Source organism: Paenibacillus lupini, assembly GCF_011761355.1.
Taxonomy (GTDB): Bacteria; Bacillota; Bacilli; order Paenibacillales; family Paenibacillaceae; genus Pristimantibacillus; species Pristimantibacillus lupini.
Window position 1 is genome coordinate 230,687 of sequence record NZ_JAASRW010000006.1, and the last position, 57,671, is coordinate 288,357.

Consider the following 57,671-nt stretch of genomic DNA (forward strand, 5'->3'; position numbering starts at 1 on the left):
TGCCATGGTGTTCACACTCCTTATTTACTCGTATTATACGTGCTGCTGTTCGATCCCTTTGCGCAAAGCGTTCCACGCCAGCGTCGCGCATTTGATCCGTGCAGGAAACTTGTTAACGCCAGACAAAGCCTCGATATCTTCGTTCTCATCAAACTCAACAGATTCACCCTTCATAAGTCCGGAGAATCGTTCAGCCAGATTAAGCGCCTCATCGTAAGTCTTGCCTTTAACAGCTTCTGTCATCATAGATGCAGAGCTAAGGCTGATGGAGCAGCCTTCTCCGCTGAATTTCGCATCGATTACTTTGCCATCCTCAACTTGAAGCTGAAGCGAAATGCGGTCGCCGCAAGTCGGATTATTCAAGTTGATTGTTACAGATTCAGCGTCCAAGGTTCCGCGGTTGCGTGGATTTTTATAATGATCCATGATGACTCGACGATATAAATCATCCAATTGCATGACCGAAGAACTCCTTTGTCCGGATGAGGCCTTCCACTAAGCGGTCGACTTCTTCCTCGTTATTGTATAGATAAAAGCTTGCTCTAGCTGTGGACGAAACATTCAGCCAGCGCATAAGCGGCTGGCAGCAATGATGACCTGCGCGTATTGCAATGCCATAAGAATCAAGTACGGTTGACACATCATGTGGATGAATGTCGCCTAGATTAAAGGTAACAAGTCCAACACGATTGGCTTTAGGCCCGTAAATCGTAATATCATCAAGCTGCGACAGCTTCTCGTAAGCATATGCTGCCATGTGCTTCTCATGCTTGTCGATTTCGTCCATACCAATCTGTTCCAGGAAGTCAATCGCTGCACCTAAACCTACAGCACCCGCAATAATCGGTGTGCCGCCTTCAAAACGGTAAGGAGCGTCCTTCCAAGTTGATTCATATAAATCAACGAAGTCGATCATTTCGCCGCCAAATTCGATCGGCTCCATGTTCGCAAGAAGTGATTTTTTGCCGTACAAAGCACCGATACCTGTTGGACCGCACATTTTATGACCGGATAAACCGTAGAAATCGCAATCCAGATCCTGTACGTCAATTTTCATATGCGGAGTACTTTGTGCGCCGTCAACAACCATGACTGCCCCGTTACGATGCGCGATAGCTGTAACTTCCTTGATTGGATTTACAACGCCAAGCACGTTCGATACATAAGTCATTGAGACGACTTTTGTATTTGACGTGATGGTTTGCTCAACATCAGCAAGCGAAATCGTGCCGTCCGGCTGCAATGGAATGTACTTCAGCGTCGCACCAGTCGCTTTGGCTGCTTGCTGCCAAGGAATAAGGTTGGCATGATGCTCCATCGGCGTAATAACGATTTCATCGCCTTCCTTACATACACTGCGAGCATAGCTCGATGCGACTAGGTTAAGAGCCGTCGTTGTACCTCGTGTGAACACGATCTCTTCCGCCGACTTCGCATTTATAAACTTGGCTACCTTTTCCCGTGCACCCTCATAAGCGTCTGTCGCTCGCGATCCAAGCGTATGAACGCCGCGGTGCACATTCGAGTGATCCAGTTCGTAATAACGACTAACCGCATCAATGACGGAACGCGGCTTCTGGGAAGACGCCGCGCTGTCGAGGTACACGAGCGAATGCCCGTTTACCTTCTGATGCAGTATCGGGAATTGCTCCCGTACCGCTTCTATATTCATCCTTCAAGCTTCCTTTCGAGCAAACGCTGAAGCTGCTCGCGTACCGCATCAATCGGAATCTCCGATACGACAGGCGCCAAGAATCCATAAATAATTAAACGTTCAGCGTCTTGCTTGCTGATACCACGGGACATCAGGTAATATACCTGCTCCGGGTTTACTTGGCCTACGCTTGCTGCGTGACCTGCTTTAACATCATCTTCGTCGATCAATAGAATCGGGTTAGCGTCACCACGAGCTTTCGGGCTAAGCATCAGAACTTTTTCTGTTTGCACGCCGTTTGCTTTCGTTGCGCCTTTCTCGATTTTCGTGATGCCGTTAATGATAGCTGTAGCACTTTCTCTCATTACAGCGCGTGTAACCATGTTGCTCTCCGAGCTGCGGCCAAAGTGTACCGCTTGCGTCGTAAGGCTCATCTTTTGCTCTTTGCTGCCGATGCTGATTACTTTCGCGTCCGAATTCGAGCCGTTGCCTTTAAGAACAGACACCGTATCAGATACTGTAAAGCCATCGTTCAGATCGCCGATTACCCATTCCATTTGACCGTCATTCTCAATAACTGCACGACGGAGCGTCATATCTACGCCATTGTCAGCCATATGATGAATAGAGCCAAAACGAACATGTGCACCAGACTTCACGAACACTTCAACAGCCGAATGATGAACGAATGGTGCATCAATCGTGCCCGGTTCGGATACTACATAGTCCACGTAAGTAACGGAGCTGTTGCTTTCCGCAACAATTAGAATATGTGGAGCAAACGCTGCGTCCGCTTTGTTGTTGAACAGCACTGCTTGCAGCGGAAGCTCAACTTCAACATTTTTCGGTACGTATACGAATACGCCGCCATTCCAAAGTGCTGCATGCATCGCAGTCAGCTTGTTATCACCCTTCGATACAGCTTGGAACAAATATGGTTTAACGAGATCGGCATGCTCTTTGCATGCTGTCTCCAAATCTGTGAAAATAACGCCCTTCGCTGCAAGTTCTGCCGACAATTGCTTCAGAACTGCGCTTGAGTTGTGCTGAACGATAATGTTCTCCGTACCTTCAGCAACCAGCTCACGTACTACTTCCGGCAGTTCAGCAACTGAACCTACCGCTTTGCCTTGCTCATAAGCGCCAACTGCTGTCAAATTCCAGCGGTCAATACGCATTTTCTCCGGTTTTGGCCATTCAAGTGTGCCAGCCAGCTCAGCCGCTTCACCGCGAAGATCGACGAGCCATTGCGGTTCGCCTTTGCTCTTAGCAAGCGCTTCGGCCGATTGGCGGTCCGTCGGAGTCGTTAATTGTGTACTCATCCCGTTATGCTCCCTTCTCCGCCGATTAAGCTTGACCTACTGTTTCGTCAACAATACCAAGTTCTTCTTTAACCCAATCATAACCTTCGTTCTCAAGACGTTGTGCGAGCTCAGGACCGCCCGATTTAACAATGCGGCCTTGCATCATAACGTGTACGAAGTCCGGCGTGATGTAGTTCAGCAAACGTTGGTAGTGAGTGATGATCAAGAATCCACGGTCTTCCGAACGCATAGCGTTAACGCCGTTAGATACGATTTTCAGTGCGTCGATGTCAAGACCGGAGTCGATTTCGTCAAGAACAACGATTTTCGGCTCGATCATAGCCATTTGCAAAATTTCGTTACGTTTTTTCTCGCCGCCGGAGAAGCCTTCATTCAGGTAACGGTGAGCGAACTCAGGGTTCATCTCAAGTTCCTTCATTTTCTTTTCCATTTGACGGATGAATTTGATCAGCGAGATTTCGCTGCCTTCTTCACGACGAGCGTTAATCGCGCTGCGGAGGAAGTCGGAGTTAGTTACACCAGGAATTTCGCTAGGATATTGCATAGCAAGGAACAGGCCAGCGCGTGCTCTCTCGTCAACGCTCATCTCCAGCAGGTCTTCGCCGTTAATTGTAGCGGAGCCTTCAGTTACTTCATATTTCGGGTGACCCATCAATGCGGATGCAAGAGTACTTTTACCAGTACCGTTAGGACCCATGATTGCGTGGATTTCTCCGCCTTTGATTTCAAGGTTAATGCCTTTCAAAATTTCTTTTCCTTCGATCTCTGCTTTCAGGCCATCGATGACAAAATGTGTTGCCATAATATAGTTATCCCTCCAAGGTTGGTAATCGGTTTTTAGGCTCATCCCTATAAATGAATTTCCAAATGGGAATATTATAGAGTGATTCTCATTGATTCTCAATAATTATTTTATTATAAGTTTTGTTATAAATCAATGCGGGAACGCCTCGAGGCTGGAATTCTGTTCACTTTGACTTATCTCTTCCTATTAATGCTTGTTTGATTAGCGCTGCCTGATGATTAAATTGTTCATCGGTCAAAACCGGCTTCATAACTGGCTCAGGCATTCCCTCTTCCAGTTGTACCCAAGATTTGCAGCCGTTATAAGTAGACTTCATCGGTAATTCGATAGGTTCTTCCAAACGGTATACCCGAAGAAGCAACAGATGCAACGGCTTCGTACGCTTCCATTTGAGCCGCTCCTCTGCAAATGTATCCGTCCAAATGTGATACTCTCGAATCCGGTCCAGCGTCTCCTGATCCGTAATCTCGATATCCTCTACCGCCTCTGCATAAGAGCTCAGCTTGATCGACGCCATGTCAGGCGTCCACCCCTCCATCGTTCCTGGGATCTGCCCCTGATAATCTGCTTTAAGCAAATGCTCCTTCTGATGCTCGTAAGCCGGCATGAGGTAGAAGCCTGGGCTTACCAATTGAAAATCCCGTGTCTCCTCAATAATTCCACCTTTACGCATAACAAGCATAAGATGCCCTTCCTGCAGCGCTTTTACCGTTACGGCCCATTCCTTTAATGCGACCGGGTAGTTAGCCTCCATGATAATAATCAACCCCCTACAAAGAATTGTGAAACAATTCTTACTTCGTAAGCAACTGCTTAACGATACTTGTCCTTTGTCACGTTACATTATATCATTTGAAGGTATTCCAAGGCGAAATAATATCCGCTATACTATGTTGAGGAGTTTACTTGGCATTGTTATGCCATTTTATAATATGAAATCGGAGGTGGACGAACCATGTCTGCTTATCATCCATTAACTGAACAAGAAGCGATTGCGATCGCTGGCAGCATCGAAGGATTTTTCCCTTCAGGGGCTGCTTTAAACTGCCGTGAAATCGGCGACGGTAACTTGAATCTTGTCTTCCATATTACTGATGCTGCGAGCGGCAAGAGCCTCATTATGAAGCAAGCTCTCCCGTATGCAAAGGTTGTTGGCGAATCATGGCCTCTATCCCTCGACCGCGCACGAATCGAAAGCGAATCGCTGATCCTTCAGAACAAGCTCGCTCCTGGACTTGTACCTGCTGTATACAAATACGATCCAGAGCTTGCCCTTACAATCATGGAAGATCTGAGCGATCACCTGATTATGCGCCAAGGCCTGATTAATGGCATTCGTTATCCGAAATTCGCTGAAGATATTTCGACCTTTATGGCGAATACACTATTCTTTACTTCGGATCTTGGCTTGAACCAGCAGGAGAAAAAGCTCCGCGTCAAAGAGTTCATTAATCCGGATTTGTGCAAAATAACGGAAGACCTCATTTTCGACGATCCTTATACGGTCTCCGCTAACAATAATATTGAACCAGCCATTGAAGATGCTGCAGCTGCACTGCGTGAGGACAAAGCACTTCATCTCGAAGTAGCCCTTCTCCGCGAGAAGTTCCTGACAAACGCACAAGCATTACTTCATGGCGACCTTCATACAGGAAGCGTGTTTGCCACACCGGAATCGACAAAAGTCATTGACCCGGAATTCGCTTATTACGGCCCTATCGGCTTTGATATCGGCGCGGTTATTGCTAACCTGCTGCTGAATTACGCTGGACAAGGCCATTGGATTAAAGACGAGAACGAGCTTGCTGATTTCCGCGGTTATCTGGTTGAGACTGTTCGCGACACATGGACCAAGTTCGACCAGAAGTTCCGTGCATTATGGAATGAGCATGGTGTTGACCGCATCGCTAACACGACGCCTGGTTATCAGGATCTGTACATGAGCCGCCTGCTTCAAGATGCAATCGGTTATGCCGGTTGTAAAATTGTTCGCCGTGTCGTAGGACTGGCACATGTCGCTGACATTGCTACCATTCCGGATTCGGCTGCACGCGAACGCGCACAGCGTTTGGCGCTTGAGATTGGTACATCCCTTATTCATTTGAACCGCCGTGCGACTTCCATTGAACAAGCAATCGACGTTATTCTGACTGCTGAAGCGAAGCATTAATAATAAGCAATACTGAGCGAAGAGAGGATTTACAAGATGACTACAACAAGCTACACAGGCCTGCAATCCGTCATTTGGCATGACGATAAGCTTGATCTGCTCGACCAGCGGCTGCTGCCGGAAGAAATCGTTTATTTGCCGCTCGAGACGTCGGAGGATGTTTGGGAAGCTATTCGCCACCTGAAAGTAAGAGGCGCTCCGGCGATTGGTATTGCAGCAGCGTACGGCGTAGTGCTCGGAAGCCGCTCGGCTGAATCTGCTGAGGAATGGCTGACAGCTGTTCACAAAGCTGCAGAATATCTTGCGACCTCCCGCCCTACAGCAGTTAATCTGTTCTGGGCACTTGACCGGATGAAAGCTCGCGCTGAGGCCATTGCTGCTGAAGGATTGACGCTGGAAGGCACGAAGCAAGCGCTTATTACAGAAGCCATTGCCATTCAAAGTGAAGATGAAGAGACCAATCGTATGATTGGCGAGCATGCCCTTTCTCTATTCCAGGATGACATCGGCGTCCTCACTCATTGCAATGCTGGCGGCCTTGCTACAGCCAAATACGGTACAGCACTTGCGCCATTCTATCTTGCCAAAGAACGTGGCATGAACATTCGTGTATTTGCAGACGAAACTCGTCCTGTTCTGCAAGGCGCTAGACTTACTGCTTTTGAGCTCCATCAAGCTGGTATAGATGTCACACTTATTTGTGATAACATGGCCGGTCATGTCATGTCCAAAGGCTGGGTTAATGCCGTTATCGTCGGCACGGACCGCGTTGCGGCGAACGGTGATGTTGCTAATAAGATCGGTACTTACAGCGTTGCTGTATTGGCAAAAGCTCATGGCATTCCGTTTTATGTAGCCTGCCCGCTCTCTACCATCGATCTTAATACGCCTACAGGCGCTGAAATTCCGATTGAGGAGCGTAATGCGGAAGAAATTACAGAAGGCTTTGGCAAGCGTACTGCTCCGCAAGGCGTGAAGGTGTACAATCCGGCATTTGATATTACGCCAAACGAGTACGTTACGGCTATTATTACGGAAAAAGGTATTATTGAGGCGCCTTTTGATGTGAATTTGAAGAAACTGTTTGAATAACATTACAAACAATATATAAATCAATTAGAGGCAGTCTCCTGCTTGAACGCCGGAGGCTGCCTCTTTGTTATGCACTCGAGTGCTATATCATCAAGCGGAGCGCATCTGCGCCATTCATACCAACAACGATGCCTAGCGTTTCCGCGGTAGTTGTTACGGATTCTAGAGGCGCCGCAAGCAGTTCCTCTAATGTTTTCACCCCAACTGCTCTACCAGCAATAATCTCTCTATCCTTCAGTCGGTCATTAAGAAGCCCTACATCCAAGGCACCGCACATAATATACCCTCTATCAGTGGATATAGAAAGCAGCGTCGTTTTCGGCAGCTTAACTTCAACGCCAAGCGCAATAACCCCGTCCCCAAGAGGCACAGGAACCATTCTCATCATTTTAGGACACCTCCTTCACTTCAAGGCCATGACAGGTCAGTTCGAACCGCAACAACATTATATGCAAAACCTTCTCAGCAGTGTTGGTCAGACGCTGATTTTAGGACTACATAGATGCCTGATTTGATGTTATATTTATTAAAGTATTATTAACTATTTAGTCCGGAGGAACTATGAACCCAACACAATCGGCCCGCACAAACTCATATGTATTCCAGGTTGAATTACTCATTGAAAGCGGTAACAATGGTGAGGCTTTGGAGAAGCTTATTAAGGCGCTAAACCAGGGGGCAATTACTGACTATCGCATATTAAATGGCATCCAACTGGGTCAGCTCATTGATCAGCGTAAATCGGAATTGCTAGACAGACAGCCAGTCCCTATAGCTCCACCTGCGAAGCCGAATACCTCAGCCTCTAACAGCGGATTCGATTCTATCCGGGCTTTTATGAAAAGTAATAAATTAATACGATTGATCGTTAATAAAGGGCTTGGTATAAAGCTCAGCATTCCCTGCCGAATTCTTAATGTTGATGAGGATGGGAATCTAATAACGGTCTACCATGTAGATGAGAAGCAAGTGTATACGTTTAGAATGAATGAAATTGAAGACTTTCAGGATTAATGGAAACAGAAAACAACCCCCTTACGGATTTCCGTATGGGGGTTGTTTTATATAATCTTATCATTTATTGAATAAAGGCCGCTCCAAGCATTTGTTCGATAGCTGCGCTAGACACAGGAGGACTCCAGAAATAGCCTTGCATTTCGTCACAGCGGTGTTTTCTCAGAAACTCCATCTGTTCTTCATTCTCAACACCTTCGGCGATCACTTGAATGTTCAAATTATGCGCCATAGCGATTATGGCCGCTACAATCTCCGCATCGCTTGGGTCCTGCTGAATATCCCTTACAAACGAGCGGTCGATCTTCAGGCGATCGATCGGGAAGTTCTTTAAATAATGGAATGAGCTGTACCCCGTACCGAAATCATCAACACTAATGCCAACGCCCATATCTGTAAGCTCAAGCAGGCAGCGAGATACATGTCCCGTGTCCATTGTCATTGATTCGGTAATTTCCAAATCGAGATACTCCGGTTTTAACCCTGTTTTCTCCAGCACAGAAGCTACCTTACTTGATAGATCCTGCTGAACAAACTGACGTATCGACAGATTAACCGATACCGGCATCGGCGGAAGCCCTGCATCCTGCCAAGCTTTATTCTGGCGGCATGCTTCCTCCAGCACCCAATCTCCAATCTGTATGATCATGCCGCTTTCCTCAGCAATCGGAATAAACTCACCTGGTGCTATCATTCCTTTAACAGGATGCCGCCACCTTACAAGTGCCTCTACTCCAACCATCATTCCGGATACAAGATCATATTGCGGCTGGTAATGGAGAATAAACTCACAGCGTTGAATAGCCCGATACATCTCATGCTGAAGGGTCAAACGCTCGAACGAAGAGTTGCTCCAGCTCTCGGAGTACATCATACAATCATTCTTGCCGCTTTCCTTCACCTTCACCAGTGCAATATCGGCTTTCTTCAAGAGCATGTGTCCATCATCCTCATGGATCATGCTTGTTACCGCTCCAAGGCTCGCTGTTATATGTAAAGGGAAGCCCTTTAATTCAAATGGTTCATCAATCGCATGCAACAGACTACGTGCTGATTCGAGAAGCTCGGATTCCGACTCCATATTCGGGAACAGTAAGGCGAACTCATCGCCCTCCATACGCGCCATAATACCTTGGTCTCCCAGCGCAGAGGTCAGCCGCTCGGCAACCTGCATAAGCAGCATATCACCAAATTCACGTCCAAATGATGCATTTACCAGCTTAAAGCGATCTAAATCCAAATAACATAAACCTATCATTTGATCCTGCTCTCTGGCGAGTGCAAGACTTTCATTTAATCGAATATGGAATAATGTCCGGTTTGGAAGTCCTGTCATATCGTCATAATAAGCCATATACCGAATCCGCTCTATATTACGCTTCCGGTCGCTTAAATCCTGACTGACAATGATCGTTCCAATAACTTCATCTTCCTTCAACATCGGTGCACTAATCATCTGAAGCTCGAGTGGAAATCCGGAACGATGTGTAATATTAATGTTGCGCTGCTCAGACTTCCCTTGAAGGGCTTGTTCCATCATCTCCTGCAAGCTGTTCCGGCTTCCCGGCTCAACTAAAGGAGCAAGAGCTGTCCCAAGCAGTTCGGATCGTGAATACCCAAGCGTATTGCTTGAGGCAATATTCATTTCCATAATGACGCCATCCCGATCAAGTATTGCAAGCGGAACAGCTTCTGATTGCAGCAATGTCTCTACAATTGGCGTATGGAAGTTCCGAAACCCAATCATTCGACGGTCCTTAACATAAAAGAAGATCGTTATTGCCAATGCCAAAACGGCCATTATTGAGGCCGTCCATTCCAACACGGGGTCGGCATTCCTATATAAGGCAGCTGTAAAGAACAGCGCCGCGGCAATTGATATCGTAAGAGCGGCCGTCCGCAGCATGGCAAATGACTGCGAAATTCGAAGCCGTCTATTAGGCGAGCCGTCCATCCGTTTCGTCACGCACCAACTTCCTTCCTCTTGTCAGGTCAAGCGAGTGTTTGTTAGCACCATTATAAACGAAATGATCTTTGCGGTATAGAAATATTTACTAAAACGATAAGAACTGTTTGTAGAAATTAGGCGAGTTATGTCGAAAAGTAAGGTAATTCGCAAGTTTCATTATGTTTTCAATAGCATTTCAGACCTATAATTATCAATAATCTGACACTAGACATCTCATTCTAAAGCAGGACCAAACAGCCAGATCATTATCACACCACTTCAATCTAGCCCTCGGAAGCTAGGTTGGATTTACTCCACTATAACAGTCTCGGAGGAAAAGATGACAGATATTTCGTTGGATTTGCTACAGTCTTTTTGAATCAAAGTGATTTATTCTCGCCTATTCAAGCGATTATGCTGTATGAAATCCAATATAGAGGATGGCATTTGAATAATGAGCCGAAATCGCTGTATGAAATCCAATCTGGCGAGTTGAGTTGATAGTTAGCGTTGAAGGGTGTACTACTATTAGACTAAGAAGAGCCTCCTTCACCGCTTGTTAAGTGGTGAAGGAGGCTCTTCTTTACTTTATAGTGAGCTATTTGTTTTATGCATTCTTCCGTGCACGCAGTGCTGCCGCTGCAATATAACCCCAGCCAACTAGGAAGGCTACACCGCCAAGTGGTGTGATTGCTCCAAGGACTGAAATGTCGCTGAGTGCCAGCGCGTATAAGCTTCCGCTGAATAACACGATACCAACGATAAGAAGACGAGCCCCCACTTTTACTAGCTTGGTATCGCCAATCCGGTCAGCTAGCAGAGCGACCAGCATTAAGGCTAATGCGTGATACATATGATAACGAACTCCGGTCTCGTACACTTCCAGCATATCCTCTGACAAAGTATCCTTCAGACCGTGAGCACCAAAGGCACCTAGAGCAACCGCCAAAGCAGCGCCAATAGCACCGTATGCAAAATATTTATGAGACATCTTATTTTCATCCCTTTCATGTTTGTGTATAATCTTACAAGTAAATCCACTAATTCCAAAGGAGTCGATCTTTCTTGGAGGAACCACGTAATCCTATACAGCCGGACCAGGATACGAATGCTACTGAAAATCCTGAACAAACTTATGATAACCCTTACGCATCCAGGCCTTCGTTCAAGTCACCACCACCAAGAGAGAACCAACCTCTGAAACAATCAGGCTTAGGTATAGCATCTTTCATCTTGGCGCTTGTGACGGTACTCCTAGTTGTTGGTGCTTTCATCAGCGCGGCAGTCTTCGCCAGCAACGTCTCGGATGATCCACAAGCCTTCCTGAATGAACTGGAAAACATCAATGGCGAGGCACTTCCATCTAACATTGTGCCTATTCTTATTGCAGGCTTCTGTATGCTCGCGTCTGTCGGTGTTGCTATTATTGGTCTAATCCTTGGGATCATTGGCGCAGCTTCGAAGACTCGGCGTAAAACATTCGCGATTATCGGAATTGTGTTAAACGGTCTAGTCGTGCTCGTAACTGTCGGCCTAGTTATTATAGGTCTTGTCTCTGCTGCTGCGCAATCGACAATTTAGCAACAAATACAAAGAAGAGGCTGTCCCTGTGAGACGGCCTCTTCTTTGTATTTGTTACTCCTATACGAGCTGGTTCGAAACGCTTTTATTAATGGCTGCTATCTTGTTTTCATAGCCTTCTATTTTGATCTGCTGAGCAGAAATTTGTTGGACGACACTAACGAGTGTTGTGAGTGAACGGATAGCTGTCTTCCCATCATAGCTGCGAAGCGCATACAGCAAGTCACTCCACTCAGCAGATTTCTGCTTGTTCAGTTGGCTGATCGCCGACTTTGCCGTAGATCCTTGCTGCTCTTGTGCATCAATCGCATCAAGCTGAGTACGCAGCCGTTTCATTTTGTCGCTTGCGGATGATTTAGCTGAGCTAAGTGTACTTTGAGCCGTTCGTATTTCCTCTTTGGCACCCTTCACCGAGATCTCAAGCAGATCAACTTTAAACTGTACAGCCGCTGTCAGCTCCTTAATCCCATATTTCCTTGCTGCCTTTAATTCAGCTTGAGCAACTGCATACTTATCAAACAAGGGCTGGTAATATTGCTTCAGCTGCGCGACCTTCCGGTCCAGTGCTTCGAGCTTCGACTTGTCAATTAGCTTAATCTTCTGCCGGATCTCCGACTCCTCGTCGTCATTTGTCTTGCTTGTGGCCTTGAGCTTCGTATCGCGGTCCCCAATTGCATTTTGCTGCTGGATAAAGCTTTGGTATAGCGACTGCAGCTTGGCCGAGTCACTAGACGATAATGCCGCCTTGGTCTTGTCGAACTGCTTCTGCGCCGTTGTGGACAACGTGTTCACTGCTGCTTCTGTAACAGCAGCCGGCAGCATGGCAGACAACAGTAAGGTAAGAAACATAACTGCCGTCAACATTCGAGATTTCATACGAATAAATCCTCCTTGTTTATTGGTCACAGCGGATGCAGATAAACGCAAAAAAGCACCCTTCAAACCAAGCCAAAAGGCTGGTTCGAAGGGTGCTTCCCTTACGATTATTGCGCGTTGCCGCATATGTTCTTTCACTATACGGTCCGCTCTAGGATGGTGTCAAGTGCTGACCTTATTTTACCGAAATAGACGTTCGGCTATAGCCTTCCTTCGTCTTGTATACTTCAAGACTTGCAGGGAAAGCCTGCTTTAATTCCTGCACGTGAGAGATAACACCAATCATACGGCCTGAACGCTGCAGATCTACTAGTGCCTCGATCGCTTTGTTCAGAGAGTCTTCATCAAGGGAACCAAAGCCTTCATCAATGAACATCATTTCAATAGAGACACCGCCTTGATACGATTGAATAACATCCGTCATCCCTAGCGCCAGGCAAAGCGAAGCATTAAATTTCTCCCCGCCAGACATTGTCTTCACATCACGATTCTGCCCCGTATAAGCATCGTAAACATCAAGCCCAAGACCACTCTGCTTTCCACGTGTCTCCAGCCGGTCGCTTCGTTGCAGAACGAACTGTCCGCCAGACAGATGACGGAGCCGGGCATTCGCCGCATGCAAAATCTGCTCCAAATATTCAATAAGGATATAACGTTCGAATGAAATTTTGAGTGCATTGTCACCTTTAAGCATTTGGTACAAATCAAGCACCTGCGCAAGCTTCGCCTCGAGCTCCTTCACTCTTACAGACGCTTGATCAATGGATGTCTTCAGTCTTCCGGCATCATCGGCGAAACGTGCCGCGATCTGCAAAGCATTACCTGCTGCTTCAATACGTCGTTTCATGTCCGTTATCTCGGCGTTCAGGAGCTCGATATCTGCCTGCTCTTTGCCGGCAAGCTCCAGCTCGAGCTCGTCAATCCGCTTCCTCACAGCTGCGACGGCCGTTTTGTAAGCTTCGATCTGAGCTTTAAGCGTCCGGCTCTCCGGCTCCGGCATATGCGCCTCCTGGAAGCTTGTCATGGAATCAAACTCCGCTTTGACCAGTTCTTCTTCCAGACGTTTCACCGCTAGTGTCATGTTGTTCTTCGCATCAATCAGCTGCAGCTCAGTTTGCTCCGCATGTGCCTGCTCCTCTGCGAACTTGGCGCGCATTCGAAGCAATTGGTCCTGCGCCTCCTTCCAAGCTGCGGCAAGAGATTCCGCTAAGGAACGCTGCTCCTTCAACCTCTGTTCCATTAGCTTTGGTGAACGAAGGGACTCTGGAATACGCTCAAGCTCTTTCGACAGTGCCGACTGCTTAGCACCTTTCTCTACCGCAATCTGCTGCTGTTCCGTCTGCAGCTGATCCTTCGCCTGTTGCAGCCGATCAAGCTGCTGTTCCAGCTCTTCTGCCTTCAGCTTCAGCTGCTTGGATTGCTCCGCTTGCTTCTGCAGACGTTCCGCTTCCTCATTCAGCTGCTTCCAGCGCTGCCTCAAGGAAGTCTGCTGCTCTGCTAGTCCAGATGCTTCAGCGCCATACTCTGCCAGCTCTGCCGCGCTGCCTTCCCAGCTCGAACGTGCAGAAGCAGCCTGAAGCTTGGCTTCGTTCAGCTCACGTTCAACCTGCGACAGCTGCTCCTTCGCCAGTTGAAGCTGCTCCCGTGAAGGCACAGCTTCCGCAGTAACAGCTTTACCTGGATGCTCCTCACTTCCGCATACCGGACATGGCTGACCGTCATGAAGATGGGCGGCCAACAGGCTTGCCTGCCCTTCAACCCAGATCCGCTCTAACTGATCATGCTCATCACGTTTATGAGTAAGAGATTGGGTCCTCTCTTCAATAAGGGTAGAGTAAACAGCAAGTTCCTTCTCCAGTTCAATCAGCTTGGAAATATACTTGCCTGTCTGCAGCACCTGACTCCGCTGCTCGATGATAGCGGGCAGCATCTCAGCATCGCTCTCGAAGGCTTTGAGCTGCGCCGCAAGCGCCTGCTTTGCTCCCTTCGCTTCGGCGATTTGCGCTTCTGCAGCCGTAAGCTTCGTGGCTCCGCTCTTCTCCGCAGCAGCGAGCTGCTCCACCGCTACGCGCTGCCCCTCCAGCGTCTGCACGGCTGGCGCCAGCTCCGCCAGCTTGTGCAGCTCACGCTCTGCTGCCTGCCGCTCCTCGCCGCGTTCCTCCTCGCGGCGATACCGCTCCTCAGCCGCCGCAAGCGCCTCCTTCGCGGCATCCGCCGCCTGGCGCCGCATGTCGCGTGCCTGCTGCTTCGCTGCGGCATCCCGCTCCGCTCGACCTGCCTGCTCCGCATACGGCACAAGCAGCGCCGCGCGTTCCGCGAGCAACAGCCGCCGCTCGCGCTCCACATACTCGCTGCGCTGCGCCACTAGCTGCTCCTGCTTCGCCTTCTCGCCAGCCAGCTCGGCGAACCTCGCCTGCAGCGCCAGCTCCCCGCGCAGCGCCAGCTCCTGCTCATCAAGCATTCGCTGCAGCTCTTTTTTCCCCGCTTCGCCTTCCGTCATAAGCTGGCGATAGTAGCTGATCTCCTGCTCCAAAGCTTCCGACAGCTGCGCAGCACTATACAGCTCTTGAGCAAGAGTCTGCGCAAGCGTACTGCCTTCTCTTCTTGGAATATTGTCCGCTGCCTGCTTCATGAAATGATCAACGCTGATCTTTGCTTCCTTCAGAGAATCACCAAGCTCCCGATTCTGCTGCTGAAATCGCGTCTCAAGCCGTTGATACAGCTCCGTCCGGAAGATCCGTCTCAGAATCTCTTCTTTGTTATCCGTATCCGATGTAAGCAGCTTGCGGAATTCGCCTTGCGGCAGCATGACGATCTGATTAAACTGCTCCTTCGAGAGGCCAATAATCGTCTCAAGCTTGGCATTCACATCCCCAACCGTGAACCGGTCAACGACGGGAACCACTTCGCCGTCTGTCAATTCATACAGCTCCGCTTTACCGCCTGTCTCGCTCTTGTTCGCGCCTTTCCGATGAGGAAGCTGACGGAAAACCCGATACGTCCGGCGCCCAACCGCAAAATCCAATTCTACCGCTGTATGCTTCTCATCGTCAGCGAAATGACTCCGCAGCATACGCGGCTCCGAGCGGTCTTCACCACTTGCCGTGCCGTACAGCGCAAAACAAATCGCATCAAAAATCGTTGTTTTGCCCGCTCCGGTGCTGCCGGAAATAACAAACAGCCGATGCTGGCCAAGTTCGCCAAAATCAACGATCTCTGCGTCCCGGTATGGACCAAAGGCCGTCATCGTAATTTTGAGAGGTCTCATCGTACTTCACCCTCCTCTCGAAGCAATCCGCCAAACGCATCTGCAAACAGCTTTTTCTTTGGCTCATCCAGCGGTACACCTTTCACTTCCAGATAAAATGATTCAAATAAGCTGACCGGATCCGCTTCACTTCTGCGTGCAGCCTCCTCCGGTGTATCCCCTGCTTCACCTGTTCCGCGGACAGCCGTTATTCTACGCTCCACATGCAGCGCATTTGGATAAACCGCCCGAACCTTTTCCATCGGGAAAAGCACGGGGTTATCATTCAGCAGCGTAACGAATACGTAATCATCACATACCGGATGAGCTTCAATCTCTTCAATTGGGCCCGTAATCCGCCGCATATCACGCAAAGGCTTCAACTCACGCTTTTCAACACTGACATTCCCGTCTCCATCTATGTTCACGACCAAATAACCTTTGTTGTGATGCTCCTCGGATATGGAGTATTTCAGAGGCGAACCGGCATATCTGATTTTTTCACTGCCGACAAAATGCGCCTGATGTAAATGCCCAAGCGCGGTATAATGGAAGGGCTCGAAATACGCAGCCCGAACATGCTCGGCACCACCAATCGCTAGAGGGCGTTCCGAATCACTAGTATTAGGCTCAGCAGCACCCGTCGCCGTCACGAAAGCATGTCCGACTAAAATATGTCTTGCCGCCGGATCCATTTGCCCGGTAATGCGGCTCGTAATCGCTAGCATCGCCTCGTCATGCGTCCGGATGCTCTCGTCATTAAAAGCATGACGCACCTGTGCAGGATCGGCATAAGGCACAAGATGCACATGCACCTCGCCGTCCGCATCCCTCAGTACAACGGGCTTATGCTCCTCCCGCAGCCTTCCGGCAATATGAAGCCCACGGCTCTCCATCATCGCGGTCCCGAAATCGATCCGATCCGGGCTATCATGATTACCGGAGATGGCAAGCACTGGCGTATCCAGCTCAACTACGATTTGTTCCAGCAATTCATCCAGCAGATCAACCGCTTCCGTTGGCGGAACAGCCCTGTCATACAGGTCGCCAGCAATAATGACCGCATCCGGCCGTTCTTCCTCAATTGCACGTACAAATTGCTCCAGCACATAACGCTGGTCTTCTGTCATATATACACCCTGCACAAGCTTGCCTAAATGCCAGTCTGCAGTATGAAAAAATTTCACTCTATGAACATCCCTTTCCATCCTACTGTACCTAGATACCGTAACCGTACATATATTCGCGTTTCGACGGCATTTTCCTTCCTGCAAATATTTCCCCTATGCCCGAACAATGGTACATTAGTAGACGGACTTCATAGATTACGAAGCAGGAGGAACACATGCAAACAGAGCTAGAAGCAAGACATAAGCGGTCTTTATTCAGCAACCATACGCTGCTGCTGGCCGTCGTATTTGGCGGATTTCTTATATTTGGATTTTCGGAAAACATCAAAGGCCCCGCTATACCACGTATGCAGGCTGATTTCTCACTAAATGAAGCGCAGATTGGTATGCTGCTCGCCTTAAATTCACTAGGTTATTTGATTGCCTGCAGCTTTACCGGTTCGTTAGTCAAAAAAATCGGCATTAAGCTGACGACTCTTCTCGCTTTTGGCTCCATGGTCGTATCGGGCTTCTGCCTGTATTTCTCTGCTACCTATTCAACAATGGTGTTGTCTTATTTCTTCATGTATATCGGCAACGGTCTGCTGGAGATAGCACTAGCCATTCTGGCAGCCCAAATCTTCACCCGCAATACCGGTACGATGATGAACCTTGCTCATTTCTTCTATGGGTTAAGCTCAATGGTAGCGCCAATTATGGCGGCTAATCTGATGGGGGTCCAGTTCCTTGGCTCGGAGCTTGGCTGGCGCGGGATGTATTGCCTGATGCTGTCACTGACGCTGCTTCCGATGATTCCAACGATCTTCGCAAAATCACCAAAGCAGGAAGAAAAACAGGGGGAACGTCTATCGCTGAAGCAATATATACGGGACAAAGCAGCATGGCTGCTCGTTGGTGTCCTCTCTCTTGGCGTTATATCTGAGCTGTCAATTGGAAGCTGGCTGGTTAACTTTCTGGAGAAAGCCTATGGTTGGAGCAGTGATGCATCGGCTGGCATGCTGTCCGCATTCTTCTTCTGCTTCATGCTTGCGAGGCTTATACTTGGTCCCGTTACAGATAAAATCGGGTATACGATGTCACTTATCCTATTGTCAGCTTTCTCTGGACTGTGTTCTATAGCAGCCGTTATCGCGGGAGAACCAGGCGCCTTCCTATTTGCCGCAGCTGGCATTGGAATCGCGCCAATCTATCCGACAGTTATGGCATTAATCGCTAGACGGTATTCGAAAGAAACGGATACCGCCATTACGTTCACAGTAACGCTAATGGGAGTTGCTACAGTTGCGGGGAACTACTTAATTGGGCTTATTACAGAACTGTTCAAGGATGGGTTCGCCGATTCGGAACAACCGAAAGCCGGCTTAATTGCTGGTCTTCAAGCGGGGTATTACTTTATCGGCGTATGTGCCCTGCTCTGCTCAATCATGTCTATTGTGCTGTACCGTCATTTGAAAAAACGCGGCGCTTTATTATAAAAGAAGGCTGCTCTCTCATCATCAAGATGATCGGAGCAGCCTTCTTTTTCTATATGCTTAAGAGCAACCACAACCACTAATCGTTGTAACCAACGTAGTTACAACTAAAACATAAGTCAACAACCGCTCTTTTAGGCTTCTTCATCCCAGAATTAATCTATTGACAAATAAATATTTATGTGTTATAATATAATATTTTACTATTTACATACGCTTGTAATGTCTATAAAATGGTCACATGACCTCGGCCGGGTCCCTTCATTTTGTACGAGGAGTGTGACCAATATGCTTATTCAGCAAGGAATTGCTATGCTTTCGATAAGTACCCCTGTAATGGGGAAAATGGATACCGTTCACCCTGTACTTCTATGGGATGAACAATCCGTAGTTCTGCTGGACACCGGTTACCCTGCTCAGCTTAAGCAGCTTCAAGCTGCTATAGATGCTGCAGGAGCGGATCGGAGCAAGCTTTCTCATATGATTATTACCCATCAGGACATCGATCATATCGGAAATTTACCGGAATTGGTTGAACAGACCTCATCTAAGCCCGAAGTTATGGCGCACCCACTTGAGAAACCATATATACAAGGCGATAAAAGGCTCATCCGTTTTACTGATGAAGCGATTGCTAGCATAGACCTTATGCCGGATTCGGTGCCTGAATCATTCCGTAACGGACTAAAGAGACTAATGCTCCACCCGCCAAAAGCGAACGTCGACCGTGATCTCGCTCACGGCCAGTATCTTTCGTTATGCGGGGGCATCACGGTTATTGATACGCCGGGCCATACACCTGGACATATCAGCCTTTATCATGAGCCATCCCGGACCTTAATTGCCGGGGATGCACTCATAGTCAAGGATGGCGAGCTGTTTGGAGCTGATCCTGCAACAACACTTGATCCAGAAACGGCACAAGCATCTATTACAAAGCTGCTCGACATCGATATTGAGGCCATCATTTGTTATCATGGCGGGTTATTTAATACGAGGGTTATGGAACGGCTTGCTGAGCTCGCCTCCCATAAATAACAAAAAGGCGAAGCAGAAATTTCTGCTCCGCCTTTTTCCTTTTTCGAAAGGAAACCATCTCGGGGATGGAGAATATTTCCTAATCTATTTTTAAAAAGAATATTCTCTTTCTACCTTACAGATTCGCACTTTGTAGCTCTCATACCAAGCTTGCCTGCCTTTTTCCTGGGCAACCAGATGCTCCTCGTTTTGCTTCCAGCTGCGAATCGCTTCAAGACTCTCCCAATACGAAACGGTTATACCAGAGCCTGCTGCATCACGAACGCTTTCCGCATCAATAAATCCAGGCTGCTTCCGGGCGAGTTCATCCATTCGATCAGCCATTTCAGAATATCCGTGATCACCTTCATTCCGTTGGCTTGTAAAGATGACAGCATAGTACGTTGTTGGTTTCATAACGAATCTCTCCTCATCTTGTAAAGGGGTTACACATTCATGAATCGCTTCCTAATCGGGCAATACGGACATTTTGATTACAACAAATTCTATAGAGATTATAAAACAGACTTCTACGGGATAGAAGCTTGTTTATTTCAAGAAGAGCAGGATATTACCAATCTAGTCCAAGAATCCCACAAGACTGATTACCGGATTGGCATTCATTTTCCGCTTCGGGCTGGTCTATCAAATCTCCGGGATGCTCTATTTCTTGCGCAGGATGATACCATCCGATCAGATGCTTATTCGATTGTTGAACAAGAATTGGTTTATATCACTTCACGTATGAAGCCGGACTATATTCTTTTTCATTATCCGAAGCCAGTCCTTCTTGATAATCGAGTAGATTGGACGAGCTGGCGGTTTGATGACCGGATGGAATTTGAGTATGAAAGTGAATATCCCTTCGAGGAGTTTAAGCAGCGCAGTGATGTTTTGTTCGAATGGCTTTCTTGGAAGAGTGCGGAGTATGGTTTTACACCTGTTCTGGAGTTTGATGCTTTGAACAGATATATCTATGAACAAGACTATTTGCAGAAGAAGTTGGAGCAACACAGCGACATTAAGCTATGTTTAGATACGGCGAGGCTTTATCTTCAGGAACAGATTGATCCTCATTTCAATGCACTGACAGTGCTTGAGCAATATGCCAAGTATGCCGCAGCAATTCATCTCTCCAATATGCAGATGGTTGACGGAAGCATTACGCAGAGCCGGATGCCTGTCCTGCCTAATCAGCATCCAAGCGACGGCTGGGCTCCGATTGAGGAGTATTTGCGTATCATTTTTCAAGAGAATCCAGAAGTAAGAATCATGTTCGAGCATCGCTCGGAAAAGGTCACCGATGAGCAGCTGGAGCAATGTTATCGCTGGGTGGAGCGCATGATGGAAGAAGCACATTCCAATCACTAGTGAGGGAAAAATCGGAAGGCCATGCTTGCTCCGGCTAGACTGTTGTTCATTTTCAAACAGACCAATAACCGGAGCATGTATGGCGGAGAAATTAGTGGTATGGTTATGGCTTCAATATAACTTTAATGCAATTATCCTCACGATTATTAAAGAGATGATAGCCATGGCTGGCTTCATCCAATGGGAGACTGTGCGTGATAATCGCTTTAGGATCAAACTCTCCGTTTACGATTTTCTTGTACAATTCAGGCATATAGTGGAGGGCCGGCGCTTGTCCCATCTTAAGCGTTATATTTCTGGCGAAAAAAGCGCCTAACGGGAAGGCATTATAATTAGAGCCATAAACACCTGTAATTTGCACGGTCCCGCCTTTACGAACGGCTTTGGTCGAAATCTGGATCGGGCCTAATGTTCCGCCTTGCAGCTTAAGTTTCTGTTCAATATATTCAAGCGGTGATTTCTTGCCGTCCATTCCGACGCAATCAATGACAACATCTGCACCGCCATGCGTAATCTCCTTCAGGTGTTCCCCCATATCATCCTGCTTTGTGAAATCGAAGGTTTCCACCTGACTCATATTTTTGGCATGATGCAGCCGATATTGCAGATAATCAACCGCAATAACCCGCTTAGCCCCCTTCATCCAGGCGAACTTCTGCGCCATCAAGCCTACTGGCCCGCAGCCTAGTACAACAACGGTATCGCCTTCCTTAACGCCGGCATTTTCGACGCTCCAATATGCGGTAGGCAGAACATCGGACAGAAACAACAACGATTCATCCTCCAGTTCGCAGGATGGCGGAATAACAAGCGGCATTACATTACCAAACGGTACACGAAGGTACTCAGCCTGGCCTCCAGGGTAATTGCCGAACTTCTCGGTATAGCCAAAATAACCGCCTGAATCATAATGCGGATTACTGTTATCACATTGACTTTCGAGGTCATGCTTGCAATAGAAGCATTGGCCGCAGGAAACGGTGAAAGGGATGACGACACGGTCCCCTTTTTTCACTCGAGTCACTTCTGGACCTACCTCTTCCACGATTCCCATCGGCTCATGTCCTATAATATAGCCTTCCGGCAAGGGCATACTCCCTTGATAAAGATGGAGATCCGAACCGCAAATAGCTGTACTTGTGATGCGAACGATAATATCGTCATTCTTCTCAATTGCAGGATCCTGAACTTCCTTCACTTTAACCGAGTGCGATCCTTGATACGTTACGGCTTTCATTGCTACACCTCTACTAATCGGATTATGACATTCTTCCATGAGAAGACACTCTCATATTATGCAAAGAAAAAGGGGAAAGAATTCCTCATTGGAATCTTCCCCTTTTGTAACTTATTTAGGATTAGCCGAATAAAGTCCGCTCGTCAGCTCAAGGATGTCTTGGCTACTGATTCCCCTATAGGTGATTGTGCCTTTCTGACTGCCAAGCAGTTCCATCGTGAAGCTTGTCGGATCAAACTGTTCTGCGAGAGAAGATACATTAAGAATCCCAAGTAACTTGGCTTCCTCTAGCCCTATCACTTCAACTGCAATTGCTGCAGGTTCCCCATGTAGACGAACCTGATTGTAAGTATCTAATTCCTCGACCGAATAGCGGCCTTTCAGCAAGATTGAAACATAGCAATTTTGCACCTGACCAAACAAACCCGCTTCTTCCATGATCCATGTCCCTTTTGGAAGGATACCAATGATTTCTTGATGCGGATTGTCTTCAGGAACAGGAAATACCGTTAAAATTCGATTCTTAACGTACAAGACCTGAGCATATTCGCTTTGATGCCTTGGATCGCCATCTCTGTAACCCTCTCCTGGATGGAAAAAGGTCAGCTGGTTGACGCTATTATCCGCCGTTACCGGGAAAGATACCAGCCACCGAATTTGCTCATTATCAAACTCCTTAACCCGCTCCCATATCCCACCGGATGCAAAATCCTTCGTCACGTAAACATAGGAATGAAGAGGGATTTCTTCACCGGTATCAATCTTCACAATTTGTTTATGGACTTCAGAAGGCTCTTGGCGCTGCAACGCCCGTTGGCGGGCCGCTTCCGGCGCCGGATAACAGAAGAAGCCTGCATATTCCGTACGAGGCATATCCTCACCTAGTGGAAAATCGCCAAATTGCACATAATCATGCAGCACGTTACGATCAGCCGGCGCATCATGCGGCCATACGCGGGAATGTGCTCCTACCCATGCGCCTTTCAGATAGAACAATGATCTTTCATTCCATAGGTAGTCGAGAAGTTCCGCAAGATGCTGCTTTAAGCTGTTATCGCTAGTTAGCTCCCATGCACAAGTGAATGCCTGAACCCAATGCCAGAACCATGGCAAAGCACCGTATTCTGGCATGCCTTGTGTTGTTACCCTCACTATCGTTTTCTGCAGGGAATTAATGCCATCCTCAAGCAGCTCCCGATCTTCGTAACGCTGTCCGAATATGATTTTGGCTGCCGTGTATTTCGCCTCATGATGATTAAACATTTGCAGCGGTTTCCGGAAAAAGCCTCCCAGATAAATATGCCGCAGCGCTGTCTCGAACGCTTCTCTTAACTCAGGACTTAATTCTCTCTCATAACGGTTGTAGAAATAAGCCATAAGGCTCCCCATCAGCTCGACAGGAAGCTCATGTGGACGCGCCTGCTCAGGTGATGGATTCAAATTCAGCGGAAAATGGCCGTACAAAGGCAGGTCCGGATCATTTTGCTGAAGCTGAAGCACTTTGGCGAGTACGCTTTCTGCTTTCTTTTTCGCATCAGCAGGGTCATGAAGGATTGCTGGTGATTCTACTGCCGCAGCAAATAAATAAGAAGCATAATAATAGTTATCCCGGATATCATTATGAAACCATAACCCGCTGCCTAGCAAAGGCTGATTCTGCGCTTTCAGAGCGACCGCCTTAACGATCTCCGCTTGGCGCTGCTGTTGTCCATTCATAGGAATGCTCCTCTCTATCGATCCATAAAGTTCATTTGTGTTTATTTTAGTTCATATAATAGAATTAATCATTATGTATTTTGTATATGAACCTATTTAAACCTACTAAATAGGGTATACCTAATAGAAGGACGATCCATCTGGACGTTTCAAAAGGACAAGCGTTAAAATAATAGCAATACCTATAGAACGGATGAACAATAAATGAACCATTTACGCCGATATGAGAGCATTATGGAGGTTCTGCTTACGCAGAAGGAAGTAACTGTTGCCGAGCTTAGCGAACGACTTAACGTAACCGGTAAAACGATCCGCGAGGATTTGACGAAGCTGGAGGAGCAAGGTTTGGTGAAACGAGTACATGGCGGTGCGGTGCTGGCCAACAGTGATCAGTTCGGTATCCTTCCAGTGAAGGAACCTCTCGTGAAGCATTCCGATGAGAAGACCGAAATAGCCGAGACGGCTATGAAGTTCATTAAGAGTAACGATATTATCGCTCTGGACGGCGGAAGCACAACACTTGAGATCGCAAAACGGCTTGATTCCATTCCAGTGACAGTCATTACAAACGATGTGTACATTATCAGCGAGCTGGCTGCAAAAGAAAACGTTCGGCTCGTTGTCCCCGGCGGCTACCGCGTACGTAATGTGCTTGCCGGTCCAGAAGCAGTCGCTTACGTCCGCAGCCTGAACATCAACAAAGCATTTATTTCCGCCACCGGCGTTCATCTCGAATATGGCTTATCCGTCTACACCGGCGACCTGATCGACTTCAAGCAAGCACTAATGGCTACCGCCCGCGAATGCTACGGCGTCGCCGACCATCACAAGTTCGGCCATAGCGCGCTGCGTACATTCGCCCAGCTGTCAGAGCTGACTGCGCTGATTACCGACAAGGGGCTAACAGAAGAAACCGCAGCTGCCTTCCGCGGGGCTGGAGTTCGGGTGGAGAAGTAGCTCCCTAGTGCAATAAAAGAAAAAACGACTTATCTCTCCCTTAATTTTCCTCAAAATAGAGCAGCCCGTCATCAGATAGATGACGGGCTGACCCTTTTGTTGCTGCTTGGAAGCTGCTACTTAGCAGCTGGCTGCACCGGCAGCCCTTTACTCTCTCGCATCAGCTGGAAGTATACATCCGGCCGGACGAACACAACGTCCTTATTGTCTTTATAGTAATTCATGGCATTGACGAAATTCTGATAGTTGACCTGCCAAGGGTTGGCTTGAATCGAGACGAATGACGGGGACTTGCCGTCCCAGCGTTTCAAGCCGTCTGCAACTCCGTCAGTAAGATCGCTCTCCGCACTGCCGTATGCAATATTAAGTTCTTGCCCGGGCAGCGAATTGCCATATACCCCGATCGCACCGGTTCCGAACTGGGAAGTGAAACCAAGCAAGTCAGGAGCATCCTTAGCCAATCGCTCAGCTACCTCAGGCTTAATCTCTCCCTTCACATAGTTCCATATCGTCAGAACGTTCAGGCCAGTTCGCTTCATATACTCATTCGTGCGGGTGAAGAATTTGTCCAAGCCCTCTTCCTTCTCCCAGAAGTTCGGATACGTATACCCAACACCCGAAGGGCCCGAGACAAAGGCATCGTTAGGCGTAGCGGATTTGTACAGATAGTCCAGGATCCCTGGCATCGTATCCAGCATCAGCGGCGAGACTGTCCAGCCGAGCGGAACTTCACCCCGGTTCGGAGAATCCCATACCGTCTTGAAGAAATGCTCCATGTACTGGAGATTATCACCATCGCTAAGAATAAAGGAAACATAGACTTTATTCTCCAGTGCAGGCTTTTCCGGTACTTGCGGCTTCTCGATTGTACGTGATGTACCGCTAAATACACTTAAGTTTGAGGAAAAGTCACTTGCTACTGTCGCGAGTCCGTAATCTGAGGTTTTCTTGACGCCTGCTCCTTCATCCGGCCACCAGCCCAGATATAGCCCGGTACCATAAGGCATATCCTTCATGAATTTACTAAGCATAGCATCTTCATCAGCATCAGCTGGATTCAGCCAAACGACAGCAGCATCAATCCCGATCGCATAATCCCGCAAATACGACTGGATTCCAGGATCAAGGCCAATGATGGCTTTATGGGTTGCATCTTTCCAGTAGTGGTCGTACAGATAGCCATACACTTCAAGCTTGGATTTGAATTTACCGCGCAAATCTTCCAGCACAGGAAGATTGTACGGCTCGCTCGTTAATTTGTCCGCAAGGTTCGGCGGAGCAACCAGCGCATTTTTTAAGCCTGCCATCGTAGTGGCTAGATTAATGGTATCCGGCTGCTGATCGTCGTACACGATAATTCCTTTTAGCTCTGAACGGTATTTGTCCAGCAGCTTCCAGCTGTCATCCACTTCGGTATATTTCTGATTTAAAGCATCCAGCCAGGAAGTATCTGTTGAGCCCCGTACATTATCGGTATACGAATAAATACGCGGCTGCTTCTGATTCACTACTCCTTTCAAGGAAGTGAACAGCAAGTTCTCCTCTTTCCGCAGCGGCCAAAACACCCCAACATCAAACAGCTTCACTGTCGATTTGCCGGTCCATTGGACTCGGAACTCCAGCTCATGCCCTTCACCCGGAGCCGTAAAAGCCAGCTCGAAGCTTTGCGATGCATTTGGCAATTTAAAATCCCAGTTGCGAACATCCTGAGAGGCAAGTACCTTATCTGCTGTCTGATCCCGGACTTCAAGGGATGCTACAACCCCATCCTCATCGGCGAAATTATCGACCTGCAAGTTAAATACAGCCTTTATGTCACCAGCCGGTACTTCCTTACGTCCCGTTACATCCAACATAGCCTTATCTGCAGTATCGGCACCTGCTGTCGCCAGCCAGCCGTTTCCATCCGCTTTACCGGTGTCATGTCCGAAGTTTGTATTCTCTGCCTGATAGTAGTAGTAATCGGTTGTGTAGATCATATCAAGTGTTTCAGCTGGTGTCTGGAAGGAAGGCAGCGCCTGCTTCTCCGGCCAGCGAACGCCTGCCTCTTGCTTATCCGGCCAAACGAAATAAGCCGATACGACTGCCGCAATAATGATAACAAGCGATATCCCTATCATTTTAACTTTCAACCAGACTTCCCCCCATGTTTATATAGGATTGGATTACCAATGAACTTTTACAGCCATACCTGACGGATCATTCGCGTAGCGCAGCAGAAGCGTCGTGCTGCCTTCATCCCATTTGAATTCCACCTGACTACGGATCGACGCACCTTCTTGCCCGAATGTTACTGTTCTAGGTCTGCGAGGACATTGGAAACGGGCAGCCGCCTGTGTACCTGCTGGTCCAAAGGCTACAAATCCAAAGCCGTCTGCACTCTCTTTTACTTCATCAATACGAGAAGCCGCCCCGATTAACTGCACGCCATCTCCTGCTTTACTCAAATCATAGAGCAGCGCTTGCTCGCCAGGCTTCACGGTCACCTGATCAAGAACAGGTAAATTCGCATCCAGCAAATCAATCAGCTTCCCGCTGATTGTATACGGCTCATCACTCACCGATTCATCAAGGACAGCAGCTATGATATAAGGGCCTCTCTGCAAGGCCATACCGTTCTGCTTCTCCCAGCGGAGCTTCTCACCATTGGTAAGGTTTGCGGCTGCAACAGCAGATGCAACCGTTTGTCTAAGCTGCTCGCCCGCTTCCGGTAAGATCGCACATTGCGACGGATGCAGCGGCAAGTATGCGAGACAGCCTTTGCCAACGGCATACTCGCCTGCTGCAAGCTCTGTGTCCAGCCCAAGACTGGCGAATAGATGCTCCATTGGAGAAGCATATTTCTTGCTTCCCTGATTCCACCATTCGCGGACGCCGTGGAAGTCGTCACTGCCGTCTCCCACATAGATCAGAGTGCCGCCTTCCTTCACCCATTCCGCAAGTACATTGTGTAATCCGGATGATTCCGGCTTCATATATTCATAGCTGAGCACCAGTACCCGGTAATCATCCAGGTAACCAGGGAATCTTCCCGCATTGTCCAATTGCACGGGGCGAACGGCTGCGCCATGCTTAAGAAGCGGCAGCGCAAGGCCATAGAAAGGAGACCAGTCCAGCAGTTCCATAAATTCATTCCCTAGTGCTGAAGCTACTTCTGTTCCGTCGTATTTGAAGAAGGCCGCTTCTTCACTCCAGTCCGGATGGTTCCGTTGGTACATCGCGGAATCAGCCAGCAAAAGTCCTACCTGCAGGCCGTCTGTCAGCCATTTGGCATCCTGGCCTTCCATTGTGCCAAGAACATTCAGCACAATTTGCAGCTCCGTTGCGTACGAAGCCGGAATTCTTTCTTTGCCGTCGCCGCCTTCTCTTGGATATTCGCCTTTATAGATCCGTCTTGGCCATGGACATACCTCATAACGGCTGACATGCGGATGCAGAAGGGAAGCAACTAATGTGCGAATGTAGTTGGTACGGTAGTCCTTCCAAGTAAACTTGGGATCATCTGCAATGGGATCATGCAAGAACCACATTCTGCGATCCGTACCGCGGACAAGCTCCTGCATAATGCCATATTCCAAATAAGCGGTCTCGAACGTACGCTCTTTGCGGACACCATTGTAGACATTTGGCGTTTGCGCCGTTCCCGTCCATACCTGTGCGATGTAACCATCCACACCAGGCAATTCAAGCAGCTTCGATTCCGGGCTGACAATACGCCATTGCGTGTAGTTAATCAAGCTATGAGTTGGTACATAAAAGCGAATACGGCGATCGTATTTTTGCATCGCATATTCCTTCAGGGTACTGCAGATCCGGTCGAGTGTCCGCGTGTACAGATAAGCTTTCAGCTTCGAAGCCCGGTATTGCGCATCTACCGAAGCATGCGGCGCCTGCCATGGCTCACGGTAGTAGATCTCCCATTCCCGCTTGAACGCGTCCGAGTATCCGCCTTCTACCCAGAACTCCGGCTCTTCCAGATGGATCGCTTCCACTCCGGCATCAACCGCGATCCGAATCCGTTCGGTCAAAAAATCGGCATAAGCGATTGTTGGTACCATATAGGGGATATCCACGGAGGTGCCGTGAATGATATTCTCATATTTACGGTTTTTCTGGGCTTCATCCCAATGCGTTCTGCCGTCGATTTTCCCATTCAAGTAATCCTGATAGCCGCCCCATGATACGCCAGTCATCAGATGTACGACATAGCCCTTTTCCTTCCAAGCTCGAATACGCTCTTGAAAATCCCCATGAATGCCGTACACCATTACAAAGTCTGTCTGCAGATCGTAAGACGGATCGTAAGACCCGCCTTCCTGAAAGCCTGTCAGTTCCTCACGGCGATCTCTTCTTATCATGAATGTTAGTCCTCCCCATAACTGATTAAATGAAAAAAAGGGGGAAGCTTTCCGGCTAACCCCCTTGCTTAATTATCCTAGTTTTACGCGAAGAGACTTAATTTCGAATGGCTGGAATGTTAATCTATCTACCGCTTTACCGAGCGGATTTTCCATCAGATCCACTTCTTCTATCTCCACACCTGTCACCCCAAAGGCTACCGATGTCTCGGCGAATGTTCCGGATGTTTCATACAGACGGATAATCAGATCATCCGTATCCTCTGCTTTCTTCACCGCTTCCACCATGACATGTGGATTGTCCACTTGAATAAGCGAAGCAAACGAGGCTGTATTACCTGCAGTGCCTTGATCAGACTCTGCTACCGTCAATGGCGTATTAAGCTCATATCCTTTGCGGTACACCTCAGCCTGAATAAAATCGCCGCGATGCGGATAAATCGCATACACGAATTGATGCTCTGCGCGGTCTGCAACCGGGTCTGGATAACTTGGGCTGCGAAGCAAGTTGATGTCCAGCACATTTCGTTCTGCACTGTAGCCATATTTGCTGTCACTGAGCAGCGCTACGCCGTAATCCGGCTGTGAAAGATCAATATATTGATGAGCGCAAATCTCGTCTCTTACGAATTCGATCATATTATTCCGGGTCGTAGGGCGCTTCAAGTAACCAAATTGAATCTCGCAGTTCACATGGTCGGTCATCACTTGTACCGGGAATGAAACGCGAAGCATTTTCTCTGCTTCTTTCCAGTCAGCCTTCGTCTCGAAGCGTACGGTTGTACCCTCTTCATCCAGCACAATACGCTGTACGAGTGTCGATTCCCCGAACTTGTACTGCTGCTCCATCACCACTTGATGACCATCAATAGAATAAGAACTCTCTTCAAGCTTCATGCGGCCAGCCACTGCATCCCGGTAATCTCTTGGGAAATCCCAAGCATCGCCTTTATCGTGATATATCGTAAACACATTAGCCGCTGCACCTGGTGCGATAGACTCTCTGCCTGCCGCTTTATCATAGAGAGACGCGATACTGCCGTCCTGTCCAAACGTGACGCGCAAATAACGGTTCTCCAGTTGACGTTCGCCAGCCCGGAGTCCGGATTGTTCTCCTGCTCCCGTACTAAGCTTCGCTTCTGCAAGGGAGGCAAATCCCATTGGAGGAACCTTCACGGCATAACGTTTACCTTGATGAGCAACGATTTCGTTACGCTCCCACGGCAAAGAGTTAAAGACAACCGCCTGACCTTCCCCTGCCCCGGCCAATCTAGCAGCCTTGGCATAGGTTTGTGCAAGTAATTGCTGCGTTCTGCTATGCATCGCCGCATAACGTTCCAGCGATTCCTCGAACACACGGGTAATCGATGAGCCAGGCAAAATATCATGGAACTGATAGAGAAGTGTCTCTTTCCATATTTCTTCAAGCTCTTCCGACGGATAGGCATTCTCGCCCATCGCCAGCAATAGAGAAGCAGCAAATTCGAGCTCTCTGAGCGACTTTTCCATCTTGCGGTTATACCATTTGTTGCGCGCCTGCGTCGTCAATGTTCCTTGATGCTTCTCCAGATACAACTCCCCGCGATAGGTTTGGAATCGGGATTTCTCCTGCTCCAGCTTGCGGAAGAAAGATAAGGAATCTTCCTGCACGACAGGAGGCAGTCCAAGCAGATTATGCTCACGTGCTAATCGCTCCAGATGCTCCTCGCCTGGCCCCCCGCCACCGTCGCCGATACCAAACAACATCAGGGCATGCTCGGAAACATTACGATCCAGATAGCTGTTCTCAATCTTCGCAAGTGATCTTGGCGCACTTGGGCTGTTATACGTATCTTCCGGCGGAAGGTGTGTCAGCACTTTGCTGCCATCAATACCTTCCCATTCAAAGCTGTGATGAGGATGAGTATTGTACACGTTCCACGACAGCTTTTGCGTCATCATATAATCAACACCGGATTTTCTAAGCAGCTGTGGCAAACTTGCCGAATAACCAAATACATCCGGCAGCCAAAGAATCTTAACCTCTTGGCCAAACTCCTGCTGGTAGAAGCGCTTGCCGTACAAAATCTGCCGCACCAAGGCTTCCCCGCCGGAGATGTTCGTGTCAGGCTCTACCCACATAGCTCCCTGTACTTCCCAGCGTCCTTCTGTAATTCGTTCCTTGATCCGGTCATACAGCTTTGGATAATGCTCTTTCATCCATTGATATAATTGCGGCTGGCTTGCGCCAAACACATAATCCGGGTATTTCTCCATGTTCGTTAACACAGTGGAAAAAGTACGTGCGCCCTTACGGATCGTCTCACGGATCGGCCACAGCCAGGCAAGGTCGATATGAGCATGACCAATAGCACTAACCGTCAGAACAGGATCTCCACCTTGCTTGGAGAGTTCTTTGGCAAGAACTTCTCTAGCGCGCTGTGCAGTCTCTTCATTTATAACTTCAAGCATAAGTGCTGCATCATACAAGCTTTGAATGACACGCTCTTGTCTTGCACTTTTCTCCGCCACATGCTCCGCCAGCTCGAGAAGCACCTCGAAATCGTAGTACAGCTGACGAATCTCCTCGTAACAAATCGCGATATCCGCTTCCTTTAAAGTGCCGCTGCGGTACTTGCCGAACAGATCGTTACAGCCGGCATCTGCCCACAGATCGACCTGCTCTCCAGCAGCCGACATTCCCAGATCAACAACACGTTTGCCAGGTAAACCTAAGCTGAAGTCAAATTCGGAATTAATATTAGTGAGCCCTTGTTTAGGTGAGCCTTCCTCATCAACCAGACAAAGCTCTCCATTAATATCGATCAGCAGAACAGCTTTATGTCCTGCCACGGCATCAGGAACAATCCCTTCAAACCGAAACCATGCGCAATCCCATAAGTTCCCCCATTTATCACCTGGTGTAAGTTCAAGACGTGTACCGTTGTTCCGCTCGGAATAAGGCACCGGTTCCTTCGTCACCCATGCCGTAACCTTCATTGCCGATACGGGTTCGTAGATGGAATCGCGTATTCTCGGCAATAAATCCTTTGCTTTGTGTAGTTTTAATCGATTTATTTCGTATGGCATGTTAGTCACTCCCGGTTTGAAAAAAAGAGGACTGATTAACAGTCCTGTTGTTGGAAGGTGATTGGGTACTTGCTATGAGCTATCGGGATACGGGGTACCTCTTTCAGCCGCTGTTGTCTGCAGGAAAAGTGAACTATTTTTAGTGTGAATATTTCCTGCAGACAAAGGCGGGCGCTATCGCTCTTCAAGAGCTACCCCTGCTCCCTATGCTCTGCTGCGTAAACAATACTTCCAAATCAAACAGGACGTGTTAAGAAAGTCCTCTTTTTTTGTTTTTTTTAAAATTATTTGGTTACTTGCTCTGCTTTCTTTTGGGCGTCGTCAAGGATTGCTTTTACATCGCCTTTGGTCATCAGGGATTTTACGACCGCGTCACCCCAGATTTGCCATACCTTCGAGTTGTCTTTCGCAAAAGTTGGCAAGCCTGAAACATTACCGGACATGGCTTGGTAATGCAGGTACATCTCTGGATGCTTCTCTTTGTATTCCGGCGATTCAGAGATTTCCTTCAGAATCGGGGAGCGTACATTGGAGTCTGCAACCAGCTGTTGAACTTCTTTGCTGTACATCGCTTTGATGTATTCAAATGCTGCTTCTTTGTTCTTCGCAGCTTTTGGCACCGAGTTAAATGCAGCACCAATCGTTACGTTTGCAGCTTGGCCGCTTGGGGACAATGGAATCGGCGACATACCGCAATCGAGTCCACTATCTTTACACTGCTGTACTTGCCAAGGACCATCAATCAGATAGGCTGTTTGCCCTTTTTTCCAAGCATCGAAGTACGTGCCTTCGTTATTGTTAACCATCAAGCCTGCTGGATGATCTGCATTCAGCTCACGAAGCAGGTTGATCGTCTCTACATTCGCATCCGAGTTAAAGGTTGGCAGACCATTCTCATCGGCAAAGCTGCCGCCATTAATACCAATTAGAGCGCCATAGCGCAAGTATCCGCCGAAGTTCGGAGCGCCATAAACGCCACCGCCGTAAAACTTGCCTTTACCGGCTTCTGTTACTTTTTTGGAGTTATCAGCCAGCTCTTGCCAAGTAGTAATCGGCTTCTCAGGATCAATGCCTGCTTCCTTCACCAGCTTCTTGTTCCAATACAGGCTGCTTACGCCAGGCTGCAGGGCAAGACCGTAAATTTTACCTTCATACTCCATCGGCTTCCAAGCAGCCGGCGAGACGTTATTACGGAGCTCATCAGCAATGTCATCAGGGAACGGCTCGAGCAGACCTTGCTGAGCAAAGCCCGGCATTTGTGTTTCACCTACAATAATATCTGGAACATTTTTGGCTAGGAATCCTGCTGTTTCCTTCTGGATCAGCGGCTCGCCCCAACCCCAGTCTTCCGCTTTAATACTGATGTTTTTTTCTTTCAGCTTGCCGGACATGATCTTCTGATAATTAAGCGGGAAAGATTCTACAAGAGTACCTGGCGTGTAATTGATATCAACACCTTGTCCCTTTAATTCCTTCTCTTTTGGTGCAAACAAATCATCCATCTTACCAACACCGATGCCTACAGCACCTTCGTTAAGTACAGTGATCGTTACCGGATCTCCTGAAGCCGCAGCCCCGGTTGATTCAGCCGGCTCTGTTGAAGCAGACTCCGTCGGCTCTGCCGAGTTCTGAGGCTGATTGTTTCCGTTAGAATTGTTGTTACCGCCGCATGCTGTTAATGAGAATGTTAAGAGTGCAGTTACAAACAAGGATGTGATCTTTGTTTTATTCACATAAACCCCTCCAATTTAGGATGATAACTGACCTGTCGCAATTAATATATCATGACTATTTGTTATATTCAATATGTTATAACAAATATTTTTAACCTTTGATTCCCGTATTAGCTAGACCTTGAACGATATATTTCTGGAAGAAGAAGAAGATTAAGAGTGCTGGTATCGTCATACCAAGACCAAGTGTGATGATTAACGGCCAGTTCGGAATAGCTCCCGGGCTGGCAGCAGCTGACGACAATCGGGTAATGGCAGCAGGCAATGTCTGCAGCTTATCCGATGACGTATAGAAGAACGGTGTAGCAAAATCATTCCACGTAGCAAGCGCCGTCGTAATCGCAATAAACGCCATAATTGGCATCTGCAGAGGCAGCAGAATCTGGAAAATAATCCGCAGCGTACCCGCTCCGTCTACCTTCGCCGCTTCATCAAGCTCATAAGGGATTTTCTCGATGGACTGCTTCACGAGGAATGCGCCCATAATATTAAGGCTCGGCCCTCCAATGAAGTAAACCCACCAAGTATCGAGTATCCCTTTACCACCTGTAAAAATGTCGTTTCCGCCTGCAAACGGCCATCTCGCAAACTCCAGGTAAGTCGGAATAAGCGCAATTGTACCTGGGATCATCTGCGTACCAAGCAAGATCAGGAATAGCTGGTCTTTCCATTTGAAACGAAGCCTTGCGAATACATAACCAGCCAGCAAGGAGGTCAGCAGCGCCCAGAAGGTGTTATAAATGGTCCGATAACCGGAGTTGATGAAATACTTTTGGATCGAATTGTCCGCCGACACGTTAAACAACACAGTAAAGTTATGGAGCGTTGGTGCTTTGGCAATTGGAAATAATCCAATGATGCTTGTTGTAAACTCATTCTTCGTGAAGAAGCCGGCCAGAACCATAAAGATCAAAGGATATAGCAAGACAAGCCCGATACCAAGCAGAACAATATGGGCAAACAAATTACCCGGCTTCAGCTGTACAGCTACTTTTCTAGACAATGAATCTTTCATGTTCTAGGACCTCCTTTTGATCGGAATGGTGCTGCTTCTATCCGAGTTCGTTGACCAGCGGTAGTAGAACACCGTACCTACAAAGACAACTACTGCCATGATGAGCGAAGACGCACCGGCCATACCGAGATTGAAGTCCCAGAACGCATCGCGGTAAATACGGAACACGAGTACTTCCGTCTTCCCGTAAGGTCCGCCGCCTGTCATGAACAATACCTGCTCGTAGATTTGAATAGCACCGATCAAACTTGTAATTACAATATAGGTTGCAATTGGTTTCAAGCCTGGAAGAGTGACGTACCTCATTTTGCCCCAGCGGCCCGCGCCGTCGATTTCCGCTGCTTCGTACAAGGACACATCCACGGACTGCAATCCCGCAAGCCAGATGAGAGCTGCACCGCCTACCCCTTTCCATACCGAGTAGACGACGATCCAGAACACGCCCCAGAAGACGGAATATTGCCAAACAATTGGCTCTTTGCCAATGGATTTCAGAAAGTTATTAATAACACCGTTGTTCGTATCAAGAAGCAAGTTAAAGATTTGGGTAGTAGCAACCGTTGAGGTTACCGCTGGAATGTACCAGATTGACCGATAGATGCCCTTACCGAACAATGGCATATTCATCAGAATAGCTGCGCCAAATCCGGCGATCAGGGTAATTCCGGTAACCAGTCCCCCTAACCAGACCGATCTCCACAGGGCCTCATAATAAAGAGGATCCTGGAAAAAGCGCACATAGTTGTCGAACCAGATAAATTTCGGACTGTCAGCTATACCAACCCACTCGAAGAATCCGAGGAAAAAGCCAAACAGCGTTGGGAATCCCGATAACACCAGCCACCAAAGAATCATGGGACTCAGGATGGCTGCTGCAATTAATGCATCTTTGTGTCTGACCGCAAACTTCTTAAGAGAGGATCTTGTTGATACGTTAGTGACTGGCAGATGCAATGGTGCTGTTTCTACTGCTTTCCTGTCATTCATGTTCATTTTCCTCCTTGCTCGTTTTAGCCTTACTCAAATGCTATAAAACCCTATATATAGATTATATTTGTTATATCAAATTAGTCAATTGATAAATGCAAACAAAAATAACCCGACAGCCAAAATTGGCTATCGGGTTATTGGACAAATGTTATGGTTGTTTAAGCCTTTGCTTGAACATTAGCCTCAGCCGTTGTCTTGCGGACGACTAAGCTAGGCTTCAGTATCATTTTATGGAACCTGATCGGAAGTTTACCTTGATTATCGATCACCTGTAGCAGCAGACGCACCGCCTCGGTACCAATCTCATACTCCGACTGATCGATGTAAGTAAGCTGGCTGAACTCCTCGAGGAGTGGTGTCGGGTTATCAAAGGATATAATGGAAATATCCTCAGGTACACGAAGTCCTACCTTCTTCGCAATCGATAAAATTTGAACGCCAAGCGAACAGTTCAAAGCGATATAGGCAGTTGCCATTTGGTTTTTGACAAAGCGGTATAACGGATGATTCGGATCCGTCGCAGGCAGCGGAGGACTAGCAGGATCATCTAGGATACCGTTAGCGTGAATGTCATTTAAGATCAGCGAAGGATTAATTAAGGCGCCCTTCTGCTTCAATGCTTCGTTATAGCCTTGAATCCGCTCATCTACAGAGACTGTCATTAATGCCGAGTCCGAGCAGATCGCGATATTCCGATGGCCAAGATTCCAAAGATGGTCTACGGCAAGCATCGACGCATGTGCACCGTCTGAAGACACCACATTGGTCTCCACTCCAGGCAGATGCCTGTCGATCAGAACAAACGGATAGTTCTGCATCTTGAGCGCAATAATTTCTTCGTTGTAGACCTCAGCATCAACCGGGAAAATGATAAGTCCATCCACGTTGTTCTTCATTTCCCGGATGACTTCCTTCTCGGTTTCCTTGGAATTATTCGTCAACATCACAACCAGTTGATAACCTTTTGCCTTCAGCCCATCTGTAATACCTGCAATTAATCGAATGGCGAAGTAATCCCCGAGCACCGGGAATACGAGTCCAATCTTTACTCTCGGCCTTGTCTGCCCTCCACGAGGTTCATTCAATAGACTTGGAGCCATCTGGGTTTCGGGAATCCCCTTAACAAAGCTGCCTCTGCCCGGAATTCGATAGATCCAGCCATCCTTCGCCAGCTCGGCAAGGGCGTTCACTACCGTAATACGGCTGACATCAAATTCTTCCATCAAATCTTTCTCTGTCGGAATTTTATCGTCTTCGACCAGCTTCCGGGACGTTATTAATTCTTTAAAGTGATTTTGAATCTTAATATACAGGGGTTCTCTATCTTGACTCATTCCTATATCCTCCTATCCGGACCAAATTAATCGTTATAACAAATATACCATATGGAAGGAGCTTAACAAAGTAATACTTGAACAAATGTCCATTTAATACTATCCATCATTCTTTAAAAAAGAAGAGCGCATGCAGCATGCGCCCCCCTTTATCCCATTATTACATATGTCGTGATTTCGCAGTCTTATTAAGCCTGCAAACTGCCAGAAGCACTTCTAAACTCCGTTTGCATAATTCCTTTATCCTTCAGAACCTTCATAAAGATACCACCAACCACAGTCCGGTGCTGGAACCCAATCTGACGCGCTGTAACCGTATCTGTCCAGTCAGAGAACTGAACACGGTCCTGCGTTTCATTCAGCATATCCCAGATTGGAGCAGTCAGCTCGATGAAGTCATTCTGATCTTCCGCCAGAGCGGCCGACCATACGAGCCAATCGTTCTTCGTGTAATTAGCACGGTTGTCGAGCGGCGTACCGTAATCATTTTTCATCTTCTTATACCAGCTGATCTCATTGCGGATCATCTCTTTGGAGAACAGATCTGTTCCAAACAGTACATCCCAGATCAGATTATATTTGAGGCTCCAAGAGCCTTCTTGTCCAAAAGCAAGCTTTGTATGATCGCCGTCAGCCGCAAGTACTCCCCACTGCTCAGCCATTTCTTTGGCTTTGGCCATATAACGGGCAGCTGTTTCCTCTTCCCCTTGAAGCTTCTTCAGGATGGAGTAGCTGGCTACGCCCATAACCGCCTTCACAGACAGGTTTGCGTTACGTGCCAAATGGCCGGCGAAGTCGTCGGTACACAGCTGGTTCTCTGGATCAAGACCAAACTCCGTCAAATAGTCTGCCCATTCGCCGAGAGTATCCATATGGCTGAACAGGTAATCACGGTTGCCGCCTGCAAGAGCTACGGAAGCAGCCATAACGAGCATGTTGCCACATTCTTCAACCGGCATTTGCCCTTCACGTTGATTCTCACTGTAAACTTGACCATTACCGATCGGATATTGTCCGATATCATGCGGTGCAAATTCGAATGTCCAAGCATCCATTTCTGCATATTTCAGAATCGGACGGATCATCGCTTCTACAAGCTCAGGTGCATAGAGCAGGAACATTGGTACAGACGGATAGCTCACATCAACGGTAGCCATACAGCCGTTGCTATAGCACTCTTTGGACAGGAAGAGCAGCTGGCCTTCTGTATCCGCTACGAGCTTATGCGCAGCGATCGCTTGACGATAGGACAAGGAAAGCAGATCCGCATATTGGCTGCCGCCGGATTTCTCGCCTTCTGCGATAATCTGCTGGTCAAATGTAGCACAACGCTCGAGCAGGCTTTCGTATTCCGAGAACGCAGCAGCGATCATGTCTGGCGTGCTTTGACCATTTCTTTTCCAATAAGCCTCAAGCTTGTCGGCAAAATATTCAATCGCAATGATATCGTCATAAGCAAGAACAGCCAGGTTCTTGATAGGAGCAGCTCCAACACGGCCCAGATTGTAGATGAGCGCCATAACTGGCTGAACATCTGCCACCACTTGAGCTGCTGTTGGTGAAGTCGACTCGGTAAGCTTGTCATTACGAACAAATTGCTTTCGGATATCAGCAGAAGCTATGTATCCGCTCACTTGATCGGATTTCTCCGCATTCAGATAGAAGTAACCCCAGTCAATCCGGTGATCGTCACCCGAACGGTTCACTACATCTTGTTTCTCATGTCCGATCTGCAGCGAGATCAGTCCGTCGTTCTCCAGCTTCTGGCTAATAACCGATTGGTTCGATTGATCAACACACCATTCGCCAGTCACATCGAAGTAAATTTGCACATCATGCTCTTGGCCATCCAGGGAGTTTACTTCAAACGCTACATAAGAAGCAGGTCTCGACAATACATCCAGATCATCCAGTAATAAAGGAGAAGTGAAACGAACTGTCAATTCGATTCCTGCAGATTGGAACGTGTACACCGTGCTCAAAGCAGACACAGTCACACTCTTCTGCTCCATCGCTACCGGTTCTGTATAATAACGTTCAGCTCTTGGCTCAACCAGACCAGCAAACCGTTGTACCTTACCGTCGATGCGAATCAAGCCTGTCATACCATGGCGCTGTCCCGTCCAATGACGGGTATGATCATCGGTCAACCGGTCAGCCTGCGACCAAACACTGAAATAAGGGTCAACCGTTACTAATGGAACTGCAGAAGGACGAATTGCGCTCATTAGGAAAACAACTCCTTTAATATATTCATTTGTTATAATGGATATATTATAATGCTATATTAAATTTTATGTCAATAAGCAAAAAGGCTGACGAGTTTGAACTTGCACTCGTCAGCCTTTTGCGTGTCGTTATGTCGTTCGTGTCGCAGCATTCTCACTCTGTCAGTACTCACTACAAGTACTCAAACTCAAAGTACTCTACTCCAAGCACTCTACCCCAAGCACTCAAACTCCAAGCACTCTGCTTCAAGCACCTTACTCCAAGCAATCTACTCCAAGCACCCTACTCCAAGCACCCTACTCCAAGCACCTTACTCCAAGCACCCTACTCCAAACACCTTACTCGAAGCACCTTACTCCAAGCACTCTGCTTCAAGCACCTTACTCCAAGCACTCTACCACAAGCACCCTATTCCAAGCACTCTACCACAAGCACCCTATTCCAAGCACTCTACTCCGAACTCTCATCTCATCTAACTCGCTACACTGTATTTTGTACAGCATATGGATGCCTTATTGTCCAACATCCTAGTCTATCCTGCATTCTGTACAGTAGAATTCTTGCTTAATGAACTGGGATACTCCTAATTGGACTTTTCTACTGTACAGAATCCAACTTAGCCATCTGTCTAAGTAACATGCTTCTCCCTACGTTGGATAGAATACAGTCTAGCTAGTATCGGTGTTTGATTAAGCAGCCTTCTCTCGCAAAGCAATCAGCCTGTCACCAATCTCAACTAACTCTTGCCGCAACAAAATGCTCTCCGCATATCTCGCGGGGATACCATCGTATCCCCAGTAAATGCCAGCCAACCCGCCTGCGATTGCTCCAATCGTATCCGAGTCTCCACCTTTATTAGCGGCACGTTGAACGACTTCCTCAAAGGAATCTGCCTCCAGCAAATGATGGACAACCCATTGCATCGTATGAACCACATAGCCATCCGGAGGACCTATTGGCGCTTGGCCGTTCAGCAGCTGTTCATAGCGGGTATCGGTTATTTCGGTGCGGACGGCAGCCTTCAAAGTTTCACCCTGAAGCAGCCTTCGGGCGATGCGGTTGTAGATTAGGCATGCTTCCGTCGCAGATTCATCATCATGGGTCATCTCGGAATGCCGCTTCGTGATCTTTTCCATAACCTCAAGGTCAGGATATGCTAGAGAAATAGGCAGACAGCGCATCAATGTGCCGTTCCCGGCAGTCATACCGTTCAACCTCGCTTTGGCCCGGCGTGCAGCCTCGAACCAATCCCCATTATATTGATCAAATACCGTCCGGATGATGTTGCCGATATCCTTCGGATTCATAGCCTTCCACTTGAGAAAATAGTCCCCAATAGCCTCGATCGGTTCTGCTGGATTGTGCAGAATGCCTCTCGCTACCGCTATCGTCATCGCTGTATCGTCGGTGATCTCACCCGCTTCGAGCTGCCATACACCGCCGCCAATGATTTGATCGAGCCAGCCGTACTCGCGCTTAATTTCCGCTTCGCTCATAAATTCGGTCGTTCCGCCCAGCGCGTCACCAACTGCAACACCAAATAGTCCTCCGAGAATTCGATCCCTCATCATTTGGTCATCCCACCCATTCATATGGATTGCTGAATTTCTCATAGCGCCCAAGCACCGACTTAACCTGCCGAACACGCTCTTCCAAGCTGCCGCAAAGCGGAATGAAGGGAATCTTACGAGTGATAAGGTCAGCAATAATCTGCTTCTGGAAATTATGTCTGCCGACATCCCCAGAACGGTCCGGCGTATCGTCGTACGGAATATCGTCTTCGCATAGGAAGACGATATCGTAGCGTGAGGCGCAGCGAGCTGCCATCTCCTCCAGCTTCGGATGAGCTTCACCGTGGTAATACAAGGAAAACATAAACGTCGTAATGGCATTCGTGTCAACGAACAGCATATCTCTTGCCTGCAGCAGCAGATGTTCCTCCCGCTCAAGATGACCTTCTGCGATGTCCACCAGCTGTTCCAGCGTCAATCGGCGTTCAATCTGATGCTGCTCCCAATATTCCCTGCCGTACTCGGGCATCCAGATCGTCTGCAGCTCCTCCGCCATCTGGGCGGCAAGGGTTGTTTTCCCCGTGGAGGGAGCCCCGAGGAACACCACATTCGTAATGAGATCCCGGTAAACGATCGGATGCACCAGTTCTTTGTTCTCATACAACGCTTCCCTTACTCTCGTACCGGATACGGGGAATGACTCCCGGAGCGGATCAACCTGACGATTGACTGCCCCCAGAGCCTCACTCATATGCTCACCATAAAATTCACTGGAATAGAAATGCGTAACCTTCCTATCACCGAGCAGGCCTAAAATATAGTTCTCTTGCTTACGCTTGATCTCAGGCGTATCGCCGCTGTCCGACGGTCCATCCCAAGCCTCCAGCACTTCCACATTCGGATAAAGCTCTCTAATCCAACGAGCCCTGACCGATAACGGAACTCGGGTCACTTCCGGACTGTCATAGATGACCACGATGAGGTGATCAACCTCACCAAGCGCCGTCTCGACGACATGCTGGTGACCACGATGGAATGGTGCGAATTTGCCAAGTGTGAGCCCAATTTTTTTAACCGGCATAATGATTCACCTCATCCTGTGTCACCGAAGCTGCAGCCGTCCGAGCATATTCACGTTTCCAATCCACTAAGCCCATAATCGCAATTCCAAGGAAAATGACGTACAAGAACGAAGTCGTGTACAGCTCTTTGTAGAAGTACATACCAATCGATAACACGTCTACGATAATCCAGAAGTACCAGTTCTGAAGGATTTTATAGGAAAGCAGGAATTGAGCCGTCAAGCTTAACGTTGCAATAAAAGCATCCAAATAAGGGATTGAAGCATCGGTATAGACATCAAGAACAAGACCCCATACTGTTGTAAAAATAACGATAAATCCGCCCAGCATCGCTGCCAGCTTCACATTCCAAACTCTAGTTGGGCGAACAGCCGCTTCGCCGCGCTTCGTCATCCAGATGATCCAGCCGTAAATACTGAGGATGAAAAAGAACACCTGCAGCGTCATATCCGCATACAGCTTGACGTCCAGGAACATATAGAAGAAGCAGGCCACATTGATGAGGCTAATCGGCCAGGTCCAGATCTTCTCCTTCGCCGTCAGCCAGACAGCTGCTAGACCCGTTGTTGTAGCAGCAATCTCGATGGTGCTGGACGAGGTGTAATAAGCCACGGCTAGTATGGCGATAAGCAGGCCTGCTATTGTTAAGTTTTGCTTCATGTTGATCACTCCTAACTATAAATAGACAGCTCCGGCACAAACCCGGTAAAACGGTACAGCTGCGCCGCACGCTGTGAGTACTGATTAGATAACTTTAGACTTCCGTCTGGAAGGTGGACCTCTTCAATAAGCCCTTTTCGGCTCTGAGTGGAGGTCACTTTGCGGATAAAGTTCTTCTCTTCGAACGTAGGGACAACCGTCTGAATGATCTGATACAGCTCCCCAATCGTAAATTCCTCTGGCAGAAATGCACTCGCAATGGCTTGCGTCAGCATCTGCTGCTGAATGCGCAGGTACGCATCCTGAATAATGTCATGATGGTCAAAAGCCAAATTCATCTCAAGCGCTTCGAAGAGCGGGAACAGCCGAACATCTACAGCATCATCTGATGCCTTCCGATCCGCCAAGTACTTCTCATTCACCAAGGCACAGAACGCATGGCTGATCATCCAGCCCCGTGGATCACGCCCCGGCTTGCTGTACGCCTTCAGATATTCCATGTGTACATGCTCGACACCCGCTTCTTCCTTCAGCTCCCGAACGGCGCATTCCTCCACCGTCTCGGTCTCACGGGTAAATCCACCTGGTAATGCCCATTGCCCCTCGAAAGGCCAGACTTTACGGCGAATCAGCAGCACTTGCAGCTCCCTCATCGGGAGAGCTTTCTTGGTCGTTTCTTTCTCTTGTGAGGTTATCGTGAATATCACAATATCCGACGGCGCACCGTCCGGGGTACGATAATTGCTGGCTGAATAGTTATGTTCGTTCTCGTGCAGATTCAAGAGAGGGCAGCCTCCTTCATAAATCATATTATCGTTTTAATAATATCAATATGACATAATCAAAGAAAATGTTCAAGTCCATTTTGGTAAAAAAAGAAAATGACCGCCATACAAGAGTATGCGGTCATTCCTCTTATTCACTATTTTAAAACAATTCGTTCCTGCTCATCTGATTGTACGTAATCCAGCTCGATTGCCTTCTGAATCCCGTTTCGAATTACCCGATCAAGCGCATTGCCTGATCTTGCATAGCCCAGCAGCTTCACTACCTGCTTCACCAAGTCATCCTGTGGGAGGCTGATTTGTGCTTTCAAAATGGTTTGCACAGCAGCAGCAATCTCTTCAGCAGGCAGGTCTTCAGCCGACCGGCGCTCCGACTCCTCTGTCGCAGTACGGAACTTATCATACTGAGAAGGCTCCGTACCTTCCGGCCAATAAAATACAGCTCCATCCGACTCCGAGACTTGAGGCTTCAGCCGACTAAGGAGATCCGTTAACCGCTGATCCAGCTTCGCTCCAAGCCGGGTGATTCCCCAAGCCTGCAATACCCGCTTCGCAAGTAAGCTGCGGCTGATTGGTCCCTCTTCCGCAATAACCCGCTTGATCTGTCCGAGGATCAACTCGGTTGACGCCGGAGAATAGAACATTTCCGTCCTCAAGGTTACCGGTTCAAGCTGACAAAGCGTATACACAGGTACATCAGACTCAGACTCGCTAGGCGCGCTTAACTGTTCCATCGGCACTGCTGCTGCAGCAACTTTAACGACCTGCTCAGATTCGGCTACAACAATCTGCTCAGCAGCAGTAGAGGGCCCCTCAGGTGGAGCCGACTGCTTCTTATCCTTCGCACTTTGAATCGCTGCAACCACTTGGCGAATCACCTGATTCTTGTTCTCCCACCATTCCGGACTCCATACCCGAATCAGATTCCAGCCAAGCTGACTAAGCACTTGTTCTCTCAAAAGATCACGGTCACGCACTGCCCCTGCATCCCTGTACATCGGTCCGTCAAGCACAATCCCAAGGACATATTGTCCTTTGTTCGCAGGATCCAGGACGCCAAGATCTACACGGTACCCGGATGCTCCAACATGAAGATCCGTCTCATAACCAAGCGCCTTCAGTTCAGACGCCAAGCTGCGGTGGAGATTGGACACAAGCGAGATTTGCTCGGACGAAGCGCTGGCTGGCAGCACTCGCTGTCCTTTTTCCGCGTAGTCGAGGAAAGCTTTCAGTCCAAGAACACCTTGCGCATTAATACGACTCGCGTTCAAGTGATGAGACAGCAAAGTCGAATAGACCAGCATCTCATGCCTTGCCCTGGACACAGCGACGTTCAGACGGCGCCAGCCTCCCTGACGGTTCAGCGGGCCAAAATTCAGACTAACCTTGCCAGTTGCATCTGGCCCATATCCAACGGAGAACAAGATCACATCTCTCTCGTCCCCTTGCACATTCTCCAGATTTTTCACGAAGATCGGCTCAGGCAGCTGTCCAATTAACAGCTCCAAATCCTGATCCTTTTTGAGCGCCTCCTCCAGCAAATCCTCGATTAAGGTCTGCTGAACAGAGCTGAAGGTAACAACCCCAATGCTGCGTTTCCGCAATACCGGATCTTTGACGCGGCGAATGATCTCCCCAACGACTGCTTCGCCTTCCGCCCGGTTCTGCTTCGAACGTCCACGGTCATAATACCCCTCCAGCGGGACAAGGGTCACACTCGATACCGGTTCATCCGGTGATGGGAAGGTCATCAGCTTGTTGTCGTAATAATGGGCATTACTGAAGGCGATTAGGCTCTCATGCCTGCTTCGGTAATGCCAGGTCAAATGCCGCTGCGGCATGCCAAGCGCTAAGCAGTCGTCCAGAATACTTTCCATATCCTGCAGCGCTTCTTCCTCATCCATATCTTCGCTGGTGCTCTTCGAGAAAAAGCTTGTTGGCGGAAGCTGCTTCGGATCCCCTACAATGACCGCTTGATGTCCCCTTGCCAAAGCACCAACCGCTTGAGCGGTAGGAACCTGAGAAGCTTCGTCAAAAATAACAAGATCGAACTTCGCGCCATTCGTGTCCAAATACTGCGCAGCCGAGATTGGACTCATCAGCATACAAGGCGTCAGCCTAGGAAGCAAATGAGGAATAGACTCAAACAGCTTGCGGATCGAGAGATTTCTTCCTCCGCTTCGAATGGCCCTTTGCAAAATACCAGCCTCGGAGCTTTGAGCCGCTTCGACCGTCATCTGCGGGATTTTGGCAGACAACCGGGCTGCAATCTCCTGCTGGGTTAAGGTTAGATACTGCTCATCCGCTTGTCTAAACCGCTCGATCGTATCTTCGAACAACTTGCCAGAGAAGGCAAGCAAGCTTTTATCCCGGGCAATGATATAATTAGCAACCGATTTGTACAGCCCTCTCTCATAAGCCGCAATAAGCTCAGGATTGGATAGCCGACCTTCCTCGTATGGCGTAATAAGTGGCAAAAGTCCCGCCCCCGCCGCTTCAGCACGGACTCTCCGCCAAGTACTCCAGTCACGCAGACGATCCAGATGAAGCGACCACTGCTTCGCTTTGTCCACCATACCTGCAAGCCATTCTCCATCTGACAAGGAGACTTGAAGCTGAGCGAAAGATACGCTCAACAAGCGGGATAGCTCGCTCTCCTCGGCTTTGATCTTAAGATCATGACCTCCAATACGCTGGAAGAGCTGCAACTGCTCTTGATCATGGCGGCCATTTAGGAGCACATCCGACATCTGCACTCTCGCCTGACTAGCCGAATTTGGATTGTAGAACCATTGCACGAGCAAGGCTTGTAAATGCTCTACCCAATCACAGATTGCTGTAAGCTCATCCCATTTGCCATCGTCTCCGTCGGCCCACGCCTGACCGAAATACGGCGAGACCTTGCTTTTCTTATCTTTCAGCTTCTGCTCTTCTTCCTGCCAAGTTACTATCTCAGCCAAAGCCAATTTCACCTGATCCTTGGATAATGCGGCAGCAGGCTGCGATAATCCTTTTAGCATTTTGAAGATGCGCTTCTGACCGGACCACTTAGGCAGGAACCATTGCAGCTCTGTCTTATCCCATTCCGATAAAATCGTTCTAGCATCAAGGCGCGTTATGTCCGATGTGAATCTGGCGAATATTTTCGACCGTAATTGATCTCTCCGTTTGCCCTGTTCGGCCGTTGATCTAATCAGTACTAGAGCTTCAGCTAGATCTGCTTCCTGCAGCAAGGCCGGCTTCATGTCCGGAACACGGCTGGCCAGCTCACTAAGCTTAACCAGGATCTCAACATGACGGTAATCCAGATAGCTCGCCTCAAGCTTCAGACGATCTGCAGCCTGGCTCAAAGCGATACGTTGTTCGTCCAACAGAGGAATATATCTCTTCAATATCTGATCTACTTCCGTCTTCACTCCCTGCGAGTAGGAAGTGAGCTCAACATCACGCCATGGGTGAAGATGTGGATCTCCACACTCCGCCCCGGCAATTTGAAGCCGTGCTGCCAAGTCCTTCCAGACAGTCAGCTTATCCGGGGACAAGCTCTCTATTGCAGCATCATTGAAAAAGACAACATCTGATCCTTCTCCCGCCTGTTCATATCCGGCAATCGCTTCGAATAGAGTCAACCCAGATGGATGTTTGTGGTGAAGAGCTTCCACGTAACCATTCAACTCATTCCGCAATTGGAACAAACGGTCAGCCTGGCTGCTCCAGGATGCCGATGAAGGAATTTTCCTTGCTTCAATGGCGGCAGACAATTGATCCAGAACGGATTTTTTGGTGCTTTTATTAGAATGCAGCTCGAGGCAAAACGGACCTAGTCCAATCTGCTCCAGCCTGCGCTGTACGACGGATAAGGCTGCCATTTTCTCAGCCACAAATAATACCCGTTTGCCTTGTGCCAGCGCATTCGCAATCATATTCGTAATCGTCTGGGACTTCCCTGTCCCTGGCGGTCCATGAAGGACAAAACTTTGACCATCCGCTGCTGCACGAATCGCGGCTAACTGTGAGGAATCCGCGCTAATCGGAACAGATAAGCTTGTTGGATGATCCAGATCAAGCGGACGAGGCGTTTCCTCTGAAGGCTCCTCCCATTTCAACTGGCCTTCCATCAGACTAGCAACGATTTTGTTCTGCGCCAGCTTATCTGCATGGGTGCGGATATCATTCCACATGACAAATTGGCCGAAGGAAAACAAGCCAAGATTAGCCGTCTCCTCAACATCCCATCTAGGGACTTGAATGAGCGCATGCCTGAATACATGGAACACCTGCTTGAGGGCAATGCCCTTCTCATCTCTAGGCAGAGGATCAAGGCCGTCAATACCAATGCCATAATCCTGCTTTAACATTTCCAGCAGCGTAATGTTCATCTGAGGCTCTTCGTCTCTCGCCCGGATTACATATCCCTGACGGGAAGACTTCCGAATAATATCAACCGGAATCAAGGCAATTGGAGCATAACGCGGCAGCTCGCTGACCGGCGTCTCGTACCATTTTAATAAGCCTAGCGCCAGATATAGGGTGTTTGCTCCATTTTCCTCAAGCGAAACTTTGGCTGAACGATAGAGATGCACCATTCTTCTCTCCAGCTCAACCCCATCAAGCTCCACACGCAGCCGCTTCCGGTTAAACTCTTCACGAAGAAGCTGGGACAGCGGATGATCATTGTTAATGCTCTGGTACAAATTCGCATCACGGCCGTTATTCTGCCAGTCGCCAGGCTTCGCTAACAATTGGAACTCCTCGCCATCAGCAAGCGCGTCCTCCAAATCTCCCAATTGTGTCGTAATAATAGGAATACTGGACTTGGACAGACGGAAGTTAAGCAACGAATTCCGGAGTGTCAGATCAAGCAGCCTGCGTTCCCATTGCTTTTGTCTAGCAGACTTAGGCAAGGCAGTAACTTCAAGTGGTTTCTCCAAAATATCCACGAGTTCAGGAGCTGCAGCGTCATGATCAACTGGTGCTGCTTCTTGCTGCTCAATAATCCAGCCTTCTGGTGTAGCCGTTCGAATAGGCAAAGGTCTTACCGCAGCAGAGCGTGCTCGACGGATATCCAGCACACAATCGAAGTTATCCGGGTCCTGCAGATGGGCTTCGGCAAGTGAAACGGCTTTGTCAAAGCTGACGGGATCTCCCTCCACAAAAGCTGTCGCTTCCATCACGCAGATCTGATTCATGCCAGTAGCGATTCTTTTTGTTAACACCGATATATCATCCTGCAGACTTTCTGCGAATGTCTCTTCCTCCAGCCACACCCCTGTGAAAGCATGCCCCTTCGTAAATACAAGCAGAGGATGCAGACCAACGGCCTCCATACACGCCGCATATAAAAGGGATAGATCGAAGCAGTTCCCCATCCGATGGGCAAAGATCGTCTCCGGCAGGCGAACACGCTGACCAATCACCTCAAAGCTTGGAGGAGCTACGCAGTAAGCGATTTTTTTATATTGTAAGGCTGTATAGATAGCTGCCGCTTGAAGCCGCACCTTATTCGGGTCCTTACTCTGATAAGCCGTGAACGAAGAGCTCCCGCTCCATTTGGTAAGAATATCTGCCGCCTCACGTACAACCTGTGCGATATGGTGATGATTCGGCATAACAAAAGCAGCCGTCAATTCCGGCAGCACGGCAAGGCCGCTCCACTCGTCGAAGGCTAGTACGGAGATAGTTCCGCGCTGCTGATAGATTTCAGATCCGCCTTGCAAAACGGATAACGTAAGTGTCCCTGTCAGTCGCTCCGACTGATTAGCCAGAAAGGATGCCGACATTTGCAGATTAATCGTCCCTAGGTTCATTGACTGGCCGGCAGCCAGCAGTCCGTAGGTCTTGCTCCACTCATAGGCAAAGTCCGGCTCGGACGTGATTTTCACTGTAAAATCTTGTAGATCCGTATCGGACGAATTATGTATTTCTATCGATCGGACAACCGGCACATGATTCTGCTGAATGCCGTAATTGACGATCTCACTGTATGACCAATCGCAGTATATGTTCAAACGAATATGACCTCCTAACTCCGTTACAGTCGAATGCTGTCAATATTTATCATAGCACTAAAGTATCCATATTTCTGTTAGTTTCGACACAAAAATAGACTCTGATAACATAAAAAAGAGAGAGAACGAATTCTCCCTCTATAACAGAGTGCTCCAACACTATACTGGCCGATAGCCACATTTATGTCTATACCTAAAAACTTGGAAATTAGAGCGTCATCGCCTGCCCATACCGGGCCAGATACTCTTCCTTCTCTTTGTAGTCCGGCATGATACTTCCAAGCAGGCGCCAGAAGGAACGGTCATGATTCATATGCGTGAGATGACACAGCTCATGGATGATAACGTAATCGATCACTTCCAGCGGAGCCATGGCCAGGCGGTAATTGAAGGTCAGCTTTTTGCTCGAGCTGCAGCTTCCCCACTTCGTCGCTGATTCCACAATGTCGATAGTTTTAGGCTTCACCTTCAGCATGTCCTGATACGGTTTGATCCGTTCATTGACAAGCTTCTTTAAGCTGGAGAAGTAGAACTTTCTGAGGTTGAGTTTGAGTTCCTCTTCGCTGAGTCCATCCGTGTCGATTAGATCGTGAAGGGAGTAAAACTTGCCGAGATGAAGGAACTTGCCTTCCTCTTCATAATCTCTGACCTTAGGGGCAGCCTCGGCAGCAGCATCTAGCGCCTGCAGTCTGCGTAAAATCTCTTTTTCATGCTGCTTCACAGCCTGTACGATCAGCTCATCGCTTGTTCCATTAGGAGCTTTGACCGTGATATGACCCATCGCATCCATTTGGAGCGAGAGTTTTTTTCTGACTCCGTAGAGGACGTTAAGTTCTATGGAGCGGTTGTCTAGTTGAAGTTTCATTGTTAATATCACAGTCCTTGTGGTTATAGGTAATCATACATGACTTAAGCTAGTTAAATCGAAACAGCTGACAAGGTCTCCCCTGTCTCCAACAAGCTTTTCAAATTACTCAGTATAGCTGGCCAGCCATTATTTATTCCTTCAAAAGTATCCTCTCGATCTACAAGATCCGTCGAGATAAGGTCTTCATGTTTCAGTTTTAATTTTACCGTCGAGCCTATCGATGTTAATTCAAAGGTCACTTTCGATGGCTGCTCACGAACAGCTTGATCGGCCACATAGGTCCATGTAAAAGAAAGCAGGCGATGCGGTTCACACTTTATGATGACCCCGTAATCGGTTACCTCTCCATTTCTTGAATAGGTAATGCTTGAGCCTTCTTGCCAGTCCGATTGAATATGGCTGCCGAAAAAATATTTTTCGGTGAAATCACTACGAGTCAAAGCCTCCCATAGCTTTTCTGGTGTCGTTGCAATGTAGGTCACATACACAAAGGTTGTATCTGTCATTGTTCATACTCCTTCGCTGACATCGATTAAGTATACCCGATCCTGAAATCCACCGCGTGCTTCTGCTTTCTTTTCCCGCAAGGCTTCAAGCTGCTCCCATGAGGCACCATATACAACGGCTACTAGTTTATTGTAGACCGGCATGGATGGATCATCCTTTGCTTGGTTAGTTTTCTAACATTATTGTAGCACAAGAAAAGCACACAGTGGTCGTACACACAAGCCACTCTCAAGCTAGATTCATATTCATAGTTATCCATAAAAATGGAAGGGACTGTGATTATGCGCAATAATACGGCAACAGAGATGTATCTGGAATTATTGAAAAAAACAATATTATTTGAGATTTGGCTGGAGCATGAACCAGGTGCTACTAAAGAGAACCGCCTTCAAGGCCTCGATTGGCCCATCATTGCCCATAGCATGATCGGGCGCATCCGCATGAATAGCCTACATCAGCTTATGAATGACGTCATCCTCAATAACGTTCAAGGTGATTTTATTGAAACAGGAGTATGGCGAGGCGGGGCATGTATTTTCATGCGTGGCTTTCTGAAAGCACATGGCGTAAGGCATCGGAAAGTGCTCGTAGCCGATTCCTTTGAAGGACTGCCTAAACCGGATCCTCAATATCCGATCGATGCAACCTCGAAATTCCACGAACAAGACTTTTTGCGCGTTTCCTTGCCTGAGGTGCAGGACAATTTCCGCAAATATGATTTATTAGACGATAGCGTCGTCTTTCTTAAAGGCTGGTTTAAAGATACGCTTCCTACCGCGCCAACGGATAAAATAGCCATTGCCCGCCTGGATGGCGATATGTATTCCTCGACAATGGATGCACTGAATAATTTATATCCAAAAGTATCGGTCGGTGGATATGTCATCATTGACGACTATTCCATTGGTTATTGTGCCGCAGCTGTACATGATTTCCGTGCTGCTCATGGCATTACCGATCCGCTTGTTGTGATAGATATTACTGGGGTATATTGGAAGAGAACGAAATAGGAAAAGAGGGACGCATCATCCAAGCGAGATAGCTGGATGATGCGTCCCTTTTGGGTTAGTACGTTATACCAATAACAATACTTAATTCTTCCTCAGATATGTTCTGTATGCGGGATCAGATTGGTGTAGGGTTTGGCTTGTTGCAATTCATAGAAACCTTAATTTACGGACTTTTTGCTAATTGACTTCTAATTTGTTTAGCTGCAATTCGGGATATTGTTGATGTTTTACATCAATTTCACATCAACATTAACTCTTTGAACCCCTTGATTAAAGCCCTAGAGTCAAACTCATAATAACTTGAAATTCAAGTAAAAATTATCATCATTTTTCATTTCACTTTACCGAATGTCTCCAGTTCAATAAATTTAGACTTAAAATATTTAGGATCTATTTTTCGATTTACTAATTTGAAAAATCGTTCATCATGAGTAGAAATGATTACTTGTCGATCCATTGATGTGGAGATTATCCTTAATAAATCGATAAAAGAGAGTAAATTAATTCCATCTAAATGTTGAATAGGATCATCCATAAAAATAGTATTTATTTCACCTTGATCCTCTAGTGCCCCTGCTAAAAAGATACTAAGAGATAACATATTCACTTGTGCTGAGCTAAAATACAATATCGGTGCATTTCTATCATCTTTTTTATTGTCTAATGTATAAATGTTAAGACCTAGTTGATCCTCTTCTGAATCCTCTAATTCTATTGATATATGCTTCATTAAGGGATGAGGATCAATCATCTGATACACTTTGTTTATTGTATCTAAATTCAACCTTTTTTTAATTTTCTGCTCAATTAGATTTCTGCTTTTTTCTCTAATGGAAATAATATCGCTTAATATCTTTTCATTAATCTCAATATTTTTATTTATTTTATCTAATTCGGCTCTCTTCTTTCTCCAAGTTCGATTATTATTAATGACTTCAAAGTTTGAAAGTATTTCGGAAATTAGTACATTTTTATTAATGATTGATTCAATCTTTATATTTACATTTTTTAGTTCTCTTTCTATATCTTCAAGTGTTATTACTTGATCACCGAAATAATTCAAGCAATTCTTCTTAAATTGTTCTACTGCCGTTAATTTAATATTTAATTGATTTTCTAGTTTAATAAATTCACTTTTTAACTCTGTTTCTGAAAATGCTTCCAAACTTATTTCTAATTCACTCTTTTCTGCCTTAATATCCTCTATTTCAGTTAACTTGGTCATTATTTTTTGATCTACTAAAGCTATTATGTTATTCATATTTAATCTTAAATTTATTGGATCAATATTGTTTTGAATTATTTGCTCATTAACTTTGCTAAAAACTTCACTGTTACGTATGTCTTTTACAAGTTTCTTATTTAGATCAATTAGTTCCCTGGTATGATTAATCTCATTGTTTATCTCAGTATTATTTTTGTTCATAGCATCTCTTTTAACCATTAACGCGTCAATATTATCTTGATGAGAATTTAACTCTATAATCATAAGGTTATTATAACTGATTAAATGTTCAAAAAGCTCTTCTTTATTACAGTTAAATTGTAAATTATTTACATAAAAATATTTTTTTATATGCTCAATATCATCGAACACATTTTTTAATTTTGTTTCCGTTAGTAATTTCTGGTTTTGAAAATATAGATGGTGCGTTTTTAGTTTATGTAACTCCGCATTTAAACCTTCAATATGCTTTTCTATTTTTCGTAAAATTTCATTATTCTCTTTTATGATTAAATTATCTAAATCAGTCAAATCGGTATCTAATATTAATATTTCTTTCGATAACCCTTCTAGGTTGAAGATATCTTTATCATTATTTATTCTATTTAATAGCTCATTCATGTCTGAATAAGTATGATTGCACAAAGGACAGGAACTTTTTTTATAATCAATAACTACTTGTGTACCAAGTATCAGCAGCTCTTCTAGTTTAGTACTCATTTTTTCAGAGTTAAGTAATTCTTGCTTTTTCTGAATTAACTGTTCTTTTTTATCTCTTAGAGATTTCTTGAATTGAATAAGTTCTTCGTAGTTTTCCTTAATAAAAAGAAGTTCATTTCCTATTGGAAAAAAAACTGGATCATTTAGTGCATTATTAACGAATTCATTTATCCTGATTTTTGTAGAATTAAGTTTCAGTTCTCTTTTTTCAATCAACTCTAGTAAATGATGTATTCTTTCAACTCTCTTTTTTAAATTATAATCAGCTCCAACTGAATTTAGTTTTCCTACTACACCCTGAAGTTTCTCAATTTTATTTGTGCAAAGATCAAACTTATTTTTTATGATGCTCAAAGAATTATTCATTTCTTTGTTTTGTGTATTAAGGAATTGAAGATCTTGATTCAATTTAATTAACGACTCATTTAGTTGGCTCTCTTTATTTTCTAAACTATTCAAATTTGTTTTGATAACTTCATAATTATCTATATTGGTAAAGATATATCCATAATCCGCCTGTTTAACTCTTAATAATTTTACATTTTGTTCTAAGTTACTTTCTTCCGCAAGTAACTTTGAAAGGTGAATAAACTTCTGGATGTTTTCTTTATTAATATTTTGGGCTTGACTAATGGTTTGCATTTCTTCATTAAATTTAAGATAAACAATTTCATAATTTAGTTTAAGTTCTTCTAGAAAATGCATAGTTTTATTATGGTCTTGAATAAAATGTTCATTATTGCTTTTTTTCTTATTCAAATCAATAATGATTTCATCTAATTGAAATGAGCTTTCAGTATTAAAAAAATTGATTGATGTTAGCTTATCTTCACCCAGTTGATTGAACAAACCAGTTATGTACGTTATAATTTTCTCACTAGGTTCAGATGACTTAATATCTGCTTTTATCTTAATTAATTCATTCCCAAAATTTTCTTTCTTCTTTTCAAGTACCTTCTTAACAACTAGAATATTTTTATAAACTTCTGTGTCATTTTTATCATCCCAAAAAGTTTTTAAAGCATTGTATTTTTCTTTCGAATCCGTAAATCTCAAAAACGAATCTACTTGATCATGTGTTAAAACGTTATTCTTAATAAAAAGTTCTCCATTTAGAGAATGGAATAACTCTTCACCTGAGACAATATCACCATTTACGTCATCTCTTTTTCTTTTACCGTCAATTTTCTTCGAATTGATGATTATGTCTGTGGAATTATTATCAAATGAGAATTTTACTGTTGCTTGTTCGCCGCTTTCACGATTCTTAATAATATATCCTTTTTCTTCATCTGCAACACTTTTAACATGCCTATTTCTACTTAACCTAGAAATGCTACCAGAAAACCCCCACTCAACCGCATCAAAAAAAGATGTTTTACCAAATCCATTCGGCGCATAAATAACAATTAAATTTGCAACCCCGTTACTCACCGTAAAATCAAAAGTCTGCTTGTTTCTATACCCTCTGAAATGTTCGAGTTCAATATTAGAGAATTTATTGCTCATTTAATGACTCCTTTAAAAATTTTTCAATTTCAGCTTGCTTATCCTTTTTATTATCTCTATTACTTACCAATCTGATTAAATTAAGTACTTCTAAGCTGTTACTTGCGATTATCTCCTCAATAGTTGTTGACGAACCATTGTCTCCATCTTCGCCTATTCGCCCTTTAAAATCCAAAGATAAATTAAAAAGTTTTCCGTTTATCGTTTTGATTATATAACTTTCATTGATTAATGCTGCTTGGCCATCAAAAACAAGCTTTCTAGAGCAATACTTATCCTGTTCTACAAGATACTTGGAAGTAACTGATATCGGTTCAGTAACAAAGAAAAAAATATAGATATTCCATATCTCGGGGTATTTTTGAAGTCCGGTTTGAAAATATAAGGCAATGTCATTATTCAATCCTTCATATATTTCCAATAACTCAATCTCATCTCTACAACATGTAGAAAATATATAGAAATTAAAATTGTTTTCTCGCTTTATCCAACTTGTTGTATTTGAAAACTTTCTACCAGACTGATCAAATATTTTATTGACTATCTCGTCATCCTTAATAATCATGTTTTAATACCTCGTTTATTGAAGATTGAATTATTTGCTCTAATTCATGTATATGACAGAACTCTATCCCTTCAACACCGAATTTATTGTCGAAAGCTTCAAGATGGAATACATTGATATTTTTATAGATATTAGGGTCATTAATATTAATTCTTCTTTCGTATAATTCAACTTGATCTATGTTCGAAAGTATCCGTTTCATTAAATCTTTGCTTACAATCTTAGTAGTGAATGAATCCGAACTATTTATCACAACGTTATCATTCATTTTGATCGTGCGATACATTTCCTCATTAAGAAAAATGTGTTTAATACAATCAGATATTGTTCTGAATTGAAATGTGTAAAGCATTCTGATCATTGAAGTATCTTCAACTTGTTCCTGGGAACTTGCAGCTTCTTGTCCGAGGTATAGATACTTAACAGAAGTCTCCAAATTAATTATTTCTTGAGCGGATATATGCATGAATGTCAGTATTTTAGACCAACCCATCCACAAATCTCGTTCCTGCAGATTAACTGCAGTTAAATCTTCCATTAATGGTGGAATAAACAACTTCCCTTTCAAACTTTGCAATATAAAAAAAGGAGTTAATTCCTTAATTCCATTTTTGTAAAAACTATTAAAGAACGTAAGAGCAGCAGCACCATATTTCTCAAAAGTTGATTTCACATATAAATCAAAACTACTCAATAAATATGGGACAAGTTCACATGATAAAATTGTCTCAACAAATTTACTTATAGTTTCCATATTTTCAGCTATTATCAAATTGAACGAACCGCCGGTGTCTCGCAGTCTCACAATAATACCAGTAAGAACAATATGTTTTTCGAATTCATAATAAATACCTGAACCAGAGAATCCAGCAACATTATCAATGGCTTCGTTAGTAAAAGTAAACAAACTAGGATTTGTTTGAATCTCAAACTTGGTACTATTATGCACCAAGTTAATAGTTGCATTTAGAGCAGTTCCCTTTTCTTGGTCGTCTCTGTAGATATGAGGATATCCATAAAACACTACATTATTTCCTCGTTTTGGACCTGCAATCATTATACTTTGGACCTCGGAAATCTTTTCAACTATTACGATCGCAAAATCGTGGTCATCGTTTGGATACAAATGAAAACTTATGACTTTTAAATAATGTGACATCCCAATATCTGCATCTCTTTGAATTAATATATCTTCAATACTGGGTTCTATCTTCTCCTTACCGATTAAACAATGTTTAGCCGTAATCACATAGGTGTGTTCAGATGCCGACGGCTGATATATACATCCACTTCCAGCTTCTCTGCCTTTTATTTTAATGTTAACAGCAAGTCCTCGAAACAATCGTTATACCTCCAAAAACAAATTTATTATCCCCTATATAAACACACTCAAAGCTAAACTGGTTCTTATCAATGTCTAGAAATATAGAATCACTAATATTGTAATTAAAAAACAAACGAGAAAAATTTCTTGTTGATATTATTCTAGAAAGACACTCTTTATTTGGATGTCCATGTTTCATACCATTAGTACTAATAATAAAGTTTTCGCATTCTATCATTTCTAATAATGAACTACTAGTATTATACTTACTCGCATGATGCGATATTTTTATAGCATTAACACGTAATTTATTTTCAACACTGTATCCTAAATCACGCAGTTCTTTTTCAATAACAGAGGGAAAGGAGTCGCCTAAAAATAAAACTTTCTGATCACAATATTCAAAAAGAAATGCAATACTACTACCATTCGGAATAGAAGCATCTTCAACAAAATCATTCTCAAGTAGCTCTCTTAATGTTTGATCATATTCTTGGTTACTAGTACGAGACACATTTACTTCATCGCCCATTTGTTCTATTTGCCATGCAGAATTT

At 46.2% G+C, this 57,671-nt stretch carries 44 protein-coding genes (2 of these 44 running past the window's edge); 9 read left to right on the forward strand and 35 right to left on the reverse strand.

Annotated elements, in window-relative coordinates:
* The 6 genes from sufB to FHS17_RS20350 form a co-directional block, all read right to left on the reverse strand.
* Positions 1-6: the beginning of a Fe-S cluster assembly protein SufB gene (sufB, locus tag FHS17_RS20325; RefSeq protein WP_167280271.1), read on the reverse strand. It extends 1,392 nt beyond the left edge of the window; only the first 6 of its 1,398 coding nucleotides appear in the window; it begins with the start codon at positions 4-6; its stop codon lies beyond the left edge, outside the window.
* A 27-nt stretch (positions 7-33) separates the two neighbouring features.
* Positions 34-459 (reverse strand): Fe-S cluster assembly sulfur transfer protein SufU, encoded by a 426-nt coding sequence (gene sufU / locus FHS17_RS20330; protein WP_167280272.1) that lies wholly within the window; start codon positions 457-459, stop codon positions 34-36.
* Complete coding sequence (locus FHS17_RS20335; protein WP_167280273.1) at positions 446-1,672, reverse strand: cysteine desulfurase; 1,227 nt, start codon at positions 1,670-1,672, stop codon at positions 446-448. The genes sufU and FHS17_RS20335 overlap by 14 nt, the downstream gene beginning before the upstream one ends.
* Positions 1,669-2,976: a Fe-S cluster assembly protein SufD gene (sufD, locus tag FHS17_RS20340; RefSeq protein ID WP_167280274.1), complete on the reverse strand. Its 1,308-nt coding sequence runs from the start codon at positions 2,974-2,976 to the stop codon at positions 1,669-1,671. Before sufD ends, FHS17_RS20335 begins: the two co-directional genes overlap by 4 nt.
* Positions 2,977-3,001: 25 nt before the next feature.
* Positions 3,002-3,781: a Fe-S cluster assembly ATPase SufC gene (gene sufC / locus FHS17_RS20345; protein WP_167280275.1), complete on the reverse strand. Its 780-nt coding sequence runs from the start codon at positions 3,779-3,781 to the stop codon at positions 3,002-3,004.
* A gap of 166 nt (positions 3,782-3,947) precedes the next feature.
* The gene (locus tag FHS17_RS20350; protein WP_167280276.1) at positions 3,948-4,538 is read right to left on the reverse strand and encodes a DUF1802 family protein; all 591 of its coding nucleotides are present in this window, start codon (positions 4,536-4,538) and stop codon (positions 3,948-3,950) included.
* Positions 4,539-4,739: 201 nt separating this feature from the next.
* On the opposite strand from FHS17_RS20350, the gene mtnK reads away from it, so the two are divergent.
* The gene (gene mtnK / locus FHS17_RS20355; RefSeq protein WP_167280277.1) at positions 4,740-5,954 is read left to right on the forward strand and encodes an S-methyl-5-thioribose kinase; all 1,215 of its coding nucleotides are present in this window, start codon (positions 4,740-4,742) and stop codon (positions 5,952-5,954) included.
* 36 nt (positions 5,955-5,990) lie between these two features.
* Positions 5,991-7,046, forward strand: coding sequence for an S-methyl-5-thioribose-1-phosphate isomerase (gene mtnA, locus FHS17_RS20360; RefSeq protein WP_167280278.1), 1,056 nt, complete (start codon positions 5,991-5,993; stop codon positions 7,044-7,046).
* An 82-nt stretch (positions 7,047-7,128) separates the two neighbouring features.
* Here mtnA and FHS17_RS20365 read toward each other — a convergent pair whose 3' ends face one another.
* On the reverse strand, positions 7,129-7,434 hold the full coding sequence (locus FHS17_RS20365; RefSeq protein WP_167280279.1) for a YunC family protein: 306 nt from the start codon (positions 7,432-7,434) through the stop codon (positions 7,129-7,131).
* 173 nt (positions 7,435-7,607) lie between these two features.
* On the opposite strand from FHS17_RS20365, the gene FHS17_RS20370 reads away from it, so the two are divergent.
* Positions 7,608-8,060 carry a hypothetical protein gene (locus FHS17_RS20370; RefSeq protein ID WP_167280280.1) on the forward strand — a complete coding sequence of 151 codons (453 nt, stop codon included), beginning with the start codon at positions 7,608-7,610 and terminating at the stop codon, positions 8,058-8,060.
* A gap of 64 nt (positions 8,061-8,124) precedes the next feature.
* Here FHS17_RS20370 and FHS17_RS20375 read toward each other — a convergent pair whose 3' ends face one another.
* Together FHS17_RS20375 and FHS17_RS20380 are read right to left on the reverse strand one after the other, a co-directional pair.
* A complete protein-coding gene (locus FHS17_RS20375) occupies positions 8,125-10,026 on the reverse strand; it encodes an EAL domain-containing protein (protein WP_167280281.1) in 1,902 nt (633 codons plus the stop codon).
* Between the two features lie 589 nt (positions 10,027-10,615).
* Entirely contained in the window at positions 10,616-10,999 is a 384-nt protein-coding gene (locus tag FHS17_RS20380; protein WP_167280282.1) for a DUF423 domain-containing protein, read from the reverse strand.
* A 74-nt stretch (positions 11,000-11,073) separates the two neighbouring features.
* Between FHS17_RS20380 and FHS17_RS20385 the strand changes: the two genes are divergently transcribed.
* Positions 11,074-11,589 carry a hypothetical protein gene (locus FHS17_RS20385; protein WP_167280283.1) on the forward strand — a complete coding sequence of 172 codons (516 nt, stop codon included), beginning with the start codon at positions 11,074-11,076 and terminating at the stop codon, positions 11,587-11,589.
* A gap of 60 nt (positions 11,590-11,649) precedes the next feature.
* Here the strand turns inward: FHS17_RS20385 and FHS17_RS20390 are convergent, their stop codons facing one another.
* The 3 genes from FHS17_RS20390 to FHS17_RS20400 form a co-directional block, all read right to left on the reverse strand.
* Positions 11,650-12,465, reverse strand: coding sequence for a hypothetical protein (locus FHS17_RS20390; RefSeq protein ID WP_167280284.1), 816 nt, complete (start codon positions 12,463-12,465; stop codon positions 11,650-11,652).
* Positions 12,466-12,640: 175 nt separating this feature from the next.
* Positions 12,641-15,733: an AAA family ATPase gene (locus tag FHS17_RS20395; protein WP_167280285.1), complete on the reverse strand. Its 3,093-nt coding sequence runs from the start codon at positions 15,731-15,733 to the stop codon at positions 12,641-12,643.
* The gene (locus FHS17_RS20400) at positions 15,730-16,899 is read right to left on the reverse strand and encodes an exonuclease SbcCD subunit D C-terminal domain-containing protein (RefSeq protein ID WP_167280286.1); all 1,170 of its coding nucleotides are present in this window, start codon (positions 16,897-16,899) and stop codon (positions 15,730-15,732) included. The genes FHS17_RS20395 and FHS17_RS20400 overlap by 4 nt, the downstream gene beginning before the upstream one ends.
* Before the next feature lie 158 nt (positions 16,900-17,057).
* On the opposite strand from FHS17_RS20400, the gene FHS17_RS20405 reads away from it, so the two are divergent.
* A complete protein-coding gene (locus tag FHS17_RS20405) occupies positions 17,058-18,317 on the forward strand; it encodes an MFS transporter (protein ID WP_167280287.1) in 1,260 nt (419 codons plus the stop codon).
* Between the two features lie 285 nt (positions 18,318-18,602).
* Entirely contained in the window at positions 18,603-19,352 is a 750-nt protein-coding gene (locus FHS17_RS20410) for an MBL fold metallo-hydrolase (protein ID WP_167280288.1), read from the forward strand.
* Positions 19,353-19,442: 90 nt separating this feature from the next.
* On the opposite strand, the gene FHS17_RS20415 is transcribed toward FHS17_RS20410, so the two are convergent.
* Positions 19,443-19,748, reverse strand: a complete 306-nt coding sequence (locus FHS17_RS20415; RefSeq protein WP_167280289.1) for an antibiotic biosynthesis monooxygenase family protein — start codon at positions 19,746-19,748, stop codon at positions 19,443-19,445.
* A gap of 39 nt (positions 19,749-19,787) precedes the next feature.
* On the opposite strand from FHS17_RS20415, the gene FHS17_RS20420 reads away from it, so the two are divergent.
* Positions 19,788-20,702, forward strand: a complete 915-nt coding sequence (locus FHS17_RS20420; protein WP_167280290.1) for a sugar phosphate isomerase/epimerase — start codon at positions 19,788-19,790, stop codon at positions 20,700-20,702.
* A 103-nt stretch (positions 20,703-20,805) separates the two neighbouring features.
* Here FHS17_RS20420 and FHS17_RS20425 read toward each other — a convergent pair whose 3' ends face one another.
* Positions 20,806-21,939, reverse strand: coding sequence for a zinc-dependent alcohol dehydrogenase (locus tag FHS17_RS20425; RefSeq protein WP_167280291.1), 1,134 nt, complete (start codon positions 21,937-21,939; stop codon positions 20,806-20,808).
* Between the two features lie 111 nt (positions 21,940-22,050).
* Complete coding sequence (locus FHS17_RS20430; protein WP_167280292.1) at positions 22,051-23,655, reverse strand: hypothetical protein; 1,605 nt, start codon at positions 23,653-23,655, stop codon at positions 22,051-22,053.
* Between the two features lie 204 nt (positions 23,656-23,859).
* Here FHS17_RS20430 and FHS17_RS20435 point away from each other — a divergent pair, with 204 nt between their 5' ends.
* Complete coding sequence (locus FHS17_RS20435; protein ID WP_167280293.1) at positions 23,860-24,612, forward strand: DeoR/GlpR family DNA-binding transcription regulator; 753 nt, start codon at positions 23,860-23,862, stop codon at positions 24,610-24,612.
* A 116-nt stretch (positions 24,613-24,728) separates the two neighbouring features.
* Here the strand turns inward: FHS17_RS20435 and FHS17_RS20440 are convergent, their stop codons facing one another.
* The 16 genes from FHS17_RS20440 to FHS17_RS20515 form a co-directional block, all read right to left on the reverse strand.
* Positions 24,729-26,744, reverse strand: a complete 2,016-nt coding sequence (locus FHS17_RS20440) for a GxGYxYP domain-containing protein (RefSeq protein ID WP_167280294.1) — start codon at positions 26,742-26,744, stop codon at positions 24,729-24,731.
* A 33-nt stretch (positions 26,745-26,777) separates the two neighbouring features.
* Positions 26,778-28,970 (reverse strand): hypothetical protein, encoded by a 2,193-nt coding sequence (locus FHS17_RS20445; protein WP_208420480.1) that lies wholly within the window; start codon positions 28,968-28,970, stop codon positions 26,778-26,780.
* Between the two features lie 72 nt (positions 28,971-29,042).
* A complete protein-coding gene (locus FHS17_RS20450) occupies positions 29,043-32,039 on the reverse strand; it encodes an alpha-mannosidase (protein WP_167280295.1) in 2,997 nt (998 codons plus the stop codon).
* Positions 32,040-32,323: 284 nt separating this feature from the next.
* Complete coding sequence (locus FHS17_RS20455; RefSeq protein WP_167280296.1) at positions 32,324-33,772, reverse strand: extracellular solute-binding protein; 1,449 nt, start codon at positions 33,770-33,772, stop codon at positions 32,324-32,326.
* Positions 33,773-33,863: 91 nt separating this feature from the next.
* Positions 33,864-34,787, reverse strand: a complete 924-nt coding sequence (locus FHS17_RS20460; RefSeq protein ID WP_167280297.1) for a carbohydrate ABC transporter permease — start codon at positions 34,785-34,787, stop codon at positions 33,864-33,866.
* Between the two features lie 3 nt (positions 34,788-34,790).
* Positions 34,791-35,774, reverse strand: coding sequence for a carbohydrate ABC transporter permease (locus tag FHS17_RS20465; RefSeq protein ID WP_167280298.1), 984 nt, complete (start codon positions 35,772-35,774; stop codon positions 34,791-34,793).
* 161 nt (positions 35,775-35,935) lie between these two features.
* Positions 35,936-37,111 (reverse strand): GntR family transcriptional regulator, encoded by a 1,176-nt coding sequence (locus FHS17_RS20470; protein WP_167280299.1) that lies wholly within the window; start codon positions 37,109-37,111, stop codon positions 35,936-35,938.
* A 188-nt stretch (positions 37,112-37,299) separates the two neighbouring features.
* Entirely contained in the window at positions 37,300-39,339 is a 2,040-nt protein-coding gene (locus FHS17_RS20475) for a glutaminase family protein (protein WP_167280300.1), read from the reverse strand.
* A gap of 690 nt (positions 39,340-40,029) precedes the next feature.
* Positions 40,030-40,911 carry an ADP-ribosylglycohydrolase family protein gene (locus FHS17_RS20480; RefSeq protein ID WP_167280301.1) on the reverse strand — a complete coding sequence of 294 codons (882 nt, stop codon included), beginning with the start codon at positions 40,909-40,911 and terminating at the stop codon, positions 40,030-40,032.
* Between the two features lie 4 nt (positions 40,912-40,915).
* Entirely contained in the window at positions 40,916-41,932 is a 1,017-nt protein-coding gene (locus FHS17_RS20485) for an AAA family ATPase (RefSeq protein WP_167280302.1), read from the reverse strand.
* Positions 41,922-42,593, reverse strand: coding sequence for a nicotinamide riboside transporter PnuC (gene pnuC, locus FHS17_RS20490; protein ID WP_167280303.1), 672 nt, complete (start codon positions 42,591-42,593; stop codon positions 41,922-41,924). The genes FHS17_RS20485 and pnuC overlap by 11 nt, the downstream gene beginning before the upstream one ends.
* 11 nt (positions 42,594-42,604) lie before the next feature.
* The gene (locus tag FHS17_RS20495) at positions 42,605-43,375 is read right to left on the reverse strand and encodes an NUDIX domain-containing protein (protein ID WP_167280304.1); all 771 of its coding nucleotides are present in this window, start codon (positions 43,373-43,375) and stop codon (positions 42,605-42,607) included.
* Positions 43,376-43,515: 140 nt separating this feature from the next.
* Positions 43,516-49,386 (reverse strand): DUF3320 domain-containing protein, encoded by a 5,871-nt coding sequence (locus tag FHS17_RS20500; RefSeq protein WP_167280305.1) that lies wholly within the window; start codon positions 49,384-49,386, stop codon positions 43,516-43,518.
* 208 nt (positions 49,387-49,594) lie between these two features.
* A complete protein-coding gene (locus FHS17_RS20505) occupies positions 49,595-50,251 on the reverse strand; it encodes a M48 family metallopeptidase (RefSeq protein WP_167280306.1) in 657 nt (218 codons plus the stop codon).
* Between the two features lie 53 nt (positions 50,252-50,304).
* The gene (locus FHS17_RS20510) at positions 50,305-50,760 is read right to left on the reverse strand and encodes an SRPBCC family protein (RefSeq protein WP_167280307.1); all 456 of its coding nucleotides are present in this window, start codon (positions 50,758-50,760) and stop codon (positions 50,305-50,307) included.
* A gap of 3 nt (positions 50,761-50,763) precedes the next feature.
* Positions 50,764-50,904, reverse strand: a complete 141-nt coding sequence (locus tag FHS17_RS20515) for a nucleoside triphosphate pyrophosphohydrolase family protein (RefSeq protein WP_167280090.1) — start codon at positions 50,902-50,904, stop codon at positions 50,764-50,766.
* Positions 50,905-51,042: 138 nt separating this feature from the next.
* Between FHS17_RS20515 and FHS17_RS20520 the strand changes: the two genes are divergently transcribed.
* Positions 51,043-51,771 (forward strand): TylF/MycF family methyltransferase, encoded by a 729-nt coding sequence (locus FHS17_RS20520; RefSeq protein WP_167280308.1) that lies wholly within the window; start codon positions 51,043-51,045, stop codon positions 51,769-51,771.
* Positions 51,772-52,102: 331 nt separating this feature from the next.
* On the opposite strand, the gene FHS17_RS20525 is transcribed toward FHS17_RS20520, so the two are convergent.
* The 4 genes in view from FHS17_RS20525 to FHS17_RS20540 are tightly spaced (each overlapping or abutting the next) and all read right to left on the reverse strand, a layout consistent with a single transcriptional unit that may run on beyond the window.
* The gene (locus FHS17_RS20525; protein WP_167280309.1) at positions 52,103-55,225 is read right to left on the reverse strand and encodes an AAA family ATPase; all 3,123 of its coding nucleotides are present in this window, start codon (positions 55,223-55,225) and stop codon (positions 52,103-52,105) included.
* Positions 55,215-55,790: an ABC-three component system middle component 1 gene (locus tag FHS17_RS20530; RefSeq protein WP_167280310.1), complete on the reverse strand. Its 576-nt coding sequence runs from the start codon at positions 55,788-55,790 to the stop codon at positions 55,215-55,217. Before FHS17_RS20530 ends, FHS17_RS20525 begins: the two co-directional genes overlap by 11 nt.
* Positions 55,780-57,132, reverse strand: coding sequence for an ABC-three component system protein (locus tag FHS17_RS20535; protein WP_167280311.1), 1,353 nt, complete (start codon positions 57,130-57,132; stop codon positions 55,780-55,782). The genes FHS17_RS20530 and FHS17_RS20535 overlap by 11 nt, the downstream gene beginning before the upstream one ends.
* On the reverse strand, positions 57,110-57,671 hold the 3' portion of the coding sequence (locus FHS17_RS20540; protein WP_167280312.1) for a ComEC/Rec2 family competence protein. Its footprint extends 506 nt past the window's final position; the window shows 562 of its 1,068 coding nt (coding positions 507-1,068); its start codon lies beyond the right edge, outside the window — the gene reads right to left on this strand; its stop codon occupies positions 57,110-57,112. The genes FHS17_RS20535 and FHS17_RS20540 overlap by 23 nt, the downstream gene beginning before the upstream one ends.

Bases quoted from the DNA above. Each gene is read 5' to 3' on its own strand.
- sufU (WP_167280272.1), bottom strand. From the start codon at position 459: ATGCAATTGGATGATTTATATCGTCGAGTCATCATGGATCATTATAAA.
- FHS17_RS20335 (WP_167280273.1), bottom strand. From the start codon at position 1,672: ATGAATATAGAAGCGGTACGGGAGCAATTCCCGATACTGCATCAGAAG.
- sufD (WP_167280274.1), bottom strand. From the start codon at position 2,976: ATGAGTACACAATTAACGACTCCGACGGACCGCCAATCGGCCGAAGCG.
- sufC (WP_167280275.1), bottom strand. From the start codon at position 3,781: ATGGCAACACATTTTGTCATCGATGGCCTGAAAGCAGAGATCGAAGGA.
- FHS17_RS20350 (WP_167280276.1), bottom strand. From the start codon at position 4,538: ATGGAGGCTAACTACCCGGTCGCATTAAAGGAATGGGCCGTAACGGTA.
- mtnK (WP_167280277.1), top strand. From the start codon at position 4,740: ATGTCTGCTTATCATCCATTAACTGAACAAGAAGCGATTGCGATCGCT.
- mtnA (WP_167280278.1), top strand. From the start codon at position 5,991: ATGACTACAACAAGCTACACAGGCCTGCAATCCGTCATTTGGCATGAC.
- FHS17_RS20365 (WP_167280279.1), bottom strand. From the start codon at position 7,434: ATGATGAGAATGGTTCCTGTGCCTCTTGGGGACGGGGTTATTGCGCTT.
- FHS17_RS20370 (WP_167280280.1), top strand. From the start codon at position 7,608: ATGAACCCAACACAATCGGCCCGCACAAACTCATATGTATTCCAGGTT.
- FHS17_RS20380 (WP_167280282.1), bottom strand. From the start codon at position 10,999: ATGTCTCATAAATATTTTGCATACGGTGCTATTGGCGCTGCTTTGGCG.
- FHS17_RS20390 (WP_167280284.1), bottom strand. From the start codon at position 12,465: ATGAAATCTCGAATGTTGACGGCAGTTATGTTTCTTACCTTACTGTTG.
- FHS17_RS20395 (WP_167280285.1), bottom strand. From the start codon at position 15,733: ATGAGACCTCTCAAAATTACGATGACGGCCTTTGGTCCATACCGGGAC.
- FHS17_RS20405 (WP_167280287.1), top strand. From the start codon at position 17,058: ATGCAAACAGAGCTAGAAGCAAGACATAAGCGGTCTTTATTCAGCAAC.
- FHS17_RS20410 (WP_167280288.1), top strand. From the start codon at position 18,603: ATGCTTATTCAGCAAGGAATTGCTATGCTTTCGATAAGTACCCCTGTA.
- FHS17_RS20415 (WP_167280289.1), bottom strand. From the start codon at position 19,748: ATGAAACCAACAACGTACTATGCTGTCATCTTTACAAGCCAACGGAAT.
- FHS17_RS20420 (WP_167280290.1), top strand. From the start codon at position 19,788: ATGAATCGCTTCCTAATCGGGCAATACGGACATTTTGATTACAACAAA.
- FHS17_RS20425 (WP_167280291.1), bottom strand. From the start codon at position 21,939: ATGAAAGCCGTAACGTATCAAGGATCGCACTCGGTTAAAGTGAAGGAA.
- FHS17_RS20430 (WP_167280292.1), bottom strand. From the start codon at position 23,655: ATGAATGGACAACAGCAGCGCCAAGCGGAGATCGTTAAGGCGGTCGCT.
- FHS17_RS20435 (WP_167280293.1), top strand. From the start codon at position 23,860: ATGAACCATTTACGCCGATATGAGAGCATTATGGAGGTTCTGCTTACG.
- FHS17_RS20445 (WP_208420480.1), bottom strand. From the start codon at position 28,970: ATGATAAGAAGAGATCGCCGTGAGGAACTGACAGGCTTTCAGGAAGGC.
- FHS17_RS20450 (WP_167280295.1), bottom strand. From the start codon at position 32,039: ATGCCATACGAAATAAATCGATTAAAACTACACAAAGCAAAGGATTTA.
- FHS17_RS20460 (WP_167280297.1), bottom strand. From the start codon at position 34,787: ATGAAAGATTCATTGTCTAGAAAAGTAGCTGTACAGCTGAAGCCGGGT.
- FHS17_RS20465 (WP_167280298.1), bottom strand. From the start codon at position 35,774: ATGAATGACAGGAAAGCAGTAGAAACAGCACCATTGCATCTGCCAGTC.
- FHS17_RS20470 (WP_167280299.1), bottom strand. From the start codon at position 37,111: ATGAGTCAAGATAGAGAACCCCTGTATATTAAGATTCAAAATCACTTT.
- FHS17_RS20475 (WP_167280300.1), bottom strand. From the start codon at position 39,339: ATGAGCGCAATTCGTCCTTCTGCAGTTCCATTAGTAACGGTTGACCCT.
- FHS17_RS20480 (WP_167280301.1), bottom strand. From the start codon at position 40,911: ATGATGAGGGATCGAATTCTCGGAGGACTATTTGGTGTTGCAGTTGGT.
- FHS17_RS20485 (WP_167280302.1), bottom strand. From the start codon at position 41,932: ATGCCGGTTAAAAAAATTGGGCTCACACTTGGCAAATTCGCACCATTC.
- pnuC (WP_167280303.1), bottom strand. From the start codon at position 42,593: ATGAAGCAAAACTTAACAATAGCAGGCCTGCTTATCGCCATACTAGCC.
- FHS17_RS20505 (WP_167280306.1), bottom strand. From the start codon at position 50,251: ATGAAACTTCAACTAGACAACCGCTCCATAGAACTTAACGTCCTCTAC.
- FHS17_RS20510 (WP_167280307.1), bottom strand. From the start codon at position 50,760: ATGACAGATACAACCTTTGTGTATGTGACCTACATTGCAACGACACCA.
- FHS17_RS20515 (WP_167280090.1), bottom strand. From the start codon at position 50,904: ATGCCGGTCTACAATAAACTAGTAGCCGTTGTATATGGTGCCTCATGG.
- FHS17_RS20520 (WP_167280308.1), top strand. From the start codon at position 51,043: ATGCGCAATAATACGGCAACAGAGATGTATCTGGAATTATTGAAAAAA.
- FHS17_RS20525 (WP_167280309.1), bottom strand. From the start codon at position 55,225: ATGAGCAATAAATTCTCTAATATTGAACTCGAACATTTCAGAGGGTAT.
- FHS17_RS20530 (WP_167280310.1), bottom strand. From the start codon at position 55,790: ATGATTATTAAGGATGACGAGATAGTCAATAAAATATTTGATCAGTCT.